We start from the raw sequence: 57,671 nt of genomic DNA, 5'->3' as shown, positions 1-57,671 counted from the left end.
CAGTCTACGATTTTGCCTTTGCCTTCGTCGCCCCATTGTGCGCCGATTACTACGATATTTTTTGCCATAATGTTGTTGCCTTTATTGGTTAATTGGTAGAAATGGTTTTTTATAACTTCTGCCTACATTAGAACCTTGATGTGTTCAGGTAGCATGGGCAGGGTAAGGAAGCTAATTCATACATACTGCTGAAAGCTTTGGCCTGTGCTTCGTCTATATCGGTAACCAGTAAGATAAAGTTTTCGGCGGGAATATTCAGCCGTTTGCGTAGGGTAAGGTATTTATCCAAATCGCGACGGTACTCACCGGTTTTGCATTCGATTACCAAAGGCTGTTTGCCAGTAGGCAGAAAGACAACATCCAGTTCATGCAGGTCTTCATTGGCGAAACGGATTTCCAAGCTTCTGGCACAAGAGAAAGAGAAAGTTTTCCCTCGTTGCTTGGCTTCTTTCAATATCTGCCCGAGTGCATACCACTCCAGCCATTCACCACTAAAAAATTGGCGGACAGGTGCGGCACTTTGTAGTTTCAAGTGGATGAGTTTATCTTGTTTTTGATAAGAATAACGGGAAAATAGGGTGTTGCTATAAAACTCGCGGCAGAGGGTGTTAATTTGTTGGGCGTCTTTTTGCGAGTATTTTTTCAAACCCAAATTCAGCCCGCTGTGGCTATTGCGGTATGACCAAGCAATTCTACTGATAATGTCTTTAAATACGTTGTAATACTGCCCAATACGTTCGGCAGCTTCATCGTAATAGCCGCTCATGTCCACGGCGGAATAGTCGAAGTTTGGGGTAATTTGTTTGTCAGCAAACCATTGCGCCAATCCGAAATGCTGCTGTGTAGTACTTAGAACTTCAGTATTCGACAATTTAATGCCGTATAGTGGATTGGTATCACTTGATTGTGTGGCCTCATTTGCTGAATTAGAAACCTGTTCGCTTTCCTGCTCTTTCAACGCATTTAGTTCACGCATAACAGCAGCGTAGCGGTTAATCAGCTGGTTGATGAAATACACGGTATCGTAAACGATAACGGGCTGCCCACATTTTTGGCATACGGCACCTTCTTGTACAGAATGTTCCCCTAGTTGTTTACAATGGTTGCAGCGATAGACGCCCATTACCTCCCCTTTTTAATCTTATTAATCTTAATAAATAAGAAGCACTTAGATTTTTCAGGTAGCCTCCCCATACCAATAATTAGGCTACCTGAAACTATTTATGCCACCTGTGTTTGATGCTCGCTTCCCGCGCGTTCGCAGATTGTGCCCAGGCGGTACACGGTTTCGCCTTGTTCGGTGAGGAAGGCCTGCACTGCCTCAGCCTGCTCGGCAGGCACGACAACAGCCATGCCAATGCCGCAGTTGAAGGTGCGGTACATTTCCTGCTGCTCCACGTTGCCGGCCTGTTGCAGCCATTGGAACAGTTTGGGCAGCGGCCAAGATTGGGCATCGATTTGCGCCACGCAGTTTTCAGGCAGCACGCGCGGGATATTTTCGGTAATGCCGCCACCGGTAATGTGCGCCATGCCTTTGATTTCAAATCTTTCCAGCGCCGCCAAAATCGGTTTCACATACAGGCGGGTAGGCGCGATAACGGCTTGGCGCAGGGTTTTACCTCCGTCGAATTCGGCATCTAAATCGGGATTGCTGCGCTCGATGATTTTGCGGATGAGGGAGTAGCCGTTGGAGTGTGCGCCGTTGGAGGCGAGGCCGAGCACCACGTCGCCCGGCCGGATGCTGCGGCCGTTGATGACTTTGCTTTTTTCCACCACGCCCACGGCGAAGCCGGCCAAATCGTATTCGCCTTCGGGATACATGCCGGGCATTTCGGCCGTTTCGCCGCCAATCAGGGCGCAGCCGGATTGTTCGCAGCCCTCGGCGATGCCTTTAATCACATCGGTGGCGCGCGCCACATCGAGCTTACCGCAGGCGAAATAGTCGAGGAAAAACAGCGGCTCTGCGCCTTGTACGAGGATGTCGTTCACGCTCATGGCCACCAGGTCGATGCCCACGGTGTCGTGAATATCCCATTCAAACGCTAGTTTCAGCTTGGTGCCTACGCCGTCGGTGCCGCTTACCAGCACGGGGTTTTGATACTTTTTGCTGATTTCCACCAGCGCGCCGAAGCCGCCCAAGCCTCCCAACACTTCGGGGCGCATGGTGCGCTTGGCAAAGGATTTGATGTTTTCGACCAGTTGGTCGCCCGCATCGATATCGACACCGGCATCGCGGTAGCTGAGGGATTGAGTCATGGCACTCTTTCGGGGAAAAATTTAAAACAGGAAAACGCTATTTTACCTGATTTTAAGCAGCAGCTAAGGATTGAATTGGGTGGCCTAATTCAGCAGGTTGTCGAGCGCACGCTCAATGGTGGGGAAGGCAAACTCAAATCCTTGCTGCAACAGGGCTTTCGGCGGGGCAAATTGGCCGTCCAACACCAAATCGGCCTGCTCGCCCAGCATCAGGCGCAACATCTGCTCGGGAACGGAAAACAACAGCGGGCGGCGCAGCCGTTGGGCGGCAGCGCGAGCAAAGTCGAGCTGGGTGGTGCGCTTGGGGGCAGTAATGTTGTAGGCCTGAAAGCTGTTGTGCGGTTGCGTGGCCAGAAAACGGATGGCGGCTACGATATCATCCATATGCACCCACGGCAGGGGCTGCTCGCCGCTGCCGAGCCGGCCCGCGCAGTAGCGCACCGGTTTGAGCAGCTGCGGCAAAATGCCGCCATCCCTGCCCAGCACCACACCAAGGCGGCACACGGCCACCGGCACGCCGCTCTCCTGCTGTACGCGCTGTATCGCCGCTTCCCATTGCTGGCACAGCTGCGAAGGGAAAACATTTTGCGGTGGTGCGTTTTCCGCACACGGCGGCCAGCCCTCCGCGCTGCCATTGCCATAATAGCCCACGGCGGAAGCCTGAATGATGAGGCACGGCGGCTGCGGGTGGCGGCGCAGCCAGTCGGCCACAGCCTGCACCAGCTGTAAGCGGCTTTGCAACAGCTCCTGCTTGCGCTGCGCCGTCCAGCGGCCTTCGCCCACCGACACCCCCGCCAGGTTAATCAGCAAATCGGGGCGGGTGCTGTCGTAGAGGTGGTGCAGCGCGGCGATGTATTCAAAACGCTTATCCGCCTCCAGCGCGCTGGCCGGATGGCGGCTAACGATGATCACCCGATGGCCGTCGGCCTGATACGCCGCAGCCAGATGGCGGCCGATAAAGCCGCTGCCGCCGATAATCACGATGGTTTGCCGGCTCATGCACACCTCCGGCCGGCAAAAGAAAAGGCTACCTGAAACATGGTTTCTCTTTCATGAAGAATTTTCAGGTAGCCTGCCATGTTCCGGGCAGGTGTGCAAGTTTATTGATGCGAGGATATTCGGGCTTGTTTCAGGTAGCCTCAGCGGCGCAGACCACCTGAAATACCATCCTATTCCTTGCAAAAGAACAAATCTGCAAGCACTCAAAATATCAAAAGGCTACCTGAAACCTTTCAGGTAGCCTTTAATCATGCTTACAACAGTAGCCTACTGATGCCGGCGCAGCTCTTGGCGCAGCGACTGCAAGCCGGAGCGGCGGTCGGCAATTTGCAGTTGCAGGTTGCCGGCACGATCAGACTGGTTGTTGCGGCGGGCAGTGGCCAGCTCGCGTTCTACCCGCGCCAAGGCACGTTCTTCACGACGGATGTCGCGGGCGATGATTTCCTTGGGTGTAAGCGGTTTGGCGGCAGCAATCACCGGCGCAGGGTGCACGGGGGCGCGACGCTCGGGCTGGTGGCGCAGGGTAACGCGCATGGACACGGGTTTGCTGATTTCCACATCGCTGGCGGCAGCCACGGCTTCCTGCCACACATCGGGCAATTCGCTGCCGGTATCGGCGTTGTTGGCAGTCTGTTTAACTGGCTCAGAGGCGGCAGCCACGGGAGCGGCAGCGGCCTGCTTAGGCAAATCAACCTCTTCCTCAGCCAAAGATTTGGCCACGGGTCGGCAACAGCCTTGCGGCAAGGAGGTGCGCACACTGCGCCCGTCGGCCAGCTGACAGAGATAGGAAATTTCGGCTGGAGCGGTTTCGCTGCGGGCGGTGGGGGTTTCGGTGGCGGCACTGATGCTGAAAGCCAGCAGCAAAAAGCCGGGCAGGGCGATGTGGGCTAGTTCTTCGAGCATGATTTGGTGTGTATAGCTAAGCACTTAGTTCTCCAATATAGCGTTGGCACGCCTATATAGAGAATTAATCTGCTGTGTTATGAATGAATACGGCATTATATCAAACAGCAGGCACACAGGCTGCTGGCTTAGGTTTAAACAGGTAAACAGGCTACCTGAAAAACACAACGGGATTTAAGCAGCGTGAATTCAATTTAATTCAGGACAAGGCGCAGCATAAAGGCTTAAAATACTCGTTTTTCCAGCAGGAGAGAGCCATGGCACAATTCTTCGCCATCCACCCCGAAAATCCCCAAGAGCGGCTGGTGAAACAAGCCGCCGAAATCGTGCGCCAGGGCGGCGTGATCGTGTATCCCACCGACTCCTGCTACGCGCTCGGCTGCCAGATGGGTAATAAGGAAGCCATGGAACGCATCCTAGCCATCCGCCAAATCGATTTGAAACACCACCTCACCCTCATGTGCGCCGATTTGAGCGAGCTGGGCACTTACGCCAAGGTGGACAACAGCCAATTCCGCCAGCTCAAAGCCGCCACCCCGGGCGCATACACCTTTATCCTGCCCGCCACCAAAGAAGTGCCCAACCGCACGCTGCACCCCAAACGCAAAACCATCGGCCTTCGCGTGCCCGACAACCAAATCGCTCTCGCCCTTTTGGCCGAGCTGGGCGAGCCCATGCTCTCCTGCACCCTGATGCTGCCCGAAGAAACCGAGCCGCAAACCGACCCCTACGAAATCCGCAACCTGCTCGAACACGCTGTGGATTTAATCATCGACGGCGGCTGGTGCGGCACCGAGCCGACCACGGTAATCGATATGACCAATGGCACCGAGCTTATCCGCCAAGGCGCGGGCGATACATCGGTATTTGGGTTGTAACCGTCAGCCTGTTTGTAAGCTGATTGCCCTTAAAGGCTACCTGAAACTTTCAGGTAGCCTTTAATCATATTTTATGATTGAAACGAGTATTTTTCAGGTAGCCTGAACCTTATTCCCGCCATTTTTCACCCTCCGCCGCCAGCAAGCTGGCCAGCAGTTGTTCCGATTGGTGCAGACTCTTGATTTGGCTGCCGATGTGTGCGAGTGTGTTGGCCAGTTTGCCGCGTAACGCTGGGCAAAAGTTTTGCGGCTCGTCATTTAAGCAGTCGCGCATCAGGGCGATGTCTTTCAGGGCGAGGCCGGCGCGGTTGAGCAGCACCACCTTGCGGACAAAGGCGATGTCTTGCTCGCGGTATTCCCGATAACCGCCCGGCGTGCGCGCAGGCACAAGGATGCCGGCACTTTCATAAAACCGCAGCATCCGCACACTGATGCCGCTTTGCTTGGCAAATTCGCCAATTCTCATCTTGACCCTCACACTGTGTCATTCTGTAAGCTCCAGTCCATTGTAAACAAATAGGAGCACTCATCCCCATGAACCGCAGACAATTTTGCGCCGCTGCAGGCGCGGGCGTATTGCTGGCTGGCTGCAAAAACTTGACCAAACCGCAGGTCGAGCCAGTGCGCGTGTTTATCATCCACGGCTACGGCGCCACGGTGGCCGATCATTGGTTCCCATGGCTGGCACGGCAACTGCAGCAACAAGGTATAACCGCCCTGCCCGTTGCACTGCCCGACAGTATGCAGCCCGATTACCGCCGCTGGCAAGATGCGCTCTCGCAGGCAGTAGGCATGCCGTCCGGGCGCACAATTTTAGTGGCGCACAGCCTGGGCACAATTTCGCTGCTGCATTATCTGAGCCGGGTTCGCCCGCACAAAGTAAGCGGGCTGGTGCTGGTGTCTGCCTTCGGCGCACGCATTCCCACGCTGCCGCAGATTAATGGTTTTAATGTAGACAACTATGTAGACCAGTGCCCGGTGGATTTTGCCGCCATACGCCAAATAACAGGCCGGATTACCTTATTTACCGCCGATAACGACAGCATCGTGCCGCCGGAAAACACCCGCCGTTTGGCACGGCAGTTAGGCGGCAAATTAGAAGAAATCCCTGGCGGCGGCCACTTTTTGGGCCGCGACGGCTATACGGAGTTTCCGCAAGTATTGCAAGCGGTAGAACACATAGCAGCGGCCATTCAAGGAGAAAGCCATGTTTAAAATCACCATGCTGGTGAAGAAGAAAGCCGAATTATCGCAACAAGAGTTTTTGGCACACTGGGCGTCGCATTCGGCCAAAGTGTTGCAATACCAAAATGTCCTCCGCATCCGGCGCTATGCCAAAACCCTGCCGCTGGATGCCGCCTCCCAGCAGGCCACACAACGGCACACCTAAGCGTTCCGCTTCGATGCCATGGGCGAACTATGGTATGACAGCCGAGAAGACTTCGCCGCCGCCCACACCACGCCAGAAGGCGCCGCCACGCAGGCAGAACTGCGAGCAGACGAAGTGCGTTTTGTGGATATGGCGCAATCGGTGATGTGGCTGGGCGAGGAAGAATGTGTAGTCGGCTTGGCCGGAGAAACAAACTGAAGGCAACACAACGATTTTGTGTGGCCTATCTTCCAGCTTTCAGGTAACCCTTCCCTGCCCTACTCTGCCACGCCAAAACAAAACCGCCTGCATTCATTGTGTGCAGGCGGTTTCGTTTTGGCGTGGCTACGTCGGATTACAGCACGGCCAAAGCGGCTTCGTAGTTGGGCTCTTGGCCGATTTCGGGCACGAGCTCGGCGTGCAGCACTTTGTTGTTTTCATCCAGCACCACCACGGCACGGGCGGTGAGGCCGCGCAGCGGAGTATCGGCTAGGGTGATACCGTAGTCGGCGCCGAAGCTGCTGCGGAAGCTGGAGAGCGTTACCACATTTTCAATGCCTTCCGCGCCGCAGAAGCGGGAAAGGGCGAAGGGCAGGTCGGCGGAAATGCACAGCACCACGGCGTTTTGCAGCGCAGCAGCGCGTTGGTTGAAGGTGCGCACGGATTGGGCGCACACGCCGGTGTCGATGCTGGGGAAAATATTGAGCACTTTGCGTTTGCCGGCGAAGTCGGCCAAGGTTTTGTCGGACAAATCGGCGGCGGTGAGGGTGAAGGCGGGAGCGGCGGCGCCAACGGCGGGCAGGTTGCCTACGGTGTTGGCGGGCGTACCGCGGAAGGTGATGTTTGCCATTTTGCTATCCTTTTCTTGATGTTGATGAAGATTGCTGTTACGCGGCGGCAAGGATAGAGGTTTTTCTACGGATTGCCAAGCAATGGCTACCTGAAAGCGTAGCTTCAACGGAGTTAAAACGGCGCGCAGCAGCGTTTTGTGAGGCAATACAAAGCGGCGAGCCGCAGGCAATACAAAAATACAGCCAAGCAACCCAACACCATATCGGCCATTCAGCTGGCTCACTATCCAACTTTTCAGGTAGCCTCACCCATCCAAGGCATCCAATAAAGCAATCCTCGCCCGCAGGCCCCAATAGCTGGACAACCCAGTGGTGCTGTGGCGCACACGGCCGTTTTTCACCAGCACGATGGTAGGCGTTACCTGCACCTGCCATTGCCGCGCCCAGCCGCCGTCTGTATCATTTACCGTATCGAATTGCCAGCCGTGCGTTTTCAGGTAGATCCTCACTTCTTCATCGCCGCCCGACTGCAAGGCCACACCCACCACAGGCACGCCGTTGCGCGCGAGTTTATCCACCGCCGGAGAGGTGTGCCGGCAGATGCCGCACCACGAACCCCAGAAATACAGCACAGTAGTGCGGCCGCCACCCAGTTCGAACAAGGTGGTTTGCCGCCCTTGCAGGGTGTGTAGCGGCAGTACGGCAGTCTGGGGCGGCACGACAGGGGCGCGATACCAGTCAAGCAGCAGGCTGATAACGATAAAGGCGGCAGCCATCGTGGCGGCTTGGCGCAGGAAGGAGAAAAGGCGTTGGCGGATGGGCAGCATGGTTTGGTTTGAATGGTGTGTGGAAGGATTGGTTTTTAACTTCATTGAAGCTGCGCTTTCAGGCAGCCCCAATCCCCCAATAATAAAGGCTACCTGAAAAACGATGCGAAGCAAAGTTTCTGTGAAGCTAAAGCGTAGCTTCAATGAAATTAAAACGAGCAGCACGAGTTTCTATGGAGCTAAAATTTTTTGGCAGCCTATGTTGAGCCTTATTTTTCTTGCAGCTTGCGGATTTCGTTTTTGAGCCGTTCCGCCCAATTGGGACGTTGGCGGCAGAGGGCTCACTTCAGTAGAGGCAGTCCCTGCCATACCGCGCGAAGCTTCGGTATTGCGGGCAAACATTCGGGCAACAAAGAAGGCAAACGTTTCCGCGCTTTGCCACATGCCGCCATGCTCGCCATACACGCGGCAGGCTTCAGGGTGGAGCACATCAAGCAGGGCTTCGATTTCGGGTTGCCGGGCAAGCCATGAGCCATTGTCATCATCATAAGTTGGGCACTTCCTCCAGCCAGCATTTGATGTTTTCCAGCCCCTGAAAGCGCGGGTTGTGCCAGAGCAGGCACAGGGGCGCAGGCAGAGCTTTAGTTTCCGGTATGCCTTGCGGGTTATTGTGGTCAAATCGCCAAACAAGTTCATACAGGACGCGGTTGTGCTTGGTTACGGGCAAGGCGAGCAGGATGTCGCGGACTTGCTCGGGGTATGCCAGAGGCTGAGTTTGGTCATGATGTATTCGGTGTGGGGTTGGCCGGTTTCAGGTAGCTTTTCCGTTTCCGTGCCCAAGCCACGCAAATTTGCGCTCTTTTATCGGCAGCGTTATATTTCTCCATACATAAATCTTTCTCCAAAGGAGTGAAATCATGGAAAAACTCACCCCCAAATCCTTCATGATGCACCTGCTCAATGGCTCGGCCTTAGGCATTGTGGTTGCCCTGGTGCCGGGCGCACTGTTGGGCGAGTTGTTTAAGGCGCTCACGCCGTATTGCGAGCCGCTGGGCATGCTCACGCAGATGATCGGCGCCACCAACGCCATGGTCGGCATCGCCGTGGGCGTGGCCATCGGCTATATGTTTAAATTCACGCCGATTGAATCGATTTCGGTGGGGCTGGCCACCATGGCCGCCGGCGGTGCGGTGCGCTTTGCTGACGGCATTATCCAGCTCAAGGGCACGGGCGATATTTTCACCATGGTGTTCACTGCCGGCATTGCCGCCGGCCTGATTGTGCTGCTGCGCGGCAAGGTGCGCGGCTATGCGATTTTGGTGGTGCCCGTGGTGAGCCTGTTTGTGGCGGGTGCGCTGGGGCGGCTGGCGTTTCCGTATTTCATTGCCTTTTCTCAGCTGCTGGGCTCGTGGATTGCCCACCTGCTCACGCTGGAGCAAACGCTGATGGCGGTGTTGATTGCCATCGCGTTTGCCTGCCTGATTGTGTCGCCGGTGTCTTCCGTGGGCATTGCTACGGCAATTCATTTGGCTGGCGTGGGCTCGGGCGCGGCCAATTTGGGCATTTGCGCCTGTGCGTTTTCGCTGGCCGTGGCCGGACGGCGGGTGAACCCGTTGGGCACTTGCGCGGCGCATTTTGTGGGTTCGCCCAAGCTGTCCATGCCCAATATCGTGGCCAAACCCAAGCTCTTGTTGCCGATTATGCTCAATGCCGCGCTGGCCGGGGTGCTGGCTTCGTTGTTCCAAATCCAAGGCACGGAATTTAGCGCCGGCTTCGGTATCAGCGGCCTCATCGGCCCGGTGAACCATTTGAAACTCGCCGGCTGGGGTGCGGGGCAGCTGGCGGTATCGCTGCTGGTGTTTGTGCTTGTGCCCGTGGCCGGGGCGTTTGCAGTGGATTGGCTGTTTGTGAATAAGCTTAAATGGATTGCGCCGGAAGATTACAAGATTGATGTGTAATGAAAAGAGGCTACCTGAAAAATGGGCAAGCAGTTTTAATTTCATTGAAGTTGCGCTTTAGCTTCGTAGAAACTCGTCTTCCTACGGAACCCTCGTTTTCAGGTAGCCTTTGGTTTGTGTGCCGAAAGGCTACCTGAACAAGCAAAATTACCTTGCCCTGCTATATAATCCGCCGCCATGAACACCATCGAATCCGCCCAAAACCCCGCGCTCAAACATCTGGCCAAACTGCTGCGCAGTGCCCGTGCGCGCCGCGAGAGCGGGCAGGCTGTGCTGGAAGGGGCGCATTTGCTCGCCGCCTATTTGCAGGCCGGCGGGCAGGTGCTGCAAGTTTATGTGCCGGCAAGCAAAATGCAGCAGCCGGAAACTGCGCGGCTGCTCTCGCAGCTGCCACCCGAACGGGTGGTGCAGACGGGGGGCGCGGCCTTGCAGAAAATCACCAGCCTCACCGATGCCGAAGAAATCACCGCGCTGATTGCGCTGCCGCCCACCGCGCCATTTGATGCCGAAGCCGATTGCGTGGTGTTGGAGCGCATTCAAGACCCGGGCAATATCGGCACGATTCTGCGCAGCGCGGCAGCGGCGGGCGTGGGGCAGGTGGTGCTTTCTGCTGATTGTGCCGATGCGTGGTCGCCCAAGGTGCTGCGTGCGGGCATGGGGGCACATTTCGCGCTGCGCTTGTTTGTTGAGCCGGATTTGGCCTCGTGGCGGGAGAGATGCCGCGTGCTGCTGCTGGCCACCGCTCTGCACCGCAACAGTGTGAGCCTGTACGATTGTGATTTGCGCGCCCCCGCCGCCTGGTTGTTTGGCAACGAAGGCGCGGGCGTGAGCGAAACCATGCTGGCCGCGGCTAGCCGCCTCGTGCATATTCCGATGGCGGCGCAAACCGAATCGCTGAACGTGGCGATGGCAGCCACCGTTTGTTTGTTTGAGCAGATGCGGCAGCGGTTGTAGCGGAAGTTCGGTTTTCGGCCAAAAAGCTACCTGAAAACTCAGCTTCCTTTAGAAGCCTCGTTTTCAGGTAGCCTTTTGGTTACATGGCGGCATCATCTTTGGCGCGATTTTGCCTGTGCGGCTGTTTTTGACAGCGGTTTTGTGCCATAATCCGCGCCTGCCTGTTTTAGCAGGCATTAGGAGTTGGCGTGGGTCTTCCCGGCTCAGCCAGCTTGTCCGGCCGCAAGGCTATATTTTTGGAGTTTTATTATGGCATTAACCGTAGAACAAAAAGCGCAAATCATCAAAGATTTCCAGCGCAAAGAAGGCGATACCGGCTCTTCTGAAGTGCAAATCGCTCTCTTGACTTTCCGCATCAACGATTTGGCTCCGCACTTCAAAGCCAATCCGAAAGATTTCCACAGCCGCCGCGGCCTGCTGAAAATGGTGAGCGCTCGCCGCCGCCTGTTGGCCTACCTGCGCAATACTGATGTGGACACCTACCGCGATGTGATTACCCGCCTGAACCTGCGTAAGTAATCTTTGCCCAATAAAAATCGTGCCGCCGGAGCTTTCCGGCGGCACGGTTTTTTTGTTTTAGCTGCTCTTTAACTTGATAGCAACTCAGCTTTGACTTTGCCAAAACCTCGGTCCGCTTCGCAGAAACTCGTCCTCCTGCGGAAACCTCGTTTTCAGGTAGCCCGTTGGGTGTAAGGCTACCTGAAAATAGTATTGTTCAAGCGTTGCTTTTGGGCTGCTGCGTTGGTTCTTCTTGCTGCTCCGTTTGGTATGAAAAACGTGCTGCAGCCATAGGGCAGGCTTTCAGGTAGCCTTTTCCAGCAGGTGGGCTATTTCGGCCACGATGGCATCGGCGGTATCGCGTTTGCCCATTTCCGGCAGCGCGGTTTCGGCTGAATCGCTGATGAGCGTTACTTGGTTGTTGCCGCTGCCCATGGCGATGACGGCGTGGTTAGCCACGATCAGCGGCACGCCTTTGCGCAGCCGTTTGGCGCGGGCGTGTTCGAGTACGTTGTGGCTTTCGGCAGCAAAACCCACGCAGAAGGGCGCGTTGGGCAGCCGAGCCACGGCGGCGAGGATGTCTGGGTTTTCGGCCAATTCGATAACGGGCGGCGTGCCGCTGCCGTCTTTTTTCAGCTTTTCGGCGCTGCGGTTGGCCACGTGGTAGTCGGCTACGGCGGCTACGCTGATGAATACATCGCAGCTGCCTACTTCCCGCATCACAGCTTCGTACATTTCTCGCGCGCTGTGGGCATGATGCACAGTTACACCGGCGGGCGGGGCTACCTGAAGCTGCCCGGCCACCAGCACCACTTCCGCCCCGGCGGCGCGGCAGGCCTGCGCCAGCGCCACGCCCATGCGGCCGCTGGACAGGTTGGTGATGCCGCGCACGGGGTCGATGGCTTCAAAGGTGGCGCCGGCCGTGAGTAGCACGCGTTTGCCGGCGAGCAGTTTGGGTGTCCATAAATCGGGCAGCAGTTCGGCCAATTCGGCGGCTTCGAGCATGCGGCCTTCGCCGGTTTCGCCACAGGCCTGGCTGCCGCTGGCGGGGCCGAACACGGTGATGCCGTCGGCCTGCAGTTGGGCGATGTTACGCAGGTTGGCCGGGTTGCACCACATTTCCACGTTCATGGCGGGGGCAACGGCCAGCGGGCAGGCGCGGGCGGCGGCCAGGGTGGAGAGTAGGTTGTCGGCCATGCCGTGGGCGATTTTAGCCAAGGTGTTGGCGCTGGCGGGAGCGATGAGGAATACGTCGGCCTCACGGCTGAGGTGAATGTGTGCCATGCCGTCGGCGGAGTCGGCAGTATCGTCCGTCCACACAGTGTGCCCGCTCAGGGCTTGGAAGGTTTGCGGAGAAATGAAACCGGCAGCGGCGCGGCTCATGGCCACGCTCACGGTATGCCCCTGTTTTCTGAGCAGGCGCACGAGTTCGCAGGATTTATAGGCAGCAATGCCGCCGCTGATGCCGAGCAGGATGTGTTTGGTGGGCATGGTGTATGGCGTGATGTGAAAAGATGGGCGCTATGGTAACACAGGGATGGGCAGGGTGTTTCAGGTAGCCTTTGGGTAGGGAAGGCTACCTGAAACCAGTTATTGCACACTGATAACAGAGAAACAGTATCTATTTAGAGCAATTATTTCAATGAGATGTGTTGTATTACTGTTTTGTATCTTTTATCCATCAATTGCTGTTGTTGGAGATAAGTTTTCGTTAGTTCTCTTGTTTGCATATGTTAAAATTCTTAGTTTTTATTTTGCGGAACGGTATGCGAGCATTTGGAGCCTGTTCGAATGTATCAGCGTATTTGCACTTTAAGGAGTTAATTTAATGAATAAAATTTATAATATCGTGTACTCTGAAGAGCGTGGCACCTGGGTGGTGTGCTCAGAATTGGAGCGTGCCAGCCGGAAGAAGTCTTCCAGTAATTCTGCCGCCAAACTGCTTGCTTCTGCTGCAGTAGTTGGTCTTGGCGTATCTGCTTTGCCCGCAGCGGCTTCTACCTGTGGTAATGGCAGTGCTGTAGCCAGCGGCGGCAGCTGTGATATGGGTGTTTATACTGCAGCCGCAAACGACAATAAAGTTGGTCAGGCTTTGGTAACCGGTGGTGATACTGTTACCTTAACATCACCCGATATCAACAACATTACCGGTAATGCGAATGATCGTTCTATCCGAAGCGGGAAATTGAGCGAACTCTTTACCGACCCCGCAATTCTTGCTGAGCTGAACCAGCGCCAACGTCTGCTGGCCAATCAAAAAGGCCGCACAGTTAATGTAACTGATCCTGCAACCAACAGTAATCAAACAGTAAACGTTTACAACAACGTTGGCTCTATATCTGCGGCGGACATTCAAAGTACTGTATCAACGGGTAATGACATATACGTTGATATGCGCTTGGGTACCGCCAATGGCAACGGCAGCAAAATTATTGCCAGCTTAGGTGATCCGGCTGCTACTATGGCAGATGAGACTACTACTAAAAACACTGTAAGAACACTGATTGCTTTAAAAAACTCTCGTCTGGTGCAGGCCGAAAACGGCGGATCGGCAGAATGGGTCTCTAAAAACCGCATTTACTTTGAAGAAACCCGTGTAGCTTCCCAAGAGTTGGCGATTAGTCAAGATTTGTTTAAACCCAAAACCGTTACCTTCAAGGGAGTAAGTCACACACTGAATACAGTGCAGGATCTGATTAACTATAATAATAATGTATTAATTCCTGCTGTTGGTACTCCAGGCTTTGCCAACGCCGGTGAAACCCAACAGGCGGCATATGATCGCTATTTCAATGAGGCTGCTGCGACTGAAACGAAGGTTTTCCGACAAAACAACTCCATTAACACCCATCCAGATTCCACCCTTCCGATTGGTGAACGCTGGGTGCTGGCTGCAACCGGTGCAGGTTCTACTGCCACCATCAAGAACGGCGGGCAAATTGATGTAAGCCCCGGTTTGGAATCAGGCAACGGTGGCGGCATGCTGGCCGAAAACGGCGGCAAAGCAGTCATTGAAGAAGGGGCACAATTGTCCGGCCGTTTTAACAGCCTGACCGTGCGCGGTGCGGGCAGTACAGCAGTCAACAATGGTGTGATTTCTGGTGGTTTCTTTGCGTCTGATAATTACGACACAACTCAAGCTAGCCAAGCCAACAAAAACGACTACTATTCTTTGTCTACCACCATTCATGCTACCAATAGCGGTAAATTTGAAAACAATGGCATCATCAATCTTGCCGGTTATACCTATCAAGGTTATTCACATAACAACTATGCACTCCGCGTAAATAACAATGCCACGGCAACCAATAAAGCCGGCGGTGTTATTAATGTAGCCGTAAACATTGCTCCGAATAGCGGTATTACTGGTGTACGTGTAGAAAAAGATGGTACGTTTAACGGTGAGAAAGATAGCCAGATCTTCATCGGCCGTGCTGCACAATACAGCAAAAATGCGCCGACTAAGCTGATTGGTAATGCTACTGACCAAGTTGGCATCTTGGTTAATGGTAGCAATGCTGTTGTTAATCACGATGGTAAGATTACCATTGGTGAACAGACCCAAGGTGCTACTGCGATCCGCGTAGGTAAAGACAGTACGGCTTCGACAGTAGTTAATTTGGGTGCAGACAGCACCATCAATATTGAAGGTAAGGCTCGCGGTGTTGGCGGTGCCCAACCAAAACAAAACGTTGGTATTCAGGCGCAAAACTCTGGTGCAGCTCAAATTACTAATGCCGGTGCAATCAATGTAATTGGTACGAATGCTGTCGGTGAAAATGTTGTGGCTGAAGCAGGGCATACAGCAAAAATCACCAATACTGCCAGCAGCAAAATTACGGTAGAAGAGGCTTCTGCCAACCAGGTTACTCGTAACTACGGTATTTATGCTGACGGTCAGGGTACTGGCAAAGCTGATGTGGTTGCAGACGGTACGTTGACCTTGAAAGGTGACAACGTAATCGGTGCGCACGCACGCGGCAATTCAACAATGACCGTCAATGCGGGCATGAAAGCCGTATTCGATAATTCTACCAATGCGAAAAACCAAATTGCTTACCACATCAATGGTGGCAATGCTGTTGCCAACGTAGCTGCCTTGGCCAACAGTACCGACATCACTACCGAGAACTCCACTATGTTCCGTGCAGATGCTGGCGGTACCGTAAATGCATCCAACCTCACCGTTACTGCGTCCGGCAAAGATGCCGTGATTCTGGCTAGTGATGGCGCTGATGCGGCAGGTAAGGCTTCTGCCATCAATGTGAATAATGGCACTTATAACCTGACCGGCAGCGGCTCTAAAGTGGCCTTGGTATCCGGCGGCGCAACGGCAACCCTGAAAGGTACGGCCAATATTGCCAATACTGCCGCCAATGCAACCATTGGTATAGCAGATGGTAAAAACCACGGCTTAAACAACCAAACAGTTGCCGGTAGTTCACCTAATAACAAAACCAAACTGGTTTCCAAGCTGAACACCACCACCAGCACAGCTGGTGTAACCGGATACACTGCGCAAAACAGCAGCACAGTGGACTATTCAGGTAGCCTCAATCTAAATGGTGCCAACAGCGTTGCCGTACAAACGCTGAATAACGGTACAGCCAACCTGAACAACGCAACGGTGAAAGCCAATGGTGATGCTTTGCGAGCCAATGCTGGCAACAACACCATCAACGTTAATGGTGGTACGGTAACCGGCACCACCAACGTATTTAATTCAGTTACCGGCACCAACTCACTCGTTGCCACTAATGGCGCAGTGCTGAATGGTGTTATGTCGCTGGCGGCAGGTACTTCCTCTGTGAATCTGGGTAACGGCACCACCTGGAACAATACTGGAAATTCCACCGTAACCAGCTTGGATAACTCAGGCACCGTAGCCTTTGCCACACCGGTTGCAGCTGCTGTTGGTAATTACAAAACCATCACCGTAAACGGCAACTACACCGGCAATAACGGCAAATTGGTGGTGAACACCCTGTGGAACAGCGATGCCGACAAAGATTCTGATCACCTGATCATCAAAGGCACCGCTAGCGGTACTACCGTGGTTAGCACGCCGAACGGCATCATCGGTAACATCAGCAAAACCAACGCCCAGCAATTCTCGTCTGACGTGGTTACTGTAGAAACCCCGAGTGCCAATGCCCCTGGTCAGCAAGAAGGCCAGCCTGACGGCAATGCCATCTTTACCGGTACGGCCAATACCACCAATGCCGGACAAGCCCAGCTCGTGTTGAAGAGCACTGCCGGCGGTAAAAACGTGTATGCCTGGACGCTGTTTGCTGATCCCAATGCAGGCCCGTCGACTTACATTTACGCCCCTGCCGTAGCCGGCTATGTGTTGATGCCGCAAGTGAACCAAGAAATTGGCCACCACACCATCGGCACCCTGCACGAGCGCCGTGGCGAGAACCAAACCCTTGCTTGGGATGATTGCGCGCGTTGCGGCGAACAAGCCAAAGGCCAAACTTGGACCCGCCTCCTTGGCAGCCGCCTCGATAGCGATGGCAAAGAACGCTTCAATTTTGAAACCAAAATGGGCGGTTTCCAGATCGGTCACGACTTCGCTGTTCACCGCAACGATAAAGGCGGCCACCGTCTCACCGGCGGCTACCTAGCCTATACCCGAACCAGTACCGATTTCTTCGACCGTTATCGTGCTGTAAACGGCAGCATCAGCCCTGACCACTACAGCGGCAAAGGCACTACCGATGCGGTTAGCCTCGGCTTGAGCAACACCTACTATGCCGCCAATGGCAGCTACTTCGACTTGGTTGGCCAGCTGAGCTGGTCGCGTAATAAATACCAAGATCGCGACAGCACCAGCGTGAAACAAAACGGCTGGGGTGCTGCCCTCTCTGCCGAAGTTGGCCGTCCGTTTGCCTTAGGCAGCCATGCCGACAACCAAGGTGGCTGGCTGATTGAGCCGCAGGCACAACTGGTATACCAATACGTTGGTCTCAAAGATTTCAACGACAGTATCCGCCAAGTTAGCCAAGACAAGCAGCACAGCTTGCGCGGCCGCCTCGGTGCCCGCTTGGCCTACAACGGCCCCAGCCGCAATCTGCGTACCAACACCTTCTATGCCGTGGCCAACGTATGGCACGACTTTATCAAGCCGCATGGCGTAAACATCGGTGAAGACAATGTGCGCGAGAAACGCAACGCCACTTGGGGCGAAGTTGGCCTCGGTGCCCAGCTGCCCGTATCCAACAACGCCTATGTGTATGGCGATGCCCGCTACCAACACAACTTTGGCAGCACCAGCCGCCATGGTTACCGTGGCAGCGTAGGCTTCAAATACACTTGGAAGTAAGCGTTTGATGCAGCAAAGGCTACCTGAAAAAGTTTGAACGAACAGTTTTCAGGTAGCCCCAACAAGGATTGAATACAATGAATCAGATTACAAAAACCCTCCTCCTCACAGCCTTGGCCGCCGGTTTGAGCAGCCAAGCCGCCGCCCGCGACGTACGCCACCGCTGGTGTGCCGAAGAAGCGCCTGTTGCGCAACCCGTTGTGGCAACGCCGCAAGTTGAGCGCATCAACCTCTCGGCTGATGCCCTGTTCCGCTTCAACCAATCGGATGCTGCCGATATGTTGCCCGAAGGCAAAGCTACCCTCGACCGCTTGGCCGAAAACCTCGTTAGCCGTCAAGCTCATATCGACAGCATCGCCCTCACCGGCCACACCGACCGCCTCGGCAGCGAGCAATACAACTACAACCTCGGCCTGCGGCGTGCTCAAACAGTAAAAGACTATCTGCAGGGTAAAGGCGTGCAAGCCCCCATCAGCGTAGCCAGCGCCGGCGAAAGCCAGCCAGTTACTACGGCTTGTACCGGCACCCGTGCTACTGCGGCTCTGAAAGCCTGCCTGCAGCCCGACCGCCGCGTTACCGTGGATATTTCCGGCACAGCAGCGCAATAGTAGTTAAGCCGGTTGGAATGGAGGCTACCTGAAAAGCAGCAGAGCGGAATTGCCGCGAAGCTGAAATTTCAGGTAGCCTTTTCTATGGTTAAACCAAGGTATTGGATTGTCTGAAATTTTGGGCATAAGTTGAGGCTACCTGAAAAATGGAATGATGGCTTGCTGACTTGGCCAGGCAACTTTCAGGTAGCCTTTTGCGGCACCGGTATGCCTTCAGTCGGCAACACTTTCCCTACCGAATCGGCTAAAAGCGGGCGCATTCGGTTTTTTCATTGCCCCTGCCGGTGCTCTATCCTACAATTATGCTTTGCAGTCTGTGATTTATCGCTTGAAATAGAAAAAACGATATGGGGGCGAATCGCCTTGCCGCTCCAATGCCACCGTTTTACCTCGTGCCTATTTTAAACAAGCATACACAAACTGCCACCTGCGGCTTCCCGTGCGGAAGCCGGTTTGCAACTGCTGCGGAGCCCTGTGCCCATGTCTGAAAAATATATTCCTCCCCAAACCAAGCCCTATCTGCAAATCAAAGACGTGGTGAAAACCTACGGCGAGAATTATGCGGTGGACCACATCGATTTGGATATCGACCGACATGAAATCTTCGCCCTTTTGGGCAGTTCCGGTTCGGGCAAGTCCACGCTGCTGCGTATGCTGGCGGGTATGGAAACGCCGGATCAGGGCAAAATTATTTTGGACGGGCAAGACATCACCCGCCTGCCACCCTACGATAGGCCGATTAACATGATGTTCCAAAGCTACGCCCTGTTCCCGCACATGACGGTGGAGCAGAACATCGCCTTTGGCCTGAAGCAGGACAAAATGCCCAAAGACCAGATTGCTGAACGGGTAGAGGAAATGCTGCGTCTGGTGCAGATGAGCAAATACGCCAAACGCAAGCCGCACCAGCTTTCCGGCGGGCAGCAGCAACGCATCGCGCTGGCCCGCGCTCTGGCCAAGCAGCCCAAACTTTTGCTGCTGGACGAGCCCTTGGGCGCGCTGGATAAAAACCTGCGCCAGCAAACCCAGCTGGAATTGGTGGATACGCTGGAGAAGGTGGGCGTAACCTGCATCATGGTAACGCACGACCAAGGAGAAGCCATGACCATGGCCACGCGCATCGCTATCATGTCGGAAGGCCAGTTGCAACAGGTGGGCACGCCGCGCGAGGTGTACGACTTCCCCAATAGCCGCTTCACCGCCGAATTCATTGGCGAAACCAATATTTTTGAAGGCCATTTGGTGGTGGACGAGGCCGACCATGCCGAAATCGACTGCCCCGAGCTGGCGCAGAATATCCTCATCGACCACAGCGTGGCCGGGCCGGAAGAGCAGACCATGTGGGTCAGCATCCGCCCGGAAGACATCAATATGCACAAGGAAAAGCCGGCCAATGTGGGCGAACACAACTGGACCATCGGCACAGTGAAGGAAATCGCCTATTTGGGCAGCTTCGCCATCTATCATGTGCAGCTGCCCAGCGGGCGCATGGTGAAAAGCCAGGTGTTGTCGTCTTATTGGTATTTGGCCAACCTGGAGCCGCCCACTTGGGACGAAACCGTGTATCTGAGCTGGCCGGCCAACCAGCCCGTACCGCTCACCCGCTAAAGGCTACCTAAAAACGTAGCGAAGCGAAGTTTCTGCGAAGCGGACCGAGGCTTCCGCAGGAAGACGAGTTGCTGCGGAGCTAAAGCTCGGCTTCATGAAGTTTTGGTGCAACGAAAGCAGAGTTTTGCAAAGCCAAAACGCGGTTGCAACACAGTTAAAACCAACATACCGGTTCGGCAAGGCAGCCGAACATAAAAAGGCTACCTGAAACCTGAAACCGCACTTTCAGGCCAGGGCAAGCAAGAGAGGCTACCTGAAAAATGAAATGGCAGGCTTTAAAACGCAAACTCAGCCCCGGGCAGGGGCTGGTTATCGGCATACCTTATTTGTGGCTGCTGGTACTCTTCCTGATCCCCTTCTTCTTTGTGCTGAAAATCAGTCTAGCCGAGCAAGCCACCTCGATTCCGCCCTACACCCCGCTCTACACGGTGGACGAAGCGGCCGGGCGCGTGAATATTTCCCTGAGCTACCTGAATTACACCGGCATTTTCGAGAATTTCTGGTCGTCGCTGTGGCTTGGGCTCAATCCGTTTGCCGATAAATCCGGCAGCAACCTGTATGTGCACATCTACCTGCTCTCCATCAAAACCGCCATCACCACCACGCTGATTTGCCTATTGGCCGGCTACCCCATTGCCTATGCCATCTCGCGCAGCCGCGAAAAATGGCGCAACCCGCTGCTCTTGGCCATTATGCTGCCGTTTTGGACCTCGCTGCTGCTACGCGTGTATGCCTGGATGGGCCTGCTTTCGCAAAACGGCATCATCAACAACCTGCTGTTGCGTTGGGGTTGGATTAACCAGCCGCTGGACATGTTCTACAACAGCTTCTCGCTCAATATCGTGATGGTGTACACCTATCTGCCCTTTATGGTGTTGCCGCTGTACACCCAGCTCCTCAAGCTGGATAACCGCCTGCTCGAAGCTTCTGCCGATTTGGGCGCCGGACCGGTGAAATCGTTTTTCTCCATCACCCTGCCGCTCTCCAAAAGCGGCATCATCGCCGGCTCCATGCTGGTGTTTATCCCGGCGGTGGGCGAATTTGTGATTCCCGATTTGGTGGGCGGGCCCGAACACCTGATGATTGGTAAAGCCCTGTGGCAGGCCTTCTTCACCCAAAACGACTGGCCGCTCGCCTCGGCCATGGCCGTGGTGATGGTGCTGCTTTTGGTGGTGCCCATCGGCCTGTTCCACCGTCATGAAGCCAAACAGCTGGAAGGAGCGCGCCGTGGCTAGAAAATCTGCATCGTCCACTTGGTTTCTGCGCATCTGCCTGTTTTTGGGACTGGCCTTCCTTTATATCCCGCTGCTGGTGCTGGTGGTGTATTCCTTCAACCGTTCCGAGCTGGTAACCGTATGGGGCGGCTTCTCCACCAAATGGTATGGCGCGCTGCTGAATAACAGCGAGATTTTGGAAGCCACCTGGCTCTCCATCCGCATCGCGCTCATTTCCTCCGCTGCCGCCGTAGTGCTCGGCACTATGGCCGCCTATGCCCTGGCACGCATCAAACGTTTCCGTGGCAGCACCTTGTTTACCGGCATGGTGTCCGCCCCCATGGTGATGCCCGACATCATCACCGGTATTTCGCTGGTGATGCTGATTTTGCAGGTGCAGGCCTTGCTGCGTGGCTCCAGCCTGAGCTGGCTGCAATTTGAGCGCGGTTGGTTCACCATTTGGCTTGGCCACACCACCCTATGCATGGCCTACGTTACCGTGGTGATCCGCACCCGCTTGGGCGAGCTCGACCAATCCCTGGAAGAAGCCGCACAGGATTTGGGCGCCAAGCCGTGGAAGATTTTCTGGGTGATCACTCTGCCACTGATCGCTCCCGCCATCGCCTCCGGCTTCCTGCTCGCCATGACCCTTTCCATGGACGATTTGGTGATCACCTCCTTCCTTAGCGGCCCCAACTACACCACCCTGCCGCAGCTGATTTTCGCCAAAGTGAAACGTGGCGTGAACCCGCAGATGAACGTACTGGCCACCTTCCTGATCACCATCATCGGCACCCTCGTCATCACTGGCAACTACCTCATGATGCGCCGCGTAAACAAACGCGACCGCGAAGCCGCCCTGGCCTACAAACAAGCCCAGGAAGCTGCTGCCGCTGTCGCCACCCCGCCGCCTTCCGCGCTGATTGAAGCTGAAGAGGCTGCGCAGGAGGCAGATGGCCATGCGGAAGAGCCTGCAGCAACCGATGAGGTTTCGGAGGATTAGCATTGCCAACATTGTGAGGCAATATCCTCAGTTTGAAGTAAAGGCTACCTGAAAGCGCAATGCAGCAAAGTTTCTGCGTTGTGCTTTCAGGTAGCCTTTTTATTTGCGGTTACGCCAACTTGGGCAGGGTTATTCCTGCACTTTAATCGCGCTGCCGTTATCCAGCTCGATGATTTCGCCGGTGAGGATTTTGGCGGTTTTGCGGGTTTCAGTTGCGCCGTTGCGGCGCACGCGGCCTTCGGCGATCCAGGTTTTGGCTTGGCCGCCGCTGTCGGCCAGGCCGGTGAGTTTGAGCAGGTCGCACAGGGCGATGTGTTCGTGGCCGTTAAGGGAGAAGGTTTGCATGGCTTTTGTTTTAAATGTTTGGGTTGGCGGGCGATAGAGGCTACCTGAAAAATATGTTTCAGGTAGCCTCTTTGCTGGGTGGTTTACAGATTGCCGAGAATGTCTTCGCTCAGAGCGAGGTCGGCATTTTTATTGATGCCAATTTGGCGGGCGAGGATGTTGCGGGCGATTTCTTTCGCTTCTTCGAGGGAGTGCATGCGGTAGGTGCCGCATTGGTATTCGTTCAGCTCGGGGATTTGGCTTTGGTTTTGCACGTTTAAAATATCCTGCATGGCGGCTTTCCAAGCGGTGGCCACGGCTTCTTCACTGGGGGTGCCGATCACGCTCATGTAGAAGCCGGTGCGGCAGCCCATGGGGGAAATGTCGATGATTTCTACGTTAGCGCCGTTAAGATGCTCGCGCATGAAGCCGGCAAACAGGTGTTCCAGCGTGTGGATGCCTTTTTCGGGCAGGATTTCTTGGTTTGGCACGCAGAAGCGCAGGTCGAATACGGTGATGTCGTCGCCTTTTGGGGTGCGCATATTTTTGGCCACGCGCACGGCGGGGGCATGCATGCGGGTGTGGTCTACGGTGAAACTGTCGAGCAGGGGCATGGAAGTTCCTTTGTGTGTTGGGATTACGAAGGCGGTATCATACCATTTTCGCTTGTGGCTTGAAAAAATGTATGCTTTGTGCAGGATTTTGCCTCTTTCTTAACCATAAACAAGGGCAATGTCGTAGAGCTTAGGTAGTCCATTGGTTACTCTGGGCATTCTGGCAATTTTTTTAGACTTCCTCAACCGTGTACCGAAAGTATTGGCCTGGATTTATAACTGGGGCGCTAACGTAGGGCATTAAAATTGCGCTTCTCGCAGTGGGCGGCGTGCTGTGGCTGATTGACTGCGATCAGGAAAAGTGTCCGGCCTCGGTAGAAGAAGAAAACGATTAAGCGTGTTCCTCTGCAACGATAAAATCCGCCGGCAAGCCATCATGCCTGCCAGCGGATTGTTTTGCTTGGATTGGGCGTTTGAACTACGTTGAAGCTGCGCTTTCAGGTAGCCTGTTTGATTAAGAGGCTACCTGAAATCTCCAGAACTACATTTCCCGCCGCTTGAAGTGGCACGGCCGAAAGCCCAGCAACCCAAGCGTGGCAAAATACAGCACCATGCCGAAGCCGATCAGCGCAAACAGCTGCCCCGTGCGCCGCAAGCCGCCCACGCGCACCCACTCCAGCGCCACATAATGCTGTACTGCCCAAAGTCCGCCGGCCATCACGGCCAGCGCAATCGCCAACTTCAGCAAAAACGCGCGCCAGCCCGCCTTGGGCTGATACATCTCTTTAATCCGCAACAATAAAAACAGGAACGCCGCATTGATACACGCGCCCAGGCTGATGGATAAGGCCAGTCCAGCATGCTGCAGCTTCCACACAAATATCAGGTTCATCAGCTGCGTGCACACCAGCGTTACAATCGCCACCTTCACCGGCGTTTTGATGTTTTTCTGTGCATAAAACCCCGGCGCCAGCACCTTAATCAGAATCAGCCCCAGCAGGCCCACCGCATAGGCAATCAGCGCCTGTTGCGTCATCTGTGCGTCGTGCACGCCGATTTTGTTATACATAAACAGCGTGGCCACCAGCGGGAAGGCCAGCACCGCCATGCCCACCGCCGCCGGCGCCGTAAGTAGCAGGCACAGACGCAAGCCCCAATCCAACAGTGCGGAAAATTCCCGCTTATCGCCCGTAGCAGCGTGTTTAGACAGCCCCGGCAGCAGAATCGTGCCCAGCGCCACGCCCAACACACCGGTGGGCAGCTCCATCAGCCGGTCGGCAAAATACATCCACGATACGCTGCCGCTTTGCAAGTACGACGCAATATTCGTGTTGATCACCAACGACACCTGCGCCACCGACGTGCCCAAAATTGCCGGTGCCATCTGTTTAATCACCCGGTTTACCGCCGGATCGCCGAAACGCAGCTTCGGCATTTTCAAAAAGCCCAGCTTAAACAGCCAAGGCAGCTGGAAACCCAGTTGCAGCACCCCGCCGCAAAACACGCCCCAACCCAAAGCCATCACCGGCTGCTCGAAATGCTTCGTCCCCAACAGCGCAAAGCCGATGAGCGACACATTCAGCAACACCGGTGTGAAGGCAGGCACGGAAAACTTGCCATAAGTGTTGAGAATGCTGCCTACTAAAGACGATAGTGAAATCAGCAGGATATACGGGAAAATAATCCGCAAAAGCTGCGAAGCCAGCACAAACTTCTCCGGCTTGCCGCCCCAGCCGCTGGCCGTGGCCCAAATCACCGCCGGCGCCGCCAGCACGCCGATGGCGGTAACGATGAGCAGCGCAAACATCAGCATCCCCGCCACATGCTGCACAAATTCCTGCGTTTCTGCCGGCGATTTCTTCTGCCGGTATTCCGCCAGAATCGGCACAAAAGCCTGCGAAAACGCCCCTTCGGCAAAAATACGGCGCAGCAAGTTGGGCAGGCGGAAGGCCACCACGAATGCGTCCATGGCAATGCCCGCACCGAAAATCCTCGCCAGCACCGCATCGCGCACAAAACCGAGCACCCGCGACAGCATGGTCATGCTGCCGATTTTCGCCAACGCGCTAAGAAGGTTCATGCTTTCCTACCTATAGATAAAACGGGCGCAAGTGTACCGCAAGCAGCTGCTTTTGTGGGAGGGAGCGAAGAAAAGGTTACCTGAAAGCATCGGCTTTAACGAAGTTAAAACTGTTTTGCGGTTTTCAGGTAGCCTCAAAATATGGGCAGCAGGATTAGCCGGGCTTGGGCAATGCGGCCGATAAAATCAGGGAGGAGATGGCACCGACTAAGGCAAATACCGGTCCGAATATGGGCAAGGCCTCGCCTGCACCGTTATCACTAGGCAGAATAGCGAAGACAAGAAAAAACAGTGAAATGCCGGCAAAGTAAACACCGCCGTCGATTAACGCCGACAGCAGCTCGCCGGCAAACAGCATTCAGCCGACCATTTCCAGCCCCCAGGTTAATGCGAAACCGGCAACCATCAGCAACAGAACCAGCGGAAAGCCCAAAAATACCTGCATGACAGTATAGCGACTGTAGAGGGATACCATACGCGTAAACTTTCATCTAACTCTGATGGTGTTTTTATCTTGATTCATCGGCAATTCTCTTAATGTGGCAAACGCACGGCTTAGTTTGGGACGAAACTTTTTTAGGTAGCCTCAACAGCAGTTTAAGCAAAACCCTGTTCTTTTAAAAAGGCATACAGCTTTTCGGCAAACAGGCGGTAGCCGGCGGCATTGGCGTGAATTTGGTCGGATTTCAAATCTCGGTCACCGAGGATTTCCGACCACGCGCCGCTCATCAGGGGAAGGCGGTATTGTTCGGCTATTTCACGGTAAAGCGGGTGGTCGCTGAGTTTGCCGAACAGTGCGCCTACGGTGAAATGGGGGATGGCCACCAGCACGGCGGGGATGTTTGCGACCTGCACGGTTTGGATAATTCTGCCGATGTTGGCGCGGGTGGTGCTTTCGGGCAGTTTGCGCAGGAAATCGTTGCCGCCGATGCTGATAATAACGAGTTTGGGCCGCCGTTGCATGAGCCCGGGCAGGCGGGCGAGGGCATCGGCTGTGGTGTCACCGGATACGCCGCCGTTAATGATTTTCCAACCGGTAAGCTCAGCCAACTGCATAGGGTAAGCGGCGGCAGGGGCGGCACCATAGCCGTAAGTGAGGGAATCTCCCAGAGCGAGTACGGCACTGTCTTTGGGAAGGGCCTGGGTGCGGTTGCGGCGCTTGCCGCAGGCGGCCAAGGCGAGGATGGCGCTGCTGATGAGGAATTGTCGTCTGTTCATGGATGTGTGGGTTTCAGGTAGCCTTTTGGCAAACCTGCTGCGGGCGGAAATGGAAAACAGCCTGAAAGCCAACTTTCAGGCTATTGTTTACCTAGTTAGGCAATTTCGGCAGCGTATTGCTCTGCGTTCATCAGGCTGTCTAAGTCGGCAGGGTTGACAGGCTTGATGCGGAAGAACCAGCCTTCGCCGTAGGGGTCGCTGTTTACGGTTTCGGGCGCATCGGGCAAGGCTTCGTTTACGGCCACGACTTCGCCGGCAATAGGGGCGTACACGTCGGAAGCGGCTTTCACTGATTCCACTACGCCGGCTTGGTCTTCGGCGGCGAGCGATGTGCCCACTTCGGGCAATTCAACGAATACGATGTCGCCCAAAAGCTCCTGTGCGTGGTGGGTTACGCCCACGGTTACGCTACCGTCGGCTTCGGCGCGCAGCCATTCGTGGCTGGAAACGTATTTGAGTTCGGCGGGAATGTTGTTGCTCATGGTTTTTCTCCGGAGTTATGAAGGTGGGCTGATGTAAGGTCATTCACATTATACAGATTTGCCTGTATTGGGTTTGCGCTGACGCAAGGCTACCTGAAAAACAGCATCTTGCACTGAGCAAATTCTTGGTGTGTGTTGAACGGGCTTACGCTTTTGCTTAGCTTCGTTGAAACTGTGCTTTCAGGTAGCCTTATTTATCTTGTAGGGCACGGCGGATTTTCTGGTCGGTTTTATATTGGCTCAGGGCATACACCGACCAGATGGCGGCGGGAATCCAACCGATGAGCGTGAGTTGCAACAGCAGACAGATGACGCCAGAAATGGGTTTGCCGATGGTGAAAAATTGCAACCAGGGCAGAAGCAGGGCGAGGATGAGACGCATAGTGGGTTTCCTTTCTTATGTGGTGTGGTAAAGCGAATATTTTCAGGTAGCCTGCACTACTGCTTGGGTGGGTTTAACGCCCTGTGCAATGCCTGCTGCCTTTCGGACGGCCAGCCGGCGGTATATTTCTCTACCAATGCTTTAATCTGCGGATATTGCTTCATGTTCGAGCCGAGCGACCAGCGGGCGGCACCATAGGTTAGGATTTTTTCAGCATCTTGCTGAGTGGGGTTGGCCGGCTTTTCATCAAGTAGCTCAGCATTATCGGCCACATAATCGACGATGCGGTACACGTATTCAGGCTGTCCAGTAGCGTAGAAGCTTGCCCAGTGGATATCGAGAGTTACCGGCGCGAGATTCAAGCGTAAGAAGCTTTCTGCGGTCAGCGTGGGGGCGGACAATACTTCTTGGTACTCAGGAGGCAGATCAAGCTGACCAAGACACTTTCTGCTATCCGGCGTACCGGAGAGTTGGAATATCAGAATAAGTTGGTTATTCGGATGCTGCTGTCGCAATTCTTGGCACCAAGCCATGGTTTGATCCGGATGTGTTGCCAAGATTTGTGCCGCCCAAACAGATAGGTTATTGAATGGACCGGGCTTAGCTCCTGGCGTGGTCATCATTGGATCGTTCAAACCTTGATGGAGAATGGCCAGCGCGCGCTTTAAACCAGGGTCTGGAGTTTGATAATACACGGGAACGGCATCGCTCCACGATCCCTCAAGCACCACGGGCGTGGAAACGGTTTGCACTTGGGTAGGTGCTTCAGCAACAGAAGCAGCAGGAATAGAGGCGACTGTCGGAGTAGGATGGTTATCTTGCGGCGAACAGGCACTTAAACCGATAGCTGCCAACAGAAGGGGAATCAGCTGGAGTTTGTACATATTGAATTCTTTGATAAAAGGGCAAAATAGTTTTTTAGCTTTGTAGAAACTTCGCCCACACCTTATGCAGACTTCTTTTGAACTACGTCCAAGCATTGTTTTCAGGTAGCCTGCGTGCCCGATTGATGCAACAGGCTACCTGAAAACCTAAACGCGTTTAATCAAACTGTTTCTGGCCGTTGCGCACGAAAGGCAGTTTCAGCACGCGTACATCCACTTCTTTGCCGCGAATCACCACTTTGGCAGTATTTCCTTCAAAGGTTTTGGGCACGCGGGCGATGGCGATGGATTGCTTGAGGCTGGGTGAGAACACACCGCTGGTGGTTACCCCTTTGCCCTGCGGGGTGATCACTTCCATGTGCTCGCGCAGCACGCCTCCCCTGGCCAAGAGCAGGCCGACCTGTTTCACACTCACGCCTTTTTCTTTCAGGGCCACCAGTGGGGCTTTACCGACGAAATCGCGGGCTTCGTCTTTCAAATCCACCGTCCAGGCCATGCCGGCTTCAAGCGGGCTGGTATCGTCGTCCATATCGTTGCCGTAGAGGTTCATGCCGGCTTCCATACGCAGGGTGTCACGCGCGCCGAGGCCGCAAGGCTTCACGCCGGCCTGTTGTAATGCTTTAAAGAAAGGCTCGGCTTCGCTGCCGGGCAGAATCACTTCCACACCGTCTTCGCCGGTGTAGCCGGTGCGGGCTACGAACCAATCATTGCCCAAATCGGCGCTTTGGAAGGGCTTGAGGCTGTTTACGGTGTCAGCCCATTCAGGTTTCACGGTGAGCAGCTTAGCCACGGCTTTGGGGCCTTGTACGGCGAGCATGGCCAAATCGTAACGGGGTGTAAGCTTAATGCTGAATTCGGCGCCGATTTTTTGGAACTGGGCGGAGTCTTTTTCGCGGGTGGCGCCGTTGGATATGATGCGGTATTGCGTTTCGGCTTCGTTGCCGCGATAAACGATGAGGTCGTCGATTACTCCGCCTTGGTCGTTGAGCATGGCGGAGTAGAGGGCTTTGCCAACAAAGGCGAGTTTGGCCACATCGTTGGCCAGCAGTTTCCGGAAAAAAGCCTTGGCTTGCTCGCCGGATACATCGGTTACGAGCATATGGGATACGTCGAACATGCCAGCATCGGTGCGTACAGCTTCGTGCTCGGCGATTTGCGAGCCGTAATGGATGGGTAGCTCCCAGCCAGCAAAATCAACCAGCTTGGCGCCCGCATCTTGATGGGCTTGGTAGAAAGGGGTAGTTTTGATCGCAGGCATGATTTCAGAGTCTCCATTGGGCGGTAATAAAAGTAGCTTCTCTAATCTGTTTCGGGTATCTGAGATTTTCAGCGAATTTGCCGATTCTTCAGTGGGCACTGTGCGCTGCTCTCTGGATGAAGCTGTTTCAGACAGCCTAGCAGACAGGCCGACACATAAGGGACTTGGGAAGCAAGTTTACCCCCAACGGATGATTCCTCTTTAATCATCGCAAAGAAGACCTGTATCAACTCTTGCTTAAAGATGTTGCGGAATCATCCGTGGGGTATAGACCCCATTTAATAACCCCCAGTTATCTAGGATAGCTTCTTTAATGAAAGCAGGTTGCAATGTTAATTGCAGACAATCTTGATTGCCAAGCCTCCTTGTGATGTTTCGCGGTATTTGGCGTCCATATCCTTACCGGTTTCATACATGGCATCAATCACTTTGTCCAAGTCGACATATGGCGTACTGGCGCGGCGCAGAGCCATACGTGCAGCATTGATGGCTTTTACTGAACCGATGGCATTACGTTCGATGCAAGGAACCTGCACTTGGCCGCCTACTGGGTCACAAGTGAGACCAAGACTATGCTCCATGGCGATTTCTGCTGCGCTGCAAACGCGTTCGGGCGTACCGCCTAAAATTTCCGCCAACCCTGCCGCTGCCATTGAACAGGCTACGCCGACTTCGCCTTGGCAGCCTACTTCCGCTCCCGAAATAGAGGCATTCATTTTATAGAGCGATCCAATAATGCCTGCGGTGAGCAAATAGCGGTCGATGATTTCGGGGGTGAGCGGTTCGACAAATTTGTCGTAATACATCAAAACGGCAGGCACGACACCGCACGCACCGTTGGTCGGGGCAGTTACCACGCGGCCACCGGCGGCATTTTCTTCGCTTACCGCTAGAGCATACATATTTACCCAGTCTATAATCTGCATCGGGTCGTTGCTGAGGCTTTTATTAGCAGAAAGCCAGCGGTGAAGCCCTGTGGCGCGACGGACGACTTTTAGTGGGCCTGGCAACACGCCTTCAGTTGCCAAGCCATGCTTCATGCAGTCGGACATGGTTTGCCAGATGTATTGCAGGTATTCTCCAACTGCTTCTTCGCCATGCAATGCCACTTCATTTTGATACATCAGATTGGAAATGGACAAACCGTTGTCGTTGCAGTACTTGATAATGTCTTTGGCGTTTTTATAAGGGAAGGGGACTTCAATTGTTTGTTTTTCTTCAGCGCCGAAATGCGCTTCGTCAACAATAAAACCGCCGCCGATGGAATAATAAGTTTGGTGGTAGCCTTCTTTTTCGTCTTTATCAAAGGCTGTGATGGTCATGCCGTTTTCATGCAGAGGCAAAAAATCGTTATGGAACAACATGTCTTCGGCGTATTGGAAGCGTACTTCGTGTTCGTTTAATGCCACAGCCAGTTTGCCGCTTGCTTTAACGTTTTCAACAAAAATCGGAATCAAATCGATATCGACGTTATGCGGCAAATAACCAGCCAACCCCATAATGATGGCAGTATCCGTCCCATGACCCAAACCGGTCATGGATAATGAACCATATACGTCAATGCGGATATGCTCTATCTGCTTCAATTTGCCTTGAGCGCACAAATCGTCAATGAATTGTTTGCCTGCTTTCATCGGACCGACAGTGTGTGAGCTCGAAGGACCGACCCCAACTTTAAAAATATCGAATACACTAATCATGGCACTGCTCACTTATCTTTAGGATACGGCTTTATAAAGCCGGAATGGTATTTGTCTGAGAGGCCGTCTGAGAAACCTCTTGCTTCACATGACCATAAAACATTTGAACAGATGGTTTTCAGATGGCCTGAATACGGTTACAGCTTATTTAAGCAATTAGGTTATAGATAATATTGGATATTGCAATCAAGCCCATTACCACCACGAAGATATTGCTGAATTTGCCTTGGAACCGTTTCATTGCCGGTACTTTTCTGACGGCGTACATTGGCATAATGAACAGGATCATAGCAATAATGGGGCCGCCCAGCGACTCAATCAAGCCCAAGATGCTCGGATTGATGATGGCAACAACCCACAAAGTAATCAGGAAGAACAGAGCAGAGTAGAGGTTCAGTTTTTTATGATTGATGGCAGTATCCGAGCCGGCATCGCGTTTAAGCTTGATAAACAAGCCTTCCAAACCCTCGCGCGCACCCATATAGTGGCCGAAGAAAGAGCTGGCAATAGCTAGAAATGCAACAAACGGACCTAAATAGGAAATGTAAGGATTGTCGAATTTATTGGCGAGGAACGACAGAATCGAAATATTTTGTTCTTTTGCCAGGGCCAGCTCAGACGGCGTTAAAGTCAATACGCAACTGAACACGAACAGCATCACGAAAACCAATAACACGGTGGCAGTGCTGCGCAGGGTGTTGCTGGCATGCTGGTCTGTTAATTCGGCATCTTGGTATTCTCGTTGTTGGGACAAAACGAAAGAAGAAATGGCCGGCGAATGGTTGAAGGAAAAAACCAACACGGGTATCGTAATCCATAAAGTGGTTAAAAACGCGCCCGCGCTCGGAATATTGGTAAGCGAAGAAGTATTCCATTCAGGAATCAGGTATACCGATAAGATAAACAGAATAAATACCAGCGGATATACCAGCCATTCGGTTACTTTCAAAACGATACGCTCACCCAACAACAGCACACCGATTAACGAAGCAATCAAAATGAATGACAACAAGGCCCGCGGAGGAGAAGCCATGCCGAGCTGGTTGACAAGAAAGGAATCTACGGTATTGGTGATGCCGTTACCGTAAATCAGCAAAATGGGGAAAATGGCAAAGAAGTAGAGCAGGGTAATTAATTTGCCGGCAGTTTTGCCGAAGTGCTCTTCTACTACTTCGGTAATATCGCTGCCGGGCTTGGCGGAAGAAAGTACAAAACGCGCCAACCCCCGATGGGCGAAATAAGTCATCGGGCCGACAATAATGGCCATGGCAAAAAGCGGCCAAAATCCGCTCATGCCTGCATTGATCGGAAGGAACAGCACACCAGCGCCCACGGCGGTGCCGAATAGGTTTAGTATCCAAACCAAGTCAAATTTATTCAATTTCGAAGAGACCGTTTGCTGGTGGCCTGAATGCTGTAATTTCATCTTAAAACCCTCCAAATAAATGTTTTTTTAAAATTTTACTGAACTCAGGAATCTGTACTATCAAAAATATCAAAAGTCTATCATTATTTAGGACCGATCCTCCCAAGTCATTAATAAAAATAACTGTTGAAATGGGCTTGCAGCATTTTACCTAGGCAATTGTGCCTTTGGTGCCATTGTTAATTTTTGTTAACAATTCTCCTGCAAACTCATCAAATTATTACCTGAAATCGGGTTTTGAGGCAAGATTTGTTTACTGAGCGTGAGGTATTTTAGTGATTTGTAGAGCTTAGGGCCTATTGCTTCATATCGAATTCAACTAAAAATGCTCAGATATTGAATAGCTAGGTAAGATATTTCTCTATAATTGGAAATTATAGCGGATTATTCCAACATATTTACAATATAATAATCGACCAGATATTTGCTGTGTATAGCCAGTAAACCAGCTACAAGTCGGAGTGGTTGCTTTCCTAGTTGACAGCTTGGACTGGCACACATACAGTCTCTGCCTCAGTAGTATGATTGGATACCGAAATCATGACCATATCTGTTTCGCTTGACAAAATCGACCTGAAAATAATTCAGGCCTTGCAACACAACGGCCGACTGAGCAACGTTGAACTGTCCGAACGTGTTGCTCTTTCCCCTTCCCCCTGCCTGCGCCGACTCAAGCAATTGGAGTCCACAGGCATTATCCAGGGTTATGCTGCCTTGGTTCATCCTTCCACCGTGGCTCTCGGCCTGCAGGTGTTTATCCGCGTATCGGTGGATAAAAGCAACCATCTGCGCGATGGCTTTGCCGATTCTGTGAGCAATTGGCCGCAGGTGCTGCGCTGTTTCGCACTCACTGGCGAAACCGACTATATGCTGCACGCTTTTTTCGCCGACATGGCAAGCTTCTCCCAATTCATCCTAGACACCCTACTGGCGCATCCGGGCGTGGTGGATGCACGTTCCAGCTTTGTACTGCAGGAAGTGAAAAATTCCACCGTGCTGCCATTGGACCATTTGCAAATGGATTAGGATAGTTGTTACCAGATATTGAGTGCTTAGTAGAGAGTAAGATTTCAGGTAGCCTTTAGTATATGGGCTGCCTGATTTTTTTGTGCGGGCAGTTTGGATTTCAGGGAGGCTCCTTTATTGTAGCTACCTGAAAAGTTAATCTTAATTGCAGATAGTTTCATATAGCCTCACGCGGCAGCAGGGCAGCACTATCCTACGCCACTATTCCATTTTTCCTACCCATAAAAAGGCACACCGCAAAAGCGGTGTGCTTAAAATTTTCAGATAGCCCGGAGGTGGAGGAGAAGCTACCTGAAAATGCTGTCTAGCGGATTAAATCGCTATCGGCGTAATCACAGCATCCTCTAGGCCACTTGCCGCCATTTCTGCTGCTGTTCGCGGTGGTAGTGCCTGAGCGTGTGTTCTTTGCGCCGCCCGCTTGAGAAGGCGGAAACGCGTTTCAGGTAGCCGATGACGCGGGTACCGTAGTCGATATCATGCGAACCACAGGTGGAACAGGCGTGCAGGGTGCGTTTGTCGATGTGGCCGCATTTGTTGCAGATGGTGATGCGCACATTCACGCAGAAGTAGTTGCAGCCAGTTTGCGCAGCAATGTCCAGCAACGAGCGGTAGCCGGATGCGGGCAGGGCTTCGTCCAGGTTCAGGTGCAGCGCAGAGCCGCCGTCGAGCCAGTCCACCAGTTCTTTGCCGTGCAGCAGGAATTTATCGAGCGCGTTGATTTCTTCGTCTTCAACAACGTAGAAATAGGAGTTGTAGCATTCGCGGTTGACTTTGTAGCCGTCAGCCTTGTCCCATTTGGCGTTTTTCACGCCAAGGTTTTCGGCGGGGACAAACTCGGTGTTGAACTTCACGCCGTAGTGCTTGCTGGCTGCTTGGTTGGCTTCGAATATGGTTTTCAGACGGCTTTGGACGAAGTTGATGTAGTCGTCGTTGTAGCCGACTTTGATGCCTTGCGATTCGGCGGCCTCCGCCATGCCGTTGATGCCGATGGTAAGGAACTGTTTGTCCAGCGTGATGAAGCCTGCATCGTAAACGGGCAACATTCCGGCGGCTTGGTATTCTTCCATCAGTTTGCGGTAGGCGTATTGGTATTTGTGGATTTTGGCCACTTCGGCGGCAAGGTCGCGCCCGTCTTGTTCCAGCCGGTTCATATTGATGGTGATGACGTTGATGGAACCGGTCGCCACGCCGCCCGCGCCGAGTGTGTAGCTGAAGGTGCGGTCTTCGATGGCGTTGCGCAGGCGGCAGCAGGAAGCCAAGGAGTCGGGATTGTCGGAAAGATAGACGAAGAAGGAATTGCCTTCCGCCAATTCTTTTGCCATTTCGTCGGCGAACACGGTGTCTTTGCATTTGCCGCCGTCGGTCAGCATCGCAGCGGTTACGACGGGGAAGGTCAAAACGGCTTTGCTGCGCTCCTGATTGAACCATTTGAGGAAGAAGTTTTGCAGCTTCGCCACGCTCGCCCACACCGGTTTGCTGAAATCGGGGAAGACGAAATCGCCGAACATCGCGTCGAAATAGTATTGGTCGTAAACGGAAATATTCCAGAACACGCTCTGATAACCACGCGCTGCGGCGGGCTGGTTGATGCTGTACACCACCTGCTGCATGTGGTTGGCGATTTCTTTGCCGTGGGTTTCCAAATAATTGTCGCCGTAGTCTTTGCGGGCAAAGTGGTCGAAATAGGTCAAAAATTCCACTGTCGCTACCGCGCCGGCAAACTGCGCACTGATGGCAAACACGAGGTTGATAAATGAACCGCAAAACGATGCCAGATGTTGCGGCGCTTTGGATTCGCCACCGAGTTTGCTTAAACCATCCAGCAGGAAGGGATACAGCGTAGCCGACACGCAATAGGGCTTCAGGCTGGTTTCGTCGTGCACATAGATTTCGTGTGCTTCTATTTGGCGCAGATATTCGTTTGCCACGGATTGGTCGAAAATTTCGGCAATTTTGCGCGACACCTGGGCGCGGTTAATCTGCACGAAAAAGTCTTTCATCAGCTCGGCTTCCATCGTGGCGATGTTCTTCTGCGTTACGTTGGCGTTGGCGTCCATTTTCGAGCCGTCCGCCGCGTTTTGCGCGCTGATGTAGTCGTGCATGAACTGCAGTTTGCCGTTTAGCCGTTCGGAATCTAGCCGGATCATGGGTTTACTCTCCTCATTGACAGTGTTAGTGGGGGCGAAAGGGGCGAATATTCAGCCGTTAGGCCGATTGAAAATGCAGACTACCGGCCGCCGCCAGCGGCGGTTGTTGCACCAAGGGGATGACGGGGCGGCGGGGCGCGGCCTGCTCGTCGATAAACAGATGGTTGAGCACCTCGCCGGTGCGCAAATCGATGAAACGCTGATTGGTGTGCGGGCTTTCCAGGCCGCCGAGTTCCATTTTCCAGCGGCCGGTTTTGAGATAGGTGAGCTGCGGGATGATGGCGATGGAGGCGCGTTCCAGCTCGTCTTGCTCCAGGCCGGTGTAGAGGCAGGTGTGCAGGCCGGCTGCACGCACGGTTTCCAAGAGCGGCAGCAGTTTTTCAGGTAGCCACTCGCCGCCCATAAACAATACGCAGGTAATCAGCCCGCGATAGCGTGCCAGGCGGCTTTGCAGGTATTCGGCAGTCAGTTCGGCGCCCAAACTGCCCTTCCAACTGTCGGCGCTGTGGCAGCCTTTGCAGCGCAGCGGGCAGCCGGAAAACAGAAATGCCAGCGACACTTCGCCCGGCACTTCCTGCCAAACGATTTGCTCACGGGTAAAATTCAGCGTTTCCATAGCCCTATCCTTAAAAATACAACATATAGTGCAATAAATTTTTTAAAACACTATATGTTGTGGTGAATTGTCCTGCTTCCGCAGGAAAAACGCAAGCGGCTGCGCCGTTAAATCGGGTTAATTACGAATGCTTTTAAATGAGAACAGCCTCTGAAGGGCAGGAAGATTTTTGTGCAGACAAGAGTTTGTACCCATCCATCATGCAGGGAAAACTGAATCCCTATCTCTCTTCGACAGACACAGAATTTGACTTAGCTCAAAAGTGCACGAAGCTTGTGGCAGACAGGGGAATGGTTACATGGAGGCGAAGCCTCAACACAATTAAAACGCAACGCAGTTTCTGCAGGGAAAACTTCAGGCAGCCTTCAACGTATCAGCCAAAACATACATACCCGAGCAAATTAGTTGGAAAATTTAACGCAATCATGCATAATGCTGCAAAATTTTACATATAGCGGATGAACACGCTTCCACTGCGACGTTAGCATGCCTTGTATCGAAAACGCATTCCTTTGCTATAACCCTCTTGGCAAAATTTATTTCTCCTCCAACAAAAGGAAACAACCCATGAAAAAACTCGCCCTGCTGCCAATTTTGGCCGCCCTCTCCCTACCCGCCTTTGCTGCCGACAATTACCTCACCAGCCAAGCATCCAACCACACTGAAACCATCAAAAATGAAGACTCTGCCGCACAGCAGCTGTTTCAGCGCAGCTTCCGCCTGGAAGAAGGCCAAAGCAACACCACCCCGCTGGATGTGAAAGCCGGCCAGGTATACACCGTGTTTGCCGACTGCTCCGTGAACTGCTCCAACATCAAATTCAGCGTTACCCAAGGCCGCAACACCCTATTCCGTAAAAACCGTGGCGACGGCTCCCGCTTCACCTGGCAGGCCGAACGCGACGGCCGCGTGGAACTCAACACCGAAATGGCCGAATGCTCACGCAGCCGCTGCCGCTCCATGCTGCAAGTATTTAGCGGCAGCAAAGTAGGCAACAGCGACAACGCAGGCCCCTCCTTGGAAGCCGCACAAAAAGCCACCCGTGAAACGCAGCAAGCTCTCGACAAAAACATCCACGAACTGCCCCTGATTAGCGGCCAACTCACCGACAGCCAAAACCGTAGTGTGGAAATCGAGCTCACCGCCGGCAAGTATTACAGCGTGTTCGGCCGCTGCGACCAATCCTGCGAAGACCTCGATCTCGCCCTCAGCGCCAATGGCAAAACCATCGCCTCCGACACCGACAGCGATGACGCACCCCAACTGAGCTTCAAAGCTGAGCAAGGCGGCCGCCACCAGCTCAACATCAGCATGGAAGACTGCAACAACAACTCCTGCACCTACTCCGTGCAAGTGTTTGAAAGCAGCACCGAAACCGATCCCTCCCTGCTGCGTGCCCAGCAAAGCAACGTGAACATCGTGAAAAACCACGACCCGGCCGCCCGCGTGTTCCTCCTACGCCAGCAACGCCTTGCTGCCGGCCAGAGCCACACCGAGCAAGTTAACCTCACCGCCGGCAAAGCCTACACTTTCTACGGCGACTGCGACGACAACTGCTCCGACATCGACCTCACCGTACGCCTCAATGGCCGCGTGGTGAAACAAGACGTATTGGGCGACAGCGTGCCCCTGTTCAGCTACCGCCCTGCCCGCAGCGGCCGCTACAGCGTAACCCTACCGATGAAAGCATGCTCCGCTGCCACCTGCGCCGCCAGCATCCACATCTTTGAAGGCACCAAAATGGTGTACGACAACAACGGCCGCAACCGCTAACAAACTGAGCCGTCAGTAATCACAAGCAAAGGCTACCTGAAAGCGCAACGCAGCGAAGTTTCTGCGAAGCCAAACTTTCAGGTAGCCTTTTAGATTGCACTCAACAGTTACCCTCGGGCAACAATAGCTAAAGCACTTATTGCTTCATACCGAGCAGCGAGCCGCCGTAGTACGGCAAAGCTTGCCGATACAGTAGGCAGAAATAAGTGCTTTAACTATGGCCATACCGCCCGATCCAACACACCGCAAACCGGCATCGTCATACCGATACACATATCATCAAAAGGCTACCTGAAAATCCAAACAAACACTTTTCAGGTAGCCTTCAAACAGCAAACAAAATAAAGCGCATACTGCTTCCAATATGCGCTTCTTCTTACCTAACCGAACTTATTTCAAACTGCCTACCATATCGGCAGGACGTACCCAGTCGTCAAACTGCTCGGCGCTCAAGAGGCTGGATTTAACGGCTTCTTCGCGCAGGGTGGTGCCGTTTTTGTGAGCGGCTTTGGCGATTTTGGCAGCGTTTTCGTAGCCGATTTTGGTGTTCAACGCGGTAACCAGCATCAGGGAGTTATCGAGCTGCTGTTTGATACGAGGCAGGTTGGGCTCAATGCCGGCTGCACAATGTTCGTCAAACGAGATGCAAGCATCAGCCAAAAGCTGCGCAGATTGCAGGAAGTTGGCAGCCATCACGGGTTTGAACACGTTGAGCTGGAACTGGCCCTGCGTGCCGGAGAAGGAAATGGCGGTATCGTTACCCAACACTTGGGCACACACCATGGTGAGGGCTTCACATTGAGTGGGGTTCACTTTGCCGGGCATAATGGAGGAGCCGGGCTCATTCTCTGGAATCAGGATTTCGCCGATACCGGAGCGCGGGCCGGAGGCCAACAAGCGGATGTCGTTGGCAATTTTATACAGCGACACAGCCAGCTGCTTCAATGCGCCGTGGGTTTCCACAATAGCGTCGTGTGTGGCCAATGCTTCGAATTTGTTCGGTGCGGTAACGAAAGGCAGGCCGGTGAATTTGGCGATATAGGAGGCTACCTGAACATCGTAGCCTTTGGGCGTGTTCAAGCCGGTGCCCACGGCAGTGCCGCCTAAGGCAAGTTCGGCCAAGTGCGGTAGGGTGTTTTCCAAGGCACGGATGCCGTAGGCAAGCTGGGCGGCATAGGCAGAAAATTCTTGACCGAGGGTGAGCGGAGTGGCATCCATCAGATGGGTACGGCCGATTTTCACCACGTCGGCAAATGCCTCGGCTTTGGCAGCCAAGGTTTTTTGCAGGCGCTTAACGGCGGGTAGGGTGTGCTGCACTACCTTTTGGTAGGCGGCAATGTGCATGGCGGTGGGATAGGTGTCGTTGGAAGACTGGGATTTGTTTACGTCGTCATTGGGGTGGATAACGCTTTTCTCGCCCAATTTGCCGCCGTTCAACACGTGAGCACGGTTGGAAATCACTTCGTTCAAATTCATATTGGACTGTGTGCCGGAGCCGGTTTGCCAAATCACCAGCGGAAACTCTTCGTCCAGCTTGTGTGCCAAAATTTCGTCGCAGGCGGTGGCAATCAGGTCACGCTTCTCAGCAGGCAATACACCCAAATCGGCATTGGCAAACGCGGCGGCTTTTTTCAAATAGGCAAAGGCTTCAATGATTTCATGCGGCATAGAAGCGGCCGGGTCGATTTTGAAGTTGTTGCGGGAGCGCTCGGTCTGCGCGCCCCAATACCGGTTGGCCGGCACCCTTACTTCTCCCATGGTATCTTTTTCAATGCGAAATTCCATCACACAGCTCCTGAAGTTTGTTAGATTTCTAAATTCAAAAACCAACTGGGTAGATAAAACACTTAATTACCGCGTTGGCTCACCTTGCCATATTGCTCATACTGTCTGCGGATTATCGCCTTGCATGAAAAATATGCTTCAATTATAGCGGCTTCCAATTATGGCACAACTAAGCGGGCACTATCTGCATCATACTGATTCTAAATAACTATATTAAGACATATCCAACTTATTCCTAGCCAAGGGGAATATATCATAAAACCAAGCGGCTTTTCACGGTGGGATATGGAAAATATTAAAACTGGAAATGCCAAAACCCCGCTGCCTTTAAGCAGCGGGGTTTTTATATTGAAATGGCGCGGTGGACGGGACTCGAACCCGCGACCACCGGCGTGACAGGCCGGTACTCTAACCAACTGAGCTACCACCGCGCGCGCAAAATGGTGGGTGATGACGGAGTCGAACCGCCGACATTCTGCTTGTAAGGCAGACGCTCTACCAACTGAGCTAATCACCCGTGTTTCCGTGCACAGCACTAGAAGAAGAGCATTACACCAAACTATCCGCGCCATTGCAAGTATTTCTTACAAAAAACTTGCTATAAAATAGCAACACACTGTTATAAAAGTGAAAAAACTTTTTCAACATTTCACCCGTCAACCTGTCGATAATCTCTCAGCCCACCCGTTTGCGCTATAATGTGCCGTTTAATTAATACCACGCACTATGGCTTTATGAACGCCGTTATCCGTACCCGCCAAGCCGACCCCGAAGCCGAACAAGCCCTGCTGGCCGCCGGCACTCCGCCCTTGTTGGCACGCCTGTTTGCAGCCCGCAATGTCCGCTCCCCCGCCGAACTGCATAACCATTTAGCCAGCCTGCTACCCTATCAATCACTGAAAAATATTGATGCTGCCGCCGAACGGTTGGCTCGCGCCATCCGGGAGCAAGAGCGAATTTTAATTGTGGCCGACTACGATGCCGACGGTGCTACCGCCTGCGCGGCAGGCATTTTAGGCTTGCGCCGCATGGGGGCATGGGTGGAGTTTTTAGTGCCGGACCGTTTCAAACATGGCTACGGCCTCACCCCGCAATTAGCCGAGCTGGCTGCCAAACGAGGTACTCAGCTGCTATTAACCGTAGATAACGGTATTTCCAGCACCGCTGGTGTAGCACACGCCCAAGCATTGGGCATGGATGTGATTATCACCGACCACCACTTGCCGGGCGACACGCTACCTGAATGTATCATCGTTAACCCCAATCAACCGGGATGCACGTTTGCCAGCAAGAATCTGGCCGGAGTGGGCGTAATCTTCTATGTATTAACTGCCCTACGCGCCCTGCTGCGTACACAGCAATGGTTCAACCCACAAAGGCTACCTGAACCTAATTTGGCCGAGCTTTTAGACTTGGTTGCTTTGGGCACCGTGGCCGATGTGGTGACATTGGATTACAACAACCGAATCTTGGTTAGCCAAGGGCTCAAACGAATGCAGATTGGCAAAACCCGCCCCGGCATTCAGGCGCTTTTTCAGGTAGCCCAGCGCGATATTCGGCAAGCCAAGCCATTTGACTTGGGCTTTGCCATCGGTCCGCGCATTAATGCTGCCGGCCGTTTGGAAAACATGGAAATCGGCATTGCCTGCTTACTAACCGAAGACCCAGCCACCGCCGCCGAACTAGCCGAACAGCTAAATGAACTTAACCGTACACGGCAAGAAATCGAGCAAAACATGCTACAAGAAGCCCTTGCCCTGGCTGATCAAATCATCGTTGGCAGCAACCTGGGCATTACCGCCTTCCATCCCGATTGGCACCAAGGCGTGGTCGGTATTGTGGCCAGCCGGCTAAAAGACCGCCTCCATCGCCCCTCAATCGTGTTCGCCCCCACAGGCAATGGCGAACTGCGTGGCTCTGGCCGTTCTATCCCCTCATTACATCTGCGTGATGCCATCGATTTGGTGGCCAAACGCCATCCCGAGCTAATTCTAAAATTCGGTGGCCACGCCATGGCTGCCGGCCTCAGCATCCGCGAACAGGATTTTCCCCGATTCCAACAGGCTTTCGAAAACGTGCTGTCCGAACTACTAGATCGAGACTCCCTTACCAGCACCTTCCTCACCGACGGCAGCCTGAACCCAGAAGAAATTTCCCTGCACACTGCCGAAACGCTGTCCAACCAAGTATGGGGGCAAGGCTTTCAACCCCCATGTTTCTATAACCAGTTTGAAGTATTGTGGCAGCGGGTAGTTGGCAACGGCCATAAAAAAGCTGGTCTAAACTGCGGCGGACACACTGTAGAAGCCATGTTTTTCCGTTGCACCGAAGAACTCCCGGCCAAAATTCACACCGTATACCGCCCCATCGCCAATCAATGGCGCAATCAATACGAATTACAACTGCATATCGACCACTGGGAGGCAGGCTGATGTGCAATACACAGCCAAAACTCTTATCATTGTCCTCATGGTACACCAACATATCTGGCTGCAGGGAATAATCACTTTTTCCATAAACGGTGCATTCTTACCATGATTTAACTTATAATCGCACCTTAACTATAATACTGTAAAAGCATTCTTACTAAATGTGGACATTGGGGGCGGTATCCTAAAAAGCAAATATCCACTCGAAATTTCGAAATCCATTCTACTTTACTCAGGCAAATACTATGAGCGTCGGACTATTGCGCATCCTATTTCAAACCAAGCTGATTGAACAGGATCAGGTTGAAAAATACCGAGAAAAGGTTAATCAAAACAAAAATATAATTCCAATTCTGGCCGAAGCCGGCATCATCAAGCAGACAGATTTGGCACAACTTTTGGCCAAGTTGTTCCACTATCCGATTTTAGATTTGTCCCTCTACTCCCGCAGCATGATGGTGCAGGATGTGCTCAACGACAGCCAGATGATGGAGTACCGCTGTGTACCTTTGTTCAAACGCGGGCAAAAACTGTTTTTGGGTGTCTCCGATCCCACTTTGTTGCAAACATACCAAAAGCTCGTTTTCCCTAGCGGCCTAATTGTCGACCTGATTCTGGTAAACGACGAGCAACTAGATCGTCTGCTGGAATTCGCCAGCCAAACATCCACAGCCATTTTGGATGAAATTTCTGCCGATCCCACAGGCGTGGCCGCACCAGCACTCAAGGTGGATGACGAAGAAGAAGACGGCCCGATTGCCAAATTCATCCACAAAGTGCTGTCTGATGCCCTCAACACTGGCGCATCTGATATTCACTTTGAGTTCTACGAAGAAATGGCACGCATCCGCTTCCGTACTGACGGTCAGCTGCGTGAAGTGGTACAACCACCTCTGAATATCCGCGGGCAGATTGCTTCACGTATAAAAGTAATGTCCAAAATGGATATTTCTGAAAAACGCGTTCCACAAGACGGCCGTATTCAGATTCAGTTCAATAAAAACCAAAAGCCCATCGACTTCCGTGTGAATACGCTGCCCACCCTATTCGGCGAAAAAATCGTAATGCGTATTTTGAATTCGGATGCTGCCACGCTGAACATCAACCAACTGGGTTTCGAACCTTTCCAAAAAGAATTGCTGCTGGAAGCCATCCACCGCCCCTATGGAATGGTACTGGTTACTGGCCCGACCGGTTCCGGTAAAACCGTGTCACTGTATACCTGCTTGAACATTTTAAATACCGACAGTGTAAACATTTCCACTGCCGAAGATCCGGCCGAGATTAACCTGCCTGGCATCAATCAAGTAAATGTGAACGATAAACAAGGCTTGACATTTGCCGCAGCACTGAAGGCTTTCCTGCGCCAGGATCCAGACATCATCATGGTGGGTGAGATTCGTGATTTGGAAACCGCCGATATTGCCATTAAAGCGGCACAAACCGGCCACATGGTGTTCTCCACCCTGCACACCAACAACGCCCCGGCCACTCTATCCCGTATGCTGAACATGGGGGTAGCACCGTTCAATATCGCCAGCTCGGTTAATCTGATTATGGCACAGCGTTTGGTGCGCCGACTCTGCACCTGCAAGCAACCAATCGAACGTCCGCCTGCCGAGGCTTTACTGAAAGTCGGCTTCACTGAAGAAGATTTGACCAAGGATGACTGGCAGCTATACCGTCAAGTGGGTTGCGACCGTTGCAAAGGCAAAGGCTTCAAAGGCCGTGCCGGTGTATATGAAATCATGCCGGTTACTGATGCCATGCAGAAAATCATCATCAATAACGGCACCGAGGTGGATATTGCCGAACAAGCCTATGCCGACGGACTGGTGGACTTGCGCCGAGCCGGTATTTTAAAAGCAATGCAAGGTATTACCACCTTAGAAGAAATTCTTGCCAGCACCAATGATTAATTCAAAGTTCGTTTCATTTTAAAGGGAATCATCATGGCTACAAACAAACGAAACAACCACCCCAAAAAAGTGGCGGGAACCAGCTACGAATTTGAAGGCCGACACATGGAGTCCGAACAAATTGTCCGTGGCGAAGTAGTTGCCAAAGACGAACAGGATGCCCGTGCCAAACTCGCTCGCCGCCGCATCAAGGTTATCAGCCTACATAAAAAGAAAAAAGTTCGCGAAAAGAAAATTACCCAGAGCGACATTACCGTTTTTACCCGCCAACTAGCTACTATGATGAAAGCCGGCCTGCCGGTTATGCAAGCATTTGATATTGTGGCAAAAGGTCACTCCAATGCCTCTATGACCAAGCTTTTGATGGAAGTACGCAACGACATCGAGCAAGGGACGTCTATGGCCAATGCATTCCGCAGGCATCCTAAATATTTTGATGATTTCTATTGCAACCTAGTGGATGCCGGTGAGGCAGGCGGTGTACTAGAAACTCTACTGGACAAACTGGCCGTATATAAAGAAAAAACCCAAGCCATCAAAAAGAAAATCAAGAGCGCACTGACTTACCCGATTGCAGTAGTGGTAGTAGCCATCGTTTTAGTTATCATCATGATGATGTTCGTATTGCCCGAGTTTAAGAAAGTATATGACGGTATGAATGCAGAAATGCCGGCACTTACTCAATTTATGATGGGTATTTCCGATTTCATGGTAGCTTACGGCTGGATCGTCATCATTGTAATGATTGGCTCTGTAGTAGCCTTTATTCAATGGCATAAACGCTCATTTGAACTGCAAAAACGTATTGATGCCCTATTGCTCAAAATGCCTATTTTCGGCGACATAGTAGAAAAAGGTACGATTGCCCGCTGGGCTCGTACAACCGCCACCCTATTTACCGCTGGTGTACCGCTGGTGGAGGCACTAGAATCCGTAGGCGGCGCATCAGGTAATATTATTTATGAGGAAGCTACTAGAAGTATCCGTAACCAAGTAAATCAAGGTACTTCTTTAACTACCGCAATGGGATCAACCGACCTGTTCCCCAATATGGTTCTTCAAATGGCCTCTATCGGTGAAGAATCTGGCTCGCTGGACGATATGCTGAACAAAGCTGCGGAATTTTATGAGGAAGAAGTAGATATTGCCGTTTCTACTCTATCGTCCCTGATGGAACCGATTATTATGGTGGTATTAGGCAGCATTATTGGTGTGATTCTAGTTGCCATGTACCTGCCACTGTTCAACCTGGGCAGCGTAGTTGGCTAATCTATTCAGTCAACCCATTCCATCTTAATCATCTTAGCCTTTCAGGTAGCCTCCCACGGGCTACCTGAAAATATACCCGCACCACGCCCATGACCAATCTTGATCCCGAAATCTACATCCCCTTCGCCGTCCTGCTTGGCCTGCTGGTGGGCAGCTTTCTCAACGTGGTTATCTACCGCCTGCCGGTCATGCTAGAGAAACAATGGCGTATCGCTGCCAAACAGCATCTTGAACTGCCGCTGGACGAAGAAGACCAAAAACCGTTCAACATCAGCACCCCGCCCTCGCGCTGCCCCAAATGCGGCAGCCCGGTGAAACCGTGGCAAAATATCCCCATCATCAGCTACCTGCTGCTACGCGGCCGCTGCCATAGCTGCCACACCCCCATCGGCTGGCGTTACCCCGCCGTCGAGCTGCTCACCGGCATCCTATTTGGCATCGTCGTCTGGCGCTACGGCTACACTTGGCTCACCCTTGGCGGCCTCGTGTTCACCGCCATGCTGGTTGCCCTCACCTTTATCGATGCCGATACCCAACTCTTACCAGACCAGCTCACCCTGCCCCTGATTTGGCTCGGCCTGCTGTTCAACTGGCAGGTAGGCTTTGTTAGTCTGCCTTCAGCACTGCTCGGTGCTGTGGTCGGCTATTTGAGCCTCTGGCTGCTGTTCCACCTATTCAAACTCATCACCGGTAAAGAGGGCATGGGCTATGGTGACTTCAAACTGCTCGCCGCACTTGGCGCCTGGCTCGGCGTTAGCACCCTGCCCGTTATTGTTTTCGTGGCCGCTTTGGTTGGTCTCGTTGCTGCCTTAGTGATGCGTGCTGCTAAAGGCCAGCCCATTGCCTTTGGCCCCGCGCTCGCCATTGCCGGCTGGCTGGTTTTTGCTGCCAACAGCTATATCCTGCAAGGCATCCAATGGTGGCTGCACAAATCCGGATTCATCTGATATGACCGCCTGGGTCGGCCTCACCGGCGGCATCGGCAGCGGCAAATCTACCGCTGCCCGCCTGTTTGCCCAACACGGCGTGCCGCTGATTGATGCCGATGCTGTCTCCCGCGCCCTCACCGCAGATGGCGGAGCTGCCCTGCCCGCCATCCGTGCTGCCTTTGGCGAGGCCGTATTCGATTTTTCAGGTAGCCTCAACCGCGCCACCCTGCGCCAACTCGTTTTTCAATCCCCCGAAGCCAAATCCAAGCTCGAAAACATCCTCCACCCACTGATTCTCGCCGAAATCCGGATGCAACAGCAGCAATATCCCCAAGCCACCTACGGCATCATCGAAATCCCCCTGCTTACCGAGCAGCCTGTTTTTCAAAGCATTCTCCAGCGCATTCTCGTTATCGATTGCAGCGAAGAAACACAAATCCGCCGCACCATTGAACGCAGCGGCCTTACCCGTGATATGATTAACGGCATTCTCACCGCCCAGGTCAGCCGTCAACAGCGCCGCCGCATTGCCGACGACCTCATCAGCAATGAAGCCGGCCTGCCCGAGTTTGCTGCCGCCGTGAAGCGGCAACACCTTATTTACCAACAATTATTCGGTAGTTGAACCATGTCCGCCATCATTACCTTCGAACACCCTCTGTCCGAACGCATCCGCAACTTCCTGCGCCTCGAGCATCTCTTTTCCCGCTTCAACGCCACCGTCAGCTATCCAGACCCTTGGGCACACCACGCCGCCCTCGGCACCCTATTCGAAATCATGGATTGCGCTTCCCGCGCCGAACTCAAGCTAGACATCCTGCAAGAGCTCGAACGCCAACGCCAGCAAATTTCCCAAGCCGAACGCGAGCAATACGACTCCACCCCCGAGCAAGACGACCTCTACCAGGCCACCCAGAATCTGCAAGAAGTACAACAAAAATTCGGCCAACATCTGCGCGAAAACGAATGGCTCATGGGCGTAAAGCAGCGTATGCTCGTATCCGGCGGCACCAGCCCCTTCGACCTTCCCTCTTATCACTACTGGCTGCAACTGCCCTTTGAGCAGCGCGTGGCCGACCTCGGCTGCTGGATTCGCTCCCTCACCCCCACCGGTGATGCCATCTCCCTGCTGCTGCGCATCCTGCGCCGCAACAGCATCCGCCTCGAATGCCTCGCCCGTCAAGGCAACTATCAAAACACCAAGCTCGGCAGCAACATCCACATGCTCACCGTAGATGTGGCCCAATCCCACCACACCCTGCCCGAGATTTCTGCCAACAAATACTTCACCCATATCCGCTTCACCCAAGCCACCCAAGACAGTCCGCGTGGAAAACAGATCGACACCGACATCCCCTTCCAGCTCAAAATGTGCAGCTTCGACCCCATCACCGACAAACCATGACCCAGCGCACCGTATCCTGCCCCACCTGCCAAAAGCCTGTACTCTGGAGCGAGAGCAGTCCCTACCGCCCCTTCTGCAGCCAACGCTGCAAAATGATCGATCTAGGCACCTGGGCAGACGAAAGCTACCGCATCCCCAACCAGGAAGAGGCCCCTCCCCAGATTGGCGACCACGAATAGTCGACAGAGGCTACCTGAACCCCCAATCCCGCTTTCAGGTAGCCTCAATCTATCCACACCATGAACACCGCCACCATCCACAGCATCGACCACGAAGGCCGCGGCGTAGCCCGCATCCACGGCAAAACCACCTTCATCACCGGCGCCCTGCCCCAAGAAACCGTTGTCTACCAAATCACCCGCAGCAAGAAACACCACGACGAAGCCCAAACCGCCCGCATCCTCACCCCCTCCCCCTACCGCACCGCCCCCGCCTGCCCCCACTACAACCAATGCGGCGGCTGCACCCTCCAACACGTCCACAGCAACGTTCAGGTAGCCTACAAACAACGCATCCTCGAAGACCAACTCCAACGCCTCGGCAAAATCCGCCCCCAATACCTCCTGCCCCCCCGTCTACGGCCAAGCCTGGGGCTACCGCCACCGCGCCCGCCTCAGCGCCCACCACAGCCAAGGCCGCACCATCCTCGGCTTCCAAAGCCGCAGCAGCCACCGCATTGTCGATATCCGACAATGCCCCATCCTCGCCCCCCAGCTTGCCAGCCAACTGGGCAACACCCGTGCCCTGCTCCAGCAGCTCAACCGCCTGCACGCCCCTGTCCACACCATCGAACTACACCACAGCCCCACCGCCAACAGCCTCACCCTACACACCGAACACCTCCCCAAAGCCGCCCGCGCCCACCTCATCCAGCACGCCCAAAGCCTGCCCGCCAACTGGCACATCTGGCTGCAAACCCCACACCAGCCCGCCCAACCCCTTCTGCCAGACAGCCCCCAACTCAGCTACAGCCTGCCCGAATACGCCCTCACCCTCCCCTACCGCCCCGGCGACTTCACCCAAGTCAACCCCGCCGCCAACGCCCTGCTCGTTGCCCGCGCCATGCAGCTGTTGCGGCCCCAAAGCGGCGAACGCATCGCCGACCTTTTCTGCGGTCTCGGCAACTTCAGCCTCCCCATCGCCGCCGCCGGCGCACAAGTCATCGGCATCGAAGGCTCGCCCGCGCTCACCGAGCGTGCCAGCCAAAACGCCCGCCTCAACCACCTCGCCGAACGCGCCCAGTTCCACAGCGCCGACCTCTTCCAAACCACCGAACACACCGTCGCCGGCTGGGGCTATTTCGACAAAATCCTGCTCGATCCGCCCCGCAGCGGCGCCTACGCCCTCGTCCAAGCCCTGCACGCCCCCTACCTCCCCCGCCGCATCGTGTACGTTTCCTGCAACCCCGCCACCTTTGCCCGCGATGCCGACGTACTCGTGGGCAAAGGCTACCGCTTCCGCAACGCCGGCATCGTCAACATGTTCCCCCAAACCGCCCACGTTGAAACCGTCGGCTGCTTCGATTTGGAATAGCCTCCATGCCCGCTATAGCAGACTAAAATGCTCATAAAGCAAGGCAGCGAGCCAACGCACCAGCATTCTGATCATTCGCCATAAAAAGGCTACCTGAAACTTTAGCAACGCAGAAACTTTGCTGCGCTACGTTTTCAGGTAGCCTTTCCCTTTCCTCCCCACCCCCTCAAACGTGTACAATACCCCCATTTCGACACCCAACCCAATCACACCATGCAACCCTATCTCCACCTCATGCAGCACATCCTCAGCCACGGCACCAACAAATCCGACCGCACCGGCACCGGTACCCGTTCCATATTCGGCCACCAAATGCGCTTCGACCTCGCCCAAGGCTTTCCCCTGCTCACCACCAAAAAGCTCCACCTGCGCTCCATCATCCACGAGCTCCTTTGGTTTCTCAAAGGCGACACCAACATCCGCTACCTGAAAGAAAACAACGTCTCCATCTGGGACGAATGGGCCGACGAAAACGGCGACCTCGGCCCCGTATACGGCTACCAATGGCGCTCCTGGCCCGCCCCCGACGGCCGGCATATCGACCAAATCGCCAACGTTGTCGAACAAATCAAACGCAACCCCGACAGCCGCCGTCTTATCGTATCCGCCTGGAACCCCGCCCTCGTTGACGAAATGGCGCTGCCCCCCTGCCACGCCCTGTTTCAATTTTACGTAGCCGAAGGCCGCCTCTCCTGCCAGCTCTACCAACGCAGCGCCGACGTCTTCCTCGGCGTGCCCTTCAACATCGCCAGCTATTCCCTGCTTACCATGATGATGGCGCAAGTGTGCGGCCTCGCACCCGGCGAGTTCATCCACACCTTCGGCGACGCCCACCTCTACAGCAACCACTTCGAGCAAGCCAAACTCCAGCTGACCCGCGAGCCGCGAGCCCTGCCGCAAATGCAGCTCAACCCCGAAGTGCGAAACCTGTTCGACTTCCGCTTTGAAGACTTCGAGCTGCAAAACTACGACCCGCACCCGCATATCAAAGCGCAAGTGGCGGTGTAGTATCGGCAGCAATCAAACAAGAGGCTACCTGAAAGTTTCAGGTAGCCTTTTCACATCCCTACTCCAACAGTCCTATGGCACGCACTCGTCCCACACCGCTTCGCCGTCTTCGCTAAACAAATGCAGTCGCAGGCGGCTGTCGGGCAGGGTTTCGATGCGCAGGCGGCCGCTGCTGCTGTGGGCGGCTCCGGCGAGGGTGAGGTGTTGGCGGGCGTAGGCAATGCTGCTGCGTTCGGTGTAGCGGCCGAGCAGGAAGCCTTTGCGGATGCCGCCGCCTTGGTATTCCGCCCACACGGTGTCGCCGTCTTGGTGGAAGTGGCAGCGTTCGGGTGTTTCGCCTGCATGGCCTGCTTCGGCGGGTTGGAACACTTTGCCTTCGAGGTTGAACAGGGCTTGGTCGGTTGCGGCGGGAGCGGGGCGTTGGCGGAAATAGAGCAGCAGGTCGCGGAAAACGTCAGGGTCTTTCACGAAGGTCATTTCGCCGCCCTGCGGGAAGTGGTAGTCGAGCAGGCGGGATACCCAGAAACGGATGCAGCCGGCACGGTGGGCAATGGGCAGGTAGGCCTGTTCGGCGGGAGTGAGGGGGCGCACGCTTTGATAGCCACGCATAAAGGCTTTCTGTAACTGCGGGTCGATGCGGTTGTCGGCCAGGCGCGCCCAGTCGTTTACGGCGATGGCGAGGTCGTACATGAAGCTGCCGTTGCAGGCGTAGTAGAAATCGATGAAGCCGGCTACCTGAATGCCGTCGAGCAGCACGTTGTCTTTGAACAGGTCGGCATGGATGATGCCGTGGGGCAGGTGGCTGTCGGGGTGGGCGGCGAGAAAGGCGATTTCGTCTTGCAGCAGCGCGGCATCTTCACTGCTCAGGCAGGGCAGCAGGCGGCGGCTTTCGGCTTCCCACCAGGCGGCGTGGCGCGGGTTGGGCATGCTTTGGCCGAAGCTTCGACCGGCGATATGCATTTTGGCGAGCATGGCGCCGGTGTGGAAGCATTGGGCGGCATCGGGTACGGCGATGTCGCGGCCATTGAGAAAAGTGGCGAGGCAGGCGGGTTTGCCGGCGAGCGTGCTGTCGAAGCGCCCGTCGCGCCGAGGAATGGGCGCGGGGCAGGCTACGCCGTTGCGGCTAAGGTGCTGGCTGAGATCCATGAAAAAGGGCAGCTCTTCGCGGGTGAGCACCTCGAAGATGGTGAGCACATAGCGGCCGCAGTCGGTGTCGAGGAAATAGTTGCTGTTGGTCACGCCTTGGGCAATGCCTTGCAACGACACGAAGCCCCCTAAGTCGTAGTCTTCTAAAAACTGGCGGATTTCTTGATCGGAAACGCTGGTGTAAACAGACATGGCGGGCATCGCGGCAAAGTGGTTGAGGAATAGGCATTCTAGCAAATGAAACAGCAGGCAGGCTATCTGAAAGCGCAAGCTTCAGCATCCATCAGAAACCGTATGCCTCGGCAAAAATAATATCGCAATAATTTCCAGCCGCCAGCCGTAAAACGAGCTAAACCCGGCGCCACCAAACTGCGCCAGCCGCCCTGCCCGCGCTGCTTTCAGGTAGCCTCTATTTAAGCGACCCAATTCAAGCGAAAGTTATAATATAACATGATTTAAATCAATAAGTTATTTTGTTAATAAGCCTTGACTGCCAGCTTGGGAAAAGTGCATACTTCCGATCGAGTAGTCCCCCTAATCAACCAATCAGCACAAGGATCATAGCCATGAAAATGAAAGCAGCAGTTGTTACCCCCCAATGCGACGGTAACGTAGAAATCGTTGAGCGCGACATCCCTGCCGTGGGCGCGGGCGAAGCGCTGGTGGAAGTGGAATACTGCGGCGTTTGCCACACCGACTTGCACGTGGCTGCCGGCGACTACGGTAAAAAACCCGGCCGTGTGCTCGGCCACGAAGGCATCGGTATCGTGAAGCAGATTGCGCCCGACGTAACCACCCTGAAAGTAGGCGACCGCGTGAGCATTGCTTGGCTGTTTGCCAGCTGCGGCCACTGCGAATACTGCATCACCGGCCGTGAAACCTTCTGCCGCAGCGTGCTGAACGCCGGCTACACCGCCGACGGCGGCATGGCCACCCACTGCGTGGTGAAAGCCGATTATGCGGTGAAAGTGCCCGAAGGCCTCGATCCTGCCCAGGCCAGCAGTATCACCTGTGCCGGCGTAACCACCTATAAAGCCATCAAAGTGGCCGGCGCGGCGCCAGGTCAGTGGATTACCATCTACGGCGCCGGTGGCTTGGGTAACCTGGCCGTGCAATACGCCAAGAAAGTATTCGGTGCACACGTGATTGCCGTGGACATCAACGACGACAAACTGGCTCTGGCCAAAGAATCCGGCGCTGATTTGATTGTGAACCCGGCCAAACAAGACGCTGCCAAGTTCATTCAAGAGAAAACCGGCGGCGCCCACTCCGCCGTGGTAACTGCCGTGTCCCGCGCTGCATTCAATTCCGCTGTGGATTGCGTGCGCGCTTGCGGCCGCGTGGTGGCCGTTGGGCTACCGCCCGAAACCATGGATTTGTCGATTCCGCGCCTGGTGCTGGACGGCATCGAAGTGGTGGGCTCACTGGTGGGCACGCGCAAAGACTTGGAAGAAGCCTTCCAATTCGGCGCCGAAGGCATCGTGGTGCCCGTGGTGCAGCTGCGCCAGCTGGACGAAGCCAATGCCATTTTCCAAGAAATGCGCGACGGCAAAATCCAAGGCCGTATGGTTATCGACATGAAAGCCTGCGGTTGCCATCACTAAACCTTAGGCTGTAAACAAACAGGCCGCGCCCCAAAACGGGGCGGCCTGCTTGCTTTGCGGGAGGCTACCTGAAAATTGAAATCAACGCGTAGGCCATGTGCAGAACACACCCCCTATCAATGCAAGCTACGATCGCTGCCGCTCCAGCCATTTCGGCATCACCACCGAGCCTACCGTGGCAGAAATCACCAGTACCACGCCCGCCAGCGACATGGCCGAAATACGCTCACCCAAAATCAACACGGCCAGCAGCGTGCCGAAAATCGGCTCCGAGGCCGTCAGCATACCCGACACATTCGACGACACACTGGTCATGCCCTTGTTCCAACAAGTGTACGACAACCAACTGCAACACACCCCTAAATACAGCAGCCCCAACGTGCCCGGCAAATTCCAGCCAATGTGCAAATCATCCGCGAGCAGCAGGCTCACCGGCGAACACAACAAAGGTGCCAACCCCATCGATAACGACGTAAACGCCGGCGCACCGATGGCCGCGATCATCTTCTGCGTCGGACGCAATGTGGCACAGAACACCACCCCGCCGCCCAACACCATCAAGCAGCCCAGCAAACTGATGTCGCCACCCTCGCCGCCACCCGCAATCAAAAGCGCCACGCCGATAAAGGCCAGCAGTCCGCATAACCAGTGGTACCACTCGGCACGGTCGTGAAAAAAGAAATGGCCGATAAACACCGTTAACAGCGGTTCCAGCCCCGCAATGGTGGACGTGCTCGCTGCTGAAGTAAACTTCAGCCCCCAGAACTGCAAAGCCAGCACCACCACATAATTTAAAAACGACAGCCATAACAGCCCCGGCCAATAGCGCCGTTCAATAGTCCGCCAATAGCGCAGGCAAGGTGGCAACACCAGCAAAGCCGCAATCCCCAGCCGGAACAGCAGCATCATCAGCGGATCCATCATCGTGTAGGAATATTTGGCCGCAATGAAAGCACTGCTCCATAAAAGCAGTGCAATAACTTGGTAAAACACAGCACCTCCTCAGGCATGCCCTGCCGAAAATCATTGTGCAAGCAGTTTACTGCGCCAGCATGCCTGCCCGCAAGGATAGAAAAGGCTACCTGAAAACGGCAATGCGGCAGGTTCAATTCGTTGCAGTCCGCGTTTTCAGGTAGCCTCTTTCACTGCATCCGGCACACGCCCGCTCAATGCCCGGCCACAGTCATCTGTTCGAGCAGCAGGGAGCCGGTTTTGTGGACGCTGCGTTTGAGGGCGTCGTTGGCGGCACCGGCGATGTTGGGCAGCATGTCTTGCAGGCGGCTGGCGATGGTGATCTCCTGCACGGGGTAGGCGATTTGGCCGTTTTCCACCCAAAAGCCGGCGGCGCCGCGCGAGTAGTCGCCGGTGAGGGTGTTGACGCCTTGGCCCATGAGTTCGGTAACGAGCAGGCCGCTGCCCATTTCGCGCAGGAGCTCGGCCTGGCTTGGGTGGGTGTGGCTGAGGATGAGGTTGTGGGCGCCGCCGGCGTTGGCGGTGGTGGGCAGGCCGAGTTTGCGGGCGCTGTAGCTGCTGAGGAAGTAGCCTTGGATGATGCCGTTTTCAATCACGAAGCGGGGGCGGGTGGCGACGCCTTCGGCATCGAAGGCGGTGCTGGCCAGGGCTTTGGGCAGGTGCGGCTCTTCGCGCAGGCTGAGTGCGGCGGGGAGGATTTGGCGGCCGATGCTGTCTTGCAGGAAGCTGGTTTGGCGGTAGAGTGCGCCGCCGCTGAGTGCGCCGGCGAGGTGGCCGATGAGGCTACCTGAAACGGTGGCATCGAATAGCACAGGGTAGCTGCCGGTGGGCAGGCTTTTGGCACCGAGGCGCCGCACGGCGCGGCGGGTGGCGGTTTGGCCGATGTGTTCGGGCGTGTCCAAATCGGCGCTGCTGCGGGCGAGGTCGTACCAATAATCGCGCTGCATGCCGCTGCCGCTGCCGGCCACCACGCTGCAAGACAGGCTGTGGCGGCTGCTGCGCTGGTGTTGCATAAAGCCGTGGCTGTTGCCGTATACATATTGATAATGGCCGGTTTGGATGTGGGCGCCTTCGGAATTGGTGATGCGGGAATCGGCGGCGCGGGCGGCGGCTTCGCTACGGCGGGCGAGTTCGGCGGCTTCGGCGGTGCTCAGCGGCCATTCGTGGTAGCTTTGCAAATCAGGAAATTCGGTGGCCATCAGAGAGGCTTCGGCCAGGCCGGCGCAGGGGTCTTCGGCGGTGTAGCGAGCAATATCGAGCGCGGCGCGCACGGTATCGGCAATGGCGGCGGGGGAGAAATCGGCGGTGCTGGCGCGGCCTTTGCGCCGGCCTACATACACGGTGAGATCGAGCGATTTGTCTTGCTGGTATTCGATGTGCTCGATTTCCTGCAGCCGCACCTGCACGGATTGGCCGATGGACTCGCTCACGTCGGCTTCGGCCGCGGTGGCACCGCCGGCTTTAGCCAGCTCGAGGACTTGGGTGCAAACATCGCGCAGGGTTTGCTCGCTGTGGTTGAACATGGTGGTGTACCCGTATCAAATGAAAACGCCGTATTGTACCTGAGCCGATGCTAAATTTTCAGGTAGCCTGACGGCGGGGCTATAATGCGCCTGTTTTTTATTCACGGCCTATCCAACTATGCCTACCCCTTTCGATATAGTCTTTTTCGGCGGCACTGGCGACCTCGTGATGCGCAAGCTGCTGCCCGCCCTCTATCAAGCCCACGCCGCAAGCACGCTGCACCCGGGCGGCCGCATCATCGGCCTCGGCCGCCGCGATTTAGGGCGCGCAGGCTATCTGAAAAAAGTAGAAGAATCTGCCCGACCGCATATTCCCAACCTCGAAGCCGAAACGTGGCATACCTTCTGCCAACGCATCAACTATCTGCCCGTAGACGCCGAAAATGCCGAACAATTCCACCGCCTCGCCGCGCTGCTCGGCGCCGAAGCCGGGCAAAACAGCCGCGCCCTGGTGGTTTACCTTTCCACCGCGCCGCACTATTTCATGCCCATCTGCCGCAATCTGGCCGACGCTGGGCTGAACCGCCCCGCAACCCGCATCGTGCTGGAAAAACCGCTCGGCCACGACCTTGCCTCCGCGCAAAGCATCAACACCGCCGTGGCCGCCTTCTTCCGCGAAGAGCAGATCTACCGTATCGACCATTATCTCGGCAAAGAGCCCGTACAAAACCTGCTCGCCCTGCGCTTTGCCAACCGCCTGTTCGAGCCACTGTGGTGTGCCGCCCAAATCCGCGCCGTGGAAATCACCATTGCCGAAGAGCTCGGTGTGGAAAAACGCGGCGAGTTCTACGACCAAACCGGCGCCCTGCGAGATATGTTGCAAAACCACCTGTTGCAGCTTTTGTGCTTCACCGCCATGGAACCGCCACTGTCGCTCGGCGATAACGACGTGCGCAACGCAAAGCTCAACGTCTTGCGTGCACTCAAGCCCTTCAATGCCTACAGCGTGCGTGCTGATGTGGTACACGGCCAATACACCGCCGGCCAAATCCGGGGCGAAAACGTGTGCGGCTACCGCGAAGAAGCCAACGTAGCCCCGCAAAGCCGCACCGAAACCTTCATCGCCCTACGCGCCGAAATCGACAACCCGCGCTGGCGCGGCGTGCCCTTCCTGTTACGCAGCGGCAAGCGCATGGCCGGGCGGCTGGCTGAAATCGTGCTCCACTTCTGGCCGGAAGCCCACCCCGTATTCGGCTGCGGCGGCTCGCCCAACCGCATCAGCGTGCGCCTGCAGCCGCAGGAATCCGTGAAGCTGTTCCTGCAAATGAAAGCCCCCGGCACTAGCCTGTGCGTGCACGAAGCCGCACTGGATTTGGACTTGCTCAAAATCTTCCCCGAACGCCGTGCCGACGCTTATGAGCGCCTGCTGCTCGACGCGATAAACGGCAAACTCGCCCTCTTTATGCGCAGCGACGAACTCGAAGCCGCCTGGCGCTGGCTCCAGCCCGTGCTCGACGACTGGACGGCACGCCAACCCGAACCCCAGCCCTACCCTGCCGGCAGCCACGCCCCCGAAGCCGCCATCGAAATGGCCGCCGCCTGCGGCGTGGATTGGCGCCATCGCTAGATCAAAAGGCTACCTGAAAACGAGATATCAAAAATAGACAGTTTTCAGGTAGCCCCAAGTTTGCGGATGTGGTGTTTATGACACGTTGTGAAACGGGGTTCAGCAGGTAAAAAATTCACGCAAAGCTAGATATCAAGCTACTCTCGGGCAAATCAAAAGTCTTTGTTTCGAGTAATGTTTCTATTAAAAATAGCAGTATATGCCGTTTATTTGATTTAACTGCAGGTTTAAGCGGTTTTACCAAGTAGTGATTGCTCCTATAATGCCCCAAAGTTAAGGTGGGAATCTTTGCCAATTTGCAGTTTTGCAAGGTTTCCGTTTCGGTTTAGTTGCTGCCAGGCAGCCTCGTCGGGAGAAATAGAGCATGAGCACACCGAATCTAACCCCTTCAACCGCGGCCAACCCTGCTACCACGCAGGCCAACAAAAACAAAATCCGCCGCAATTTAAAAACCCGCCATCTTTCCATGATTGCCATCGGCGGCAGTATCGGCACCGGCCTGTTTATGGCCAGCGGCAGCGCCATCCATATGGCAGGCCCGGGCGGCGCATTGGTGGCTTATGCCGCCATCGGCCTGATGG

49 protein-coding genes, 2 tRNA genes and 3 pseudogenes (1 of these 54 running past the window's edge) are annotated in these 57,671 nt (G+C 54.5%); 25 read left to right on the top strand and 29 right to left on the bottom strand.

The window, feature by feature from the left end:
• From A7Q03_RS09460 to A7Q03_RS09440, 5 genes are all read right to left on the bottom strand, one after another.
• Positions 1-68, bottom strand: the beginning of a protein-coding gene (locus A7Q03_RS09460; protein WP_067449330.1) for an adenylosuccinate synthase. Its footprint begins 1,234 nt before the window's first position; the window shows 68 of its 1,302 coding nt (coding positions 1-68); the start codon lies at positions 66-68; its stop codon lies off the left edge, out of view.
• Positions 69-127: 59 nt separating this feature from the next.
• Positions 128-1,123: a hypothetical protein gene (locus A7Q03_RS09455; protein WP_082880741.1), complete on the bottom strand. Its 996-nt coding sequence runs from the start codon at positions 1,121-1,123 to the stop codon at positions 128-130.
• 98 nt (positions 1,124-1,221) lie between these two features.
• Positions 1,222-2,256 carry a phosphoribosylformylglycinamidine cyclo-ligase gene (gene purM, locus A7Q03_RS09450; RefSeq protein ID WP_067449328.1) on the bottom strand — a complete coding sequence of 345 codons (1,035 nt, stop codon included), beginning with the start codon at positions 2,254-2,256 and terminating at the stop codon, positions 1,222-1,224.
• Positions 2,257-2,340: 84 nt separating this feature from the next.
• Entirely contained in the window at positions 2,341-3,255 is a 915-nt protein-coding gene (locus A7Q03_RS09445) for a TIGR01777 family oxidoreductase (RefSeq protein ID WP_067449326.1), read from the bottom strand.
• Positions 3,256-3,522: 267 nt separating this feature from the next.
• Positions 3,523-4,182 (bottom strand): hypothetical protein, encoded by a 660-nt coding sequence (locus A7Q03_RS09440; protein WP_153705639.1) that lies wholly within the window; start codon positions 4,180-4,182, stop codon positions 3,523-3,525.
• Between the two features lie 233 nt (positions 4,183-4,415).
• Between A7Q03_RS09440 and A7Q03_RS09435 the strand changes: the two genes are divergently transcribed.
• The gene (locus A7Q03_RS09435; RefSeq protein ID WP_064087235.1) at positions 4,416-5,036 is read left to right on the top strand and encodes an L-threonylcarbamoyladenylate synthase; all 621 of its coding nucleotides are present in this window, start codon (positions 4,416-4,418) and stop codon (positions 5,034-5,036) included.
• Between the two features lie 109 nt (positions 5,037-5,145).
• Here the strand turns inward: A7Q03_RS09435 and A7Q03_RS09430 are convergent, their stop codons facing one another.
• Entirely contained in the window at positions 5,146-5,502 is a 357-nt protein-coding gene (locus A7Q03_RS09430) for a MerR family DNA-binding transcriptional regulator (RefSeq protein WP_067449322.1), read from the bottom strand.
• 68 nt (positions 5,503-5,570) lie between these two features.
• Here A7Q03_RS09430 and A7Q03_RS09425 point away from each other — a divergent pair, with 68 nt between their 5' ends.
• Together A7Q03_RS09425 and A7Q03_RS09420 are read left to right on the top strand one after the other, a co-directional pair.
• Complete coding sequence (locus A7Q03_RS09425) at positions 5,571-6,251, top strand: alpha/beta hydrolase (protein WP_067449320.1); 681 nt, start codon at positions 5,571-5,573, stop codon at positions 6,249-6,251.
• Positions 6,244-6,624, top strand: a pseudogene (locus A7Q03_RS09420) (EthD domain-containing protein). Before A7Q03_RS09425 ends, A7Q03_RS09420 begins: the two are co-directional and overlap by 8 nt.
• Before the next feature lie 136 nt (positions 6,625-6,760).
• On the opposite strand, the gene tpx reads toward A7Q03_RS09420, so the two are convergent.
• The 3 genes from tpx to A7Q03_RS09405 all read right to left on the bottom strand — a co-directional run bounded on the left by tpx (position 6,761) and on the right by A7Q03_RS09405 (position 8,659).
• Positions 6,761-7,255, bottom strand: a complete 495-nt coding sequence (gene tpx, locus A7Q03_RS09415) for a thiol peroxidase (protein WP_067449318.1) — start codon at positions 7,253-7,255, stop codon at positions 6,761-6,763.
• A 246-nt stretch (positions 7,256-7,501) separates the two neighbouring features.
• Entirely contained in the window at positions 7,502-8,014 is a 513-nt protein-coding gene (locus A7Q03_RS09410) for a protein disulfide oxidoreductase (RefSeq protein WP_067449381.1), read from the bottom strand.
• A gap of 180 nt (positions 8,015-8,194) precedes the next feature.
• Positions 8,195-8,659, bottom strand: a complete 465-nt coding sequence (locus A7Q03_RS09405) for a hypothetical protein (protein ID WP_231863738.1) — start codon at positions 8,657-8,659, stop codon at positions 8,195-8,197.
• 221 nt (positions 8,660-8,880) lie between these two features.
• On the opposite strand from A7Q03_RS09405, the gene A7Q03_RS09400 reads away from it, so the two are divergent.
• The 3 genes from A7Q03_RS09400 (at position 8,881) to rpsO (ending at position 11,394) form a co-directional block, all read left to right on the top strand.
• Positions 8,881-9,921 carry a PTS transporter subunit IIC gene (locus tag A7Q03_RS09400; protein ID WP_067449316.1) on the top strand — a complete coding sequence of 347 codons (1,041 nt, stop codon included), beginning with the start codon at positions 8,881-8,883 and terminating at the stop codon, positions 9,919-9,921.
• A gap of 177 nt (positions 9,922-10,098) precedes the next feature.
• A complete protein-coding gene (locus A7Q03_RS09395) occupies positions 10,099-10,875 on the top strand; it encodes an RNA methyltransferase (protein WP_067449314.1) in 777 nt (258 codons plus the stop codon).
• 249 nt (positions 10,876-11,124) lie between these two features.
• Positions 11,125-11,394 carry a 30S ribosomal protein S15 gene (gene rpsO / locus A7Q03_RS09390; RefSeq protein WP_003823508.1) on the top strand — a complete coding sequence of 90 codons (270 nt, stop codon included), beginning with the start codon at positions 11,125-11,127 and terminating at the stop codon, positions 11,392-11,394.
• A gap of 282 nt (positions 11,395-11,676) precedes the next feature.
• Here the strand turns inward: rpsO and coaBC are convergent, their stop codons facing one another.
• Positions 11,677-12,864 carry a bifunctional phosphopantothenoylcysteine decarboxylase/phosphopantothenate--cysteine ligase CoaBC gene (coaBC, locus tag A7Q03_RS09385; protein ID WP_067449312.1) on the bottom strand — a complete coding sequence of 396 codons (1,188 nt, stop codon included), beginning with the start codon at positions 12,862-12,864 and terminating at the stop codon, positions 11,677-11,679.
• A 337-nt stretch (positions 12,865-13,201) separates the two neighbouring features.
• Here coaBC and A7Q03_RS09380 point away from each other — a divergent pair, with 337 nt between their 5' ends.
• From A7Q03_RS09380 to A7Q03_RS09360, 5 genes are all read left to right on the top strand, one after another.
• Positions 13,202-17,698 (top strand): autotransporter outer membrane beta-barrel domain-containing protein, encoded by a 4,497-nt coding sequence (locus A7Q03_RS09380; protein WP_067449310.1) that lies wholly within the window; start codon positions 13,202-13,204, stop codon positions 17,696-17,698.
• 77 nt (positions 17,699-17,775) lie between these two features.
• Positions 17,776-18,306, top strand: a complete 531-nt coding sequence (locus tag A7Q03_RS09375) for an OmpA family protein (protein WP_067449308.1) — start codon at positions 17,776-17,778, stop codon at positions 18,304-18,306.
• Between the two features lie 480 nt (positions 18,307-18,786).
• Complete coding sequence (locus tag A7Q03_RS09370; RefSeq protein ID WP_067449306.1) at positions 18,787-19,914, top strand: ABC transporter ATP-binding protein; 1,128 nt, start codon at positions 18,787-18,789, stop codon at positions 19,912-19,914.
• A 260-nt stretch (positions 19,915-20,174) separates the two neighbouring features.
• Positions 20,175-21,149, top strand: a complete 975-nt coding sequence (locus A7Q03_RS09365) for an ABC transporter permease subunit (RefSeq protein WP_003823496.1) — start codon at positions 20,175-20,177, stop codon at positions 21,147-21,149.
• Positions 21,112-22,131: an ABC transporter permease gene (locus A7Q03_RS09360; RefSeq protein WP_067449304.1), complete on the top strand. Its 1,020-nt coding sequence runs from the start codon at positions 21,112-21,114 to the stop codon at positions 22,129-22,131. The genes A7Q03_RS09365 and A7Q03_RS09360 overlap by 38 nt, the downstream gene beginning before the upstream one ends.
• A gap of 129 nt (positions 22,132-22,260) precedes the next feature.
• On the opposite strand, the gene A7Q03_RS09355 is transcribed toward A7Q03_RS09360, so the two are convergent.
• From A7Q03_RS09355 to A7Q03_RS09305, 11 genes are all read right to left on the bottom strand, one after another.
• Positions 22,261-22,476: an RNA-binding S4 domain-containing protein gene (locus A7Q03_RS09355; protein WP_067449302.1), complete on the bottom strand. Its 216-nt coding sequence runs from the start codon at positions 22,474-22,476 to the stop codon at positions 22,261-22,263.
• Between the two features lie 83 nt (positions 22,477-22,559).
• A complete protein-coding gene (luxS, locus tag A7Q03_RS09350) occupies positions 22,560-23,069 on the bottom strand; it encodes an S-ribosylhomocysteine lyase (RefSeq protein WP_067449300.1) in 510 nt (169 codons plus the stop codon).
• Positions 23,070-23,550: 481 nt separating this feature from the next.
• Positions 23,551-25,089, bottom strand: a complete 1,539-nt coding sequence (gene murJ, locus A7Q03_RS09345; protein ID WP_067449298.1) for a murein biosynthesis integral membrane protein MurJ — start codon at positions 25,087-25,089, stop codon at positions 23,551-23,553.
• 154 nt (positions 25,090-25,243) lie between these two features.
• The gene (locus A7Q03_RS09340) at positions 25,244-25,447 is read right to left on the bottom strand and encodes a hypothetical protein (protein ID WP_067449296.1); all 204 of its coding nucleotides are present in this window, start codon (positions 25,445-25,447) and stop codon (positions 25,244-25,246) included.
• A gap of 239 nt (positions 25,448-25,686) precedes the next feature.
• Positions 25,687-26,307 (bottom strand): GDSL-type esterase/lipase family protein, encoded by a 621-nt coding sequence (locus A7Q03_RS09335; RefSeq protein ID WP_067449294.1) that lies wholly within the window; start codon positions 26,305-26,307, stop codon positions 25,687-25,689.
• A 95-nt stretch (positions 26,308-26,402) separates the two neighbouring features.
• Positions 26,403-26,789, bottom strand: a complete 387-nt coding sequence (gcvH, locus tag A7Q03_RS09330) for a glycine cleavage system protein GcvH (RefSeq protein WP_067449292.1) — start codon at positions 26,787-26,789, stop codon at positions 26,403-26,405.
• Between the two features lie 190 nt (positions 26,790-26,979).
• A complete protein-coding gene (locus A7Q03_RS09325) occupies positions 26,980-27,171 on the bottom strand; it encodes a YqaE/Pmp3 family membrane protein (RefSeq protein ID WP_067449290.1) in 192 nt (63 codons plus the stop codon).
• Positions 27,172-27,227: 56 nt separating this feature from the next.
• On the bottom strand, positions 27,228-28,055 hold the full coding sequence (locus A7Q03_RS09320) for a hypothetical protein (protein ID WP_067449288.1): 828 nt from the start codon (positions 28,053-28,055) through the stop codon (positions 27,228-27,230).
• A gap of 157 nt (positions 28,056-28,212) precedes the next feature.
• On the bottom strand, positions 28,213-29,313 hold the full coding sequence (gene gcvT / locus A7Q03_RS09315) for a glycine cleavage system aminomethyltransferase GcvT (RefSeq protein ID WP_067449286.1): 1,101 nt from the start codon (positions 29,311-29,313) through the stop codon (positions 28,213-28,215).
• 332 nt (positions 29,314-29,645) lie between these two features.
• A complete protein-coding gene (locus A7Q03_RS09310; protein ID WP_067449284.1) occupies positions 29,646-31,013 on the bottom strand; it encodes an L-serine ammonia-lyase in 1,368 nt (455 codons plus the stop codon).
• Positions 31,014-31,161: 148 nt separating this feature from the next.
• Positions 31,162-32,439 carry an HAAAP family serine/threonine permease gene (locus tag A7Q03_RS09305; protein WP_067449282.1) on the bottom strand — a complete coding sequence of 426 codons (1,278 nt, stop codon included), beginning with the start codon at positions 32,437-32,439 and terminating at the stop codon, positions 31,162-31,164.
• Positions 32,440-32,979: 540 nt separating this feature from the next.
• On the opposite strand from A7Q03_RS09305, the gene A7Q03_RS09300 reads away from it, so the two are divergent.
• The gene (locus tag A7Q03_RS09300) at positions 32,980-33,465 is read left to right on the top strand and encodes an Lrp/AsnC family transcriptional regulator (RefSeq protein ID WP_067441972.1); all 486 of its coding nucleotides are present in this window, start codon (positions 32,980-32,982) and stop codon (positions 33,463-33,465) included.
• A 344-nt stretch (positions 33,466-33,809) separates the two neighbouring features.
• Here the strand turns inward: A7Q03_RS09300 and nrdD are convergent, their stop codons facing one another.
• Together nrdD and nrdG are read right to left on the bottom strand one after the other, a co-directional pair.
• The gene (gene nrdD, locus A7Q03_RS09295; protein WP_255361304.1) at positions 33,810-35,663 is read right to left on the bottom strand and encodes an anaerobic ribonucleoside-triphosphate reductase; all 1,854 of its coding nucleotides are present in this window, start codon (positions 35,661-35,663) and stop codon (positions 33,810-33,812) included.
• A 7-nt stretch (positions 35,664-35,670) separates the two neighbouring features.
• On the bottom strand, positions 35,671-36,228 hold the full coding sequence (gene nrdG, locus A7Q03_RS09290; protein WP_067449278.1) for an anaerobic ribonucleoside-triphosphate reductase activating protein: 558 nt from the start codon (positions 36,226-36,228) through the stop codon (positions 35,671-35,673).
• A gap of 567 nt (positions 36,229-36,795) precedes the next feature.
• Here nrdG and A7Q03_RS09285 point away from each other — a divergent pair.
• Positions 36,796-38,001 carry a hypothetical protein gene (locus tag A7Q03_RS09285; RefSeq protein ID WP_067449276.1) on the top strand — a complete coding sequence of 402 codons (1,206 nt, stop codon included), beginning with the start codon at positions 36,796-36,798 and terminating at the stop codon, positions 37,999-38,001.
• A gap of 390 nt (positions 38,002-38,391) precedes the next feature.
• Here A7Q03_RS09285 and fumC read toward each other — a convergent pair whose 3' ends face one another.
• The 3 genes from fumC to A7Q03_RS09270 all read right to left on the bottom strand — a co-directional run bounded on the left by fumC (position 38,392) and on the right by A7Q03_RS09270 (position 40,303).
• On the bottom strand, positions 38,392-39,786 hold the full coding sequence (gene fumC, locus A7Q03_RS09280; protein ID WP_067449274.1) for a class II fumarate hydratase: 1,395 nt from the start codon (positions 39,784-39,786) through the stop codon (positions 38,392-38,394).
• 354 nt (positions 39,787-40,140) lie between these two features.
• Positions 40,141-40,217 (bottom strand) — tRNA-Asp (locus tag A7Q03_RS09275).
• 10 nt (positions 40,218-40,227) lie between these two features.
• A tRNA-Val gene (locus A7Q03_RS09270) sits at positions 40,228-40,303 on the bottom strand.
• Between the two features lie 217 nt (positions 40,304-40,520).
• Here A7Q03_RS09270 and recJ point away from each other — a divergent pair.
• The 9 genes and pseudogenes from recJ (at position 40,521) to A7Q03_RS09225 (ending at position 50,278) form a co-directional block, all read left to right on the top strand.
• Entirely contained in the window at positions 40,521-42,218 is a 1,698-nt protein-coding gene (recJ, locus tag A7Q03_RS09265) for a single-stranded-DNA-specific exonuclease RecJ (RefSeq protein ID WP_067449379.1), read from the top strand.
• Between the two features lie 242 nt (positions 42,219-42,460).
• Complete coding sequence (pilB, locus tag A7Q03_RS09260; RefSeq protein ID WP_067449272.1) at positions 42,461-44,134, top strand: type IV-A pilus assembly ATPase PilB; 1,674 nt, start codon at positions 42,461-42,463, stop codon at positions 44,132-44,134.
• Positions 44,135-44,167: 33 nt separating this feature from the next.
• Positions 44,168-45,403: a type II secretion system F family protein gene (locus tag A7Q03_RS09255; RefSeq protein ID WP_067449270.1), complete on the top strand. Its 1,236-nt coding sequence runs from the start codon at positions 44,168-44,170 to the stop codon at positions 45,401-45,403.
• Positions 45,404-45,492: 89 nt separating this feature from the next.
• Positions 45,493-46,350, top strand: coding sequence for an A24 family peptidase (locus A7Q03_RS09250; protein WP_067449268.1), 858 nt, complete (start codon positions 45,493-45,495; stop codon positions 46,348-46,350).
• 1 nt (position 46,351) lies between these two features.
• Entirely contained in the window at positions 46,352-46,957 is a 606-nt protein-coding gene (gene coaE / locus A7Q03_RS09245) for a dephospho-CoA kinase (protein WP_067449266.1), read from the top strand.
• Between the two features lie 3 nt (positions 46,958-46,960).
• Complete coding sequence (zapD, locus tag A7Q03_RS09240) at positions 46,961-47,737, top strand: cell division protein ZapD (RefSeq protein WP_197474763.1); 777 nt, start codon at positions 46,961-46,963, stop codon at positions 47,735-47,737.
• Positions 47,734-47,916, top strand: a complete 183-nt coding sequence (gene yacG, locus A7Q03_RS09235) for a DNA gyrase inhibitor YacG (protein ID WP_067449264.1) — start codon at positions 47,734-47,736, stop codon at positions 47,914-47,916. The genes zapD and yacG overlap by 4 nt, the downstream gene beginning before the upstream one ends.
• Positions 47,917-47,976: 60 nt before the next feature.
• Positions 47,977-49,270 (top strand): annotated as a pseudogene (rlmD, locus tag A7Q03_RS09230) (23S rRNA (uracil(1939)-C(5))-methyltransferase RlmD).
• A gap of 213 nt (positions 49,271-49,483) precedes the next feature.
• Entirely contained in the window at positions 49,484-50,278 is a 795-nt protein-coding gene (locus A7Q03_RS09225; RefSeq protein ID WP_067449262.1) for a thymidylate synthase, read from the top strand.
• A gap of 72 nt (positions 50,279-50,350) precedes the next feature.
• On the opposite strand, the gene thrB is transcribed toward A7Q03_RS09225, so the two are convergent.
• Entirely contained in the window at positions 50,351-51,616 is a 1,266-nt protein-coding gene (gene thrB / locus A7Q03_RS09220) for a homoserine kinase (protein WP_067449375.1), read from the bottom strand.
• Between the two features lie 374 nt (positions 51,617-51,990).
• Between thrB and adhP the strand changes: the two genes are divergently transcribed.
• On the top strand, positions 51,991-53,028 hold the full coding sequence (gene adhP, locus A7Q03_RS09215) for an alcohol dehydrogenase AdhP (protein WP_082880740.1): 1,038 nt from the start codon (positions 51,991-51,993) through the stop codon (positions 53,026-53,028).
• Between the two features lie 126 nt (positions 53,029-53,154).
• Here adhP and A7Q03_RS09210 read toward each other — a convergent pair whose 3' ends face one another.
• Positions 53,155-54,021: a DMT family transporter gene (locus A7Q03_RS09210; RefSeq protein ID WP_067449260.1), complete on the bottom strand. Its 867-nt coding sequence runs from the start codon at positions 54,019-54,021 to the stop codon at positions 53,155-53,157.
• Between the two features lie 173 nt (positions 54,022-54,194).
• Complete coding sequence (gene pmbA, locus A7Q03_RS09205) at positions 54,195-55,523, bottom strand: metalloprotease PmbA (RefSeq protein WP_067449258.1); 1,329 nt, start codon at positions 55,521-55,523, stop codon at positions 54,195-54,197.
• A 118-nt stretch (positions 55,524-55,641) separates the two neighbouring features.
• Here pmbA and zwf point away from each other — a divergent pair, with 118 nt between their 5' ends.
• Together zwf and A7Q03_RS10310 are read left to right on the top strand one after the other, a co-directional pair.
• Positions 55,642-57,090, top strand: coding sequence for a glucose-6-phosphate dehydrogenase (zwf, locus tag A7Q03_RS09200; protein WP_067449256.1), 1,449 nt, complete (start codon positions 55,642-55,644; stop codon positions 57,088-57,090).
• A gap of 364 nt (positions 57,091-57,454) precedes the next feature.
• Positions 57,455-57,671: pseudogene (locus tag A7Q03_RS10310) on the top strand (gamma-aminobutyrate permease); the annotation flags it as partial.

This window comes from Eikenella sp. NML99-0057, assembly GCF_001648535.1.
Lineage (GTDB): Bacteria > Pseudomonadota > Gammaproteobacteria > Burkholderiales > Neisseriaceae > Eikenella > Eikenella exigua.
Note: the sequence above shows the minus strand (reverse complement) of the source record. Positions and strands in the feature narration are given on the sequence as shown.

Bases quoted from the DNA above. Each gene is read 5' to 3' on its own strand.
- A7Q03_RS09455 (WP_082880741.1), bottom strand. From the start codon at position 1,123: ATGGGCGTCTATCGCTGCAACCATTGTAAACAACTAGGGGAACATTCT.
- coaE (WP_067449266.1), top strand. From the start codon at position 46,352: ATGACCGCCTGGGTCGGCCTCACCGGCGGCATCGGCAGCGGCAAATCT.
- zapD (WP_197474763.1), top strand. From the start codon at position 46,961: ATGTCCGCCATCATTACCTTCGAACACCCTCTGTCCGAACGCATCCGC.
- A7Q03_RS09360 (WP_067449304.1), top strand. From the start codon at position 21,112: ATGAAGCCAAACAGCTGGAAGGAGCGCGCCGTGGCTAGAAAATCTGCA.
- fumC (WP_067449274.1), bottom strand. From the start codon at position 39,786: ATGGAATTTCGCATTGAAAAAGATACCATGGGAGAAGTAAGGGTGCCG.
- rpsO (WP_003823508.1), top strand. From the start codon at position 11,125: ATGGCATTAACCGTAGAACAAAAAGCGCAAATCATCAAAGATTTCCAG.
- A7Q03_RS09400 (WP_067449316.1), top strand. From the start codon at position 8,881: ATGGAAAAACTCACCCCCAAATCCTTCATGATGCACCTGCTCAATGGC.
- A7Q03_RS09425 (WP_067449320.1), top strand. From the start codon at position 5,571: ATGAACCGCAGACAATTTTGCGCCGCTGCAGGCGCGGGCGTATTGCTG.
- A7Q03_RS09395 (WP_067449314.1), top strand. From the start codon at position 10,099: ATGAACACCATCGAATCCGCCCAAAACCCCGCGCTCAAACATCTGGCC.
- A7Q03_RS09405 (WP_231863738.1), bottom strand. From the start codon at position 8,659: ATGAACTTGTTTGGCGATTTGACCACAATAACCCGCAAGGCATACCGG.
- A7Q03_RS09445 (WP_067449326.1), bottom strand. From the start codon at position 3,255: ATGAGCCGGCAAACCATCGTGATTATCGGCGGCAGCGGCTTTATCGGC.
- A7Q03_RS09365 (WP_003823496.1), top strand. From the start codon at position 20,175: ATGAAATGGCAGGCTTTAAAACGCAAACTCAGCCCCGGGCAGGGGCTG.
- A7Q03_RS09370 (WP_067449306.1), top strand. From the start codon at position 18,787: ATGTCTGAAAAATATATTCCTCCCCAAACCAAGCCCTATCTGCAAATC.
- A7Q03_RS09320 (WP_067449288.1), bottom strand. From the start codon at position 28,055: ATGTACAAACTCCAGCTGATTCCCCTTCTGTTGGCAGCTATCGGTTTA.
- A7Q03_RS09305 (WP_067449282.1), bottom strand. From the start codon at position 32,439: ATGAAATTACAGCATTCAGGCCACCAGCAAACGGTCTCTTCGAAATTG.
- A7Q03_RS09285 (WP_067449276.1), top strand. From the start codon at position 36,796: ATGAAAAAACTCGCCCTGCTGCCAATTTTGGCCGCCCTCTCCCTACCC.
- thrB (WP_067449375.1), bottom strand. From the start codon at position 51,616: ATGTCTGTTTACACCAGCGTTTCCGATCAAGAAATCCGCCAGTTTTTA.
- tpx (WP_067449318.1), bottom strand. From the start codon at position 7,255: ATGGCAAACATCACCTTCCGCGGTACGCCCGCCAACACCGTAGGCAAC.
- A7Q03_RS09380 (WP_067449310.1), top strand. From the start codon at position 13,202: ATGAATAAAATTTATAATATCGTGTACTCTGAAGAGCGTGGCACCTGG.
- A7Q03_RS09335 (WP_067449294.1), bottom strand. From the start codon at position 26,307: ATGAACAGACGACAATTCCTCATCAGCAGCGCCATCCTCGCCTTGGCC.
- nrdG (WP_067449278.1), bottom strand. From the start codon at position 36,228: ATGGAAACGCTGAATTTTACCCGTGAGCAAATCGTTTGGCAGGAAGTG.
- A7Q03_RS09300 (WP_067441972.1), top strand. From the start codon at position 32,980: ATGACCATATCTGTTTCGCTTGACAAAATCGACCTGAAAATAATTCAG.
- pilB (WP_067449272.1), top strand. From the start codon at position 42,461: ATGAGCGTCGGACTATTGCGCATCCTATTTCAAACCAAGCTGATTGAA.
- A7Q03_RS09430 (WP_067449322.1), bottom strand. From the start codon at position 5,502: ATGAGAATTGGCGAATTTGCCAAGCAAAGCGGCATCAGTGTGCGGATG.
- A7Q03_RS09375 (WP_067449308.1), top strand. From the start codon at position 17,776: ATGAATCAGATTACAAAAACCCTCCTCCTCACAGCCTTGGCCGCCGGT.
- A7Q03_RS09340 (WP_067449296.1), bottom strand. From the start codon at position 25,447: ATGCTGTTTGCCGGCGAGCTGCTGTCGGCGTTAATCGACGGCGGTGTT.
- A7Q03_RS09250 (WP_067449268.1), top strand. From the start codon at position 45,493: ATGACCAATCTTGATCCCGAAATCTACATCCCCTTCGCCGTCCTGCTT.
- A7Q03_RS09325 (WP_067449290.1), bottom strand. From the start codon at position 27,171: ATGCGTCTCATCCTCGCCCTGCTTCTGCCCTGGTTGCAATTTTTCACC.
- coaBC (WP_067449312.1), bottom strand. From the start codon at position 12,864: ATGCCCACCAAACACATCCTGCTCGGCATCAGCGGCGGCATTGCTGCC.
- A7Q03_RS09225 (WP_067449262.1), top strand. From the start codon at position 49,484: ATGCAACCCTATCTCCACCTCATGCAGCACATCCTCAGCCACGGCACC.
- A7Q03_RS09310 (WP_067449284.1), bottom strand. From the start codon at position 31,013: ATGATTAGTGTATTCGATATTTTTAAAGTTGGGGTCGGTCCTTCGAGC.
- A7Q03_RS09355 (WP_067449302.1), bottom strand. From the start codon at position 22,476: ATGCAAACCTTCTCCCTTAACGGCCACGAACACATCGCCCTGTGCGAC.
- A7Q03_RS09435 (WP_064087235.1), top strand. From the start codon at position 4,416: ATGGCACAATTCTTCGCCATCCACCCCGAAAATCCCCAAGAGCGGCTG.
- recJ (WP_067449379.1), top strand. From the start codon at position 40,521: ATGAACGCCGTTATCCGTACCCGCCAAGCCGACCCCGAAGCCGAACAA.
- pmbA (WP_067449258.1), bottom strand. From the start codon at position 55,523: ATGTTCAACCACAGCGAGCAAACCCTGCGCGATGTTTGCACCCAAGTC.
- gcvH (WP_067449292.1), bottom strand. From the start codon at position 26,789: ATGAGCAACAACATTCCCGCCGAACTCAAATACGTTTCCAGCCACGAA.
- adhP (WP_082880740.1), top strand. From the start codon at position 51,991: ATGAAAATGAAAGCAGCAGTTGTTACCCCCCAATGCGACGGTAACGTA.
- murJ (WP_067449298.1), bottom strand. From the start codon at position 25,089: ATGAACCTTCTTAGCGCGTTGGCGAAAATCGGCAGCATGACCATGCTG.
- luxS (WP_067449300.1), bottom strand. From the start codon at position 23,069: ATGCCCCTGCTCGACAGTTTCACCGTAGACCACACCCGCATGCATGCC.
- zwf (WP_067449256.1), top strand. From the start codon at position 55,642: ATGCCTACCCCTTTCGATATAGTCTTTTTCGGCGGCACTGGCGACCTC.
- yacG (WP_067449264.1), top strand. From the start codon at position 47,734: ATGACCCAGCGCACCGTATCCTGCCCCACCTGCCAAAAGCCTGTACTC.
- gcvT (WP_067449286.1), bottom strand. From the start codon at position 29,313: ATGCCTGCGATCAAAACTACCCCTTTCTACCAAGCCCATCAAGATGCG.
- A7Q03_RS09255 (WP_067449270.1), top strand. From the start codon at position 44,168: ATGGCTACAAACAAACGAAACAACCACCCCAAAAAAGTGGCGGGAACC.
- purM (WP_067449328.1), bottom strand. From the start codon at position 2,256: ATGACTCAATCCCTCAGCTACCGCGATGCCGGTGTCGATATCGATGCG.